This is a genomic window from Hydrogenophaga palleronii (assembly GCF_031457455.1).
Lineage (GTDB): Bacteria > Pseudomonadota > Gammaproteobacteria > Burkholderiales > Burkholderiaceae_C > Hydrogenophaga > Hydrogenophaga palleronii_A.
Genome location: NZ_JAVDWU010000014.1, coordinates 55,186 through 105,614, shown reverse-complemented (window position 1 = coordinate 105,614; position 50,429 = coordinate 55,186). Strand labels below are relative to the sequence as shown.

The following is a 50,429-nucleotide window of genomic DNA, read 5'->3' as shown; positions in this document are numbered from 1 at the left end:
GCATCGCCTTTGCCGTTTGGCGCACCGGCAAACCGTTTGATCCGCAACGCATACCCCAGTCGCTTGACAACAAACCATAGAACCTTTGCCGGGCCGCCAGTGCCGCCCCCCTTCCAAGGGGGGTCGCGCGCAGCGCGGCAGGGGGTTGGTCGTTAACTTGCGTACACCTGGTCCAGTGACGCAAACCCCTTGACCTCGATCGGGTTGCCAAAAGGGTCGCAGAAGAACATCGTCCACTGCTCCCCCGGCTCCCCCTCGAAGCGCACCTGCGGTGGCAGCACGAATTCGGTTCCGGCTGCCTTCAGCCGTTCGGCCAATGCCTTCCATTCCGGCAACAGCAGCACCAGGCCAAAGTGCGGCATGGGCACCAGGTGCTCGCCCACATGGCCGGTGCGCGAGGTCTTCAGCGGCTCACCGATGTGCAATGAGATCTGGTGGCTGAAAAAATTGAAATCCACCCAGGTGTCGGTGCTGCGACCCTCCTGGCAGCCCAGCACACCACCGTAGAAGCGGCGTGCCTCATCGAGGTTGGTGACGTTGAAGGCAAAGTGGAACAGGCTGCGCGTGCGAATGGGGGCATCGGTATTCATGGTGCCGAGCATACCCACCAACAGGCCTTGGGTCAGCCCCTCGGGGGCTGCGGCCCGCGCAACTGCGGAGCGTGGGGCAAGAGCTCTACTCCAGTTTCGCCTGGCATTCCACGCAGCGCTCGGCGGTGGGCTGTGCATGCAGGCGCGCGGTGGGAATGGACACGCCGCACTGGAGGCACAGGCCGTAGGTGCCGTCGGCCACGCGCTTGAGCGCGTTGTCGATGGCCAGCAGTTCGGCCGCCTCACGCTCTTCCAGGGCCACGCTCAGGTCGAATTCTTCCTCGGCCTTGGCCCAGTCGTCGCTGGCCATGTCGCGCGCGTCGACAGCGGCCTCGACCCGACTTCGCGCACCGCCGCGCTGGGCGCGAATCCGGTCCAGCAGGTCGCGTCTCATCTGTGTCAGCTGGGCGCCAAAAGTGTCGGAAATGGGGGTGCTCATGTCGTCTCCTGTGAGGCCTTCCATGTTGACGGTCCCGCGGGACCGTGCCCTTGACTCAGGTCAAGCACAATTCAATCGAGATTCGAAATCCACAGGAGACAAGCATGACACCGATCGACTACAGCCGCTACCAGACACTCGCCATCACCCGGCGCGGCCCCAGTGTGGACGGCACCCCCAGCGTGCTCGACATCCAGATGCGGGCCGATGGCCCCGGCGGCAACGGCAAGCTACCCACCGCTGGCCACGAAGGCCACTGGGAGCTCAGCGAAATCTGGCGCGACGTGGGGCGCGACGACAGCGTGCGCTGCGCGGTGCTGCGCGGCAGCGGCATGGGTTTTTCAGGCGGCGGCGATCTGGCGCTGGTGCAGGACATGGCCACCGACTTCGAGGTGCGCACCCGGGTGTGGAAGGAAGCCCGCGATCTGGTCTACAACGTGATCAACTGCGACAAGCCCATCGTGAGCGCCATGCACGGCCCGGCCGTGGGGGCCGGGCTGGTGGCGGGCCTGCTGGCCGACATTTCCATCGCCGCCAAAAGCGCCAAGATCGTGGACGGCCACACCCGCCTGGGCGTGGCGGCAGGGGACCACGCGGCCATCGTCTGGCCGCTGCTGTGCGGGCTGGCCAAGGCCAAGTACTACCTCATGCTGTGCGACCCCATCAGCGGCGAAGAGGCCGAGCGCATCGGCCTGGTCTCGCTGGCGGTGGACGATGACGCGCTGCTCGACAAGGCTTATGAGGTGGCCGACCGGCTCGCCAGCGGCAGCCAGACCGCCATCCGCTGGACCAAGTACTCGCTCAACAACTGGCTGCGCCAGGCAGGGCCGGCGTTCGACACATCGCTGGCGCTGGAATTCATGGGTTTTGCCGGTCCCGATGTGCGCGAAGGTGTGGCATCCTTGCGGGAACGCCGTGCGCCCCGCTATGGCGTGGACGGCTGAACAACATCAGGAGACGCCCATGAGCGACGCCAGCGGATTCGGCAAATTCGTGCCCGGTTTCGAATTCCTTCAGAACCTGGCCGGTCAGGCCGCGGGTGGGGTGGCGCAGGGGCTTGAAAAGAGCATTCCGCAATTGCCCAACCTGGGCAATTGGGTGGCGCCCACCTTCAATGTGGAAGACCTGGAAAAACGCATCGACGAGCTCAAGGCCGTTCATTTCTGGCTTGACCAGAACGCCAAGGCCCTGGGCGCCACCATCCAGGCGCTCGAAGTCCAGAAGATGACGCTGGCGACCCTCAAGACCATGAACTTCAGCCTGGGTGACGTGGCCAACGCGCTCAAGATCAAGGCCGCCGACACCATGGCCAACTTCACGGGAACACCGCCCGCGCCCGCGCCAGGCCCCACGCAGTTTGCGGGCCTTGAGGTGCCCGCGCGCACCTACGGCATGCCCGCGCCTCCCCCTGAACCTGACGACGAAGAAGAGGACGACGAAGAGGTCGAAGCAGAGGCGCCACATCCACCTGCGGCACGCCAGCCGGCCAAGCGCCCACCGGTGCGCAAGGAGGCCGCAGCCAGCACGCCAGCCGGTGGCACCATCGACCCCGTGCAATGGTGGGGTGCCTTGTCGCAACAGTTCCAGACCATCGCCGCCAACGCCATGAAGGACGTGGCCAAACAGACCACACTCGACACCACCCGCAAGGTTGCCAGTGGCCTCACCGAACAAGCGGTCAAGACCACCACCGGCATGGCGGGCAAGGCCACCCGGGCGGTCACCTCGCGCGTCGCCCGCAACGTGGGAGCGGCGGCCGGCATGGGCAAGGCCGCGGTTCGTGCGGTCTCCGGTGGGCGCAAGCCACCGACCAGCAAGGCGCCTGCGCCTGCCCAGGCTCGAAAGCCGGCGGTCACCCAGCCCATGGCCGCAGGCGACTGGCCACTGCCCACGGCATTTTTCCCGGGCTTTCAACCCGCTCCCGCTCCTTCCCCCAGTGCCAAGCCGCCGGCCAGAAAACCGGCCACCAAAGCGGTTGCCAAAAAAGTGACGGCCAAACCCACGGCGAAGAAGACAGCGGCAAAAAAAGCACCAGGCAAGAAAGCCGCCGGAACCTCCCGCCGCCGCTGAAATCGTAGCCACCTCCCTGATTGCTTTTCCCCGAGCCGCAGGATCTGTTTTTTCAAATGAAGCTCTTTCCCTACGCTCACGCCACCCACCCGCAATGGCGCATGGCCGCCGCGCTGGTGCTGGCCCAGTTGCGGGCGCAGATGGCCTTGCCCCACCATGCCGAGGCGCCCTCGCTCGCCTTGCTCTACATCACCGACCACTACGCGGCCCACGCGCAGGACATCCTGGCGCACCTAAGCGCCGAACTGCCTGAGGTGACCGACTGGGCCGGCACCGTGGGCGTCGGCGTGGCGGCCAACAACGTCGAGTATTTTGATGAACCGGCCATGGTCGTGATGCTGTGCGACCTCAGCCCCGACCAGTACCGCGTGTTCAGTGGCGTGGCGCCGCTGGTGGCCACCGGGGCCGATGCGACGGGCTTCATTCCTCACACCGCGCTGGTGCACGCCGAAGGTCGCACGCCCGACCTGGCCGAACTGATCGCCGAGGTGGCCGACCGCACCGCTTCGGGCTATGTGTTCGGTGGTCTCACCGGCAGTCGCGGGGCCAGCGCGCAGTTCGCCCTCAGCAGCACCGGCACAATGGGCGGGCAGGGCGCGGCCAGTGGCGTGTTTCATGGTGGGCTCAGTGGCGTGGCCTTCGGCACCGACGTTGGCCTGGTGTCCCGGGTGACGCAGGGCGCCCAGCCGGTGGACGAGGAACGAACCATCACGGCGGTCGATGGCAACCTGGTGCTGCGCCTGGACGACCAGCCCGCACTCGACGTGCTGCTCGATCGGTTCCAGCTGTCCCTTGACGATCTGGAGGGCACCGTGGCCCGTTTGCGCACCACACTGGTGGGTCTGAGCGATCCGCTGGATGTGCCTCCGCACCGTTCGCCTGAGCCGGTCGCCTTGCGTGTGAGCGGGCAGTTCGGTGCCGACGTTCGGGTGCGACACATCATCGGCCTCGACACCGCACGCCGGGGCATTGCGATCGCGGAGAACACCACGGCCGGCACCCGCATGGCTTTTTGCGAGCGCAATGTGCAGGCCGCGCGCGCCGATCTCACCCGCGTGTGCGCCGAGGTGCGGGAAGAGCTGGAACCCGAAGAGCGCAGCCTCTCGCTGGCCACGTCGCTGGCTGCCAGCGATACCGAGGCCTCACCGCATCCGGCCCGCCGCATCGCTGGCGCGATCTACGTCAGCTGTTCAGGGCGTGGGGGGCCGCACTTCGGCAGCCCGAGCGCCGAACTGCAGATCGTTCGAAGAGCCTTGGGCGATGTGCCGCTGGTGGGCTTCTTTGCTGCAGGGGAAGTGGCGCATCACCGCGTCTACGGCTACACCGGGGTGCTCACCGTGTTCACCATGCCCGCCTGAGCCACGCGACCCAGCCCGATGCCGCTGCGTCGCGCACGCCGCAGCAGGAAAACCACGATGCCCACGTTGAGCAGGTTGAAGCCGATGCCGTTGATGAAGGCGGCCTGGTAGCTGCCGGTCAGGTCAAAAATCGCGCCCGACATCCAGCCGCCCAGCGCCATGCCGAACATCGTGGCCATCAGCACCGTGCCCACACGCGCGCCGGCCTGCAGCGGTGAAAAGTGTTCGCGCACGATCAGCGCATAGCTGGGCACGATGCCGCCCTGGAACAGGCCGAATAGGCCCGAAATCAGGTACAGCGGCACCAGGCCGTCAAAGGGCAAAAACATCAGCAGCGCCACCGTCTGCAGCACCGAACCCAGCAACAGGGTGCGCAAACCGCCGATGTGATCCGAGATCCAGCCTGAGATCAGGCGGCTGGCGATGCCCATGCCCAGCATGATCGACAGCATCTCCGCACCGCGCGCCGCACCAAAACCCAGGTCGGTGCAATAGGCCACGATGTGCACCTGCGGCATCGACATGGCCACACAGCAGGAAACACCCGCCACGCACAGGAGCAGCTGCAGTGTGCCCGGTGACAACCCCAGCGGACGCTCGGTGGAAGCAGCAAGCGGCTTCACGAGTGGTGCTGTGGTGACCGGTTCGGCACCGGGCATGGCCGGCGGGCGCCGGCGCAGCACCAGGGCCAGCGGCAGCATCAGCGCCAGGCAGAACACACCAATGCCGATGTAGGTCTGGCGCCAGCCCACGCTGTCGATGAAGTGTTGAATCACGGGCGGCCAGAGCGCACCGGCCAGGTAGTTGCCGCTCATGCAGATGGCCAGTGCGATGCCACGGCGGCGTGTGAACCAGCGCGAGGTGTCAGCCACCAGTGGCGCGAACGTGGCCGAGGTGCCCAGCAGACCGATGAGCAGGCCTTGTGCAACGCTGAACTGCCACAGGCTGGCAGAAGACCCGGCCGCAATGAAGCCCAGTCCCAGGCCAATCGCGCCGCCCATCACTGGCACCATCACGCCAAACCGGTCGGACAGGCGCCCCATGAGGACGCCGCCCAGACCGAACCCGATCATCGTCAGCGTGTAGGGCAACGAGGCATCACCCCGCGCCACGCCAAATTCGGCCTGGATGGGTGGCAACACCACCGTCACGCCGTACATGCCCACACCGCCCAGCGTCATCAACGCCAGCGACACCACCAGCCGCCACCAGGCGTAGGCAGACTCGGCGTCGGGCGCGTCGCGGGTCATGTGCGTGGTTGTTGGCGGGCCTGTGCACGCTCCAGGGTGCGGCGCGCCTCGTGCACGGGCATGCCGTACATGTCGGCAAAGGCTTCCACTGTCTGACCGCTGGCTTCGAAGGCACGCAGCAAGGCTTCATCGCGGGCCGCTCGCAGCGCGGCCTCGGCCAGTGCGTCCTGGGTGAGCTGGTTCACCTCATCGTCGCGGCCCTGTACGCGCTCGGCATATTCTTCGCGGCTGAGGCCGGAAGCTTCGAAGGCCTGCAGAATGCGCTGGCGCAGTTTGGGCCGCAGGTCTTCCCGACCCCGGCTGGCCCGGCGACGGAACACCTCGATCAGCGCGTGGTGCACCTGCTCCGGCGTGAGATCTTCCACCGGTTCGCCGGCCAGGTTGTGACGCTGCTGACCAGAGGCCACCACGGTCAGGTAGCGCGTGGAACGCGTGTGCAGTGCCAGGGCGGCCTTCAAGCCATCCTTGTCAATCGCCTCCGGGTGGGCTTCCAGCAGGTCTTGGAAGATGCCTCGCTTGAGGGGTTTCAAGACCTCACCAAACAGGGCAGGGTAGAGCGTGGCCAGTTGATCCAGCACCGGATGCTGACGCGAAGGCGCCGGGCCGGCAGGGCGCTCACCTGCCGGCCGCTGAGGCCGGCGACCGCGATTCCCTCGCGGGCCGCGTGCAGCACCGGCCGATGGTGCAGCGCTGGCTTTATCAGGTGCCGGAGCGGCGTTGTCGGGCGTGTCGTTGGCGGTGGCGTTCATGTAGACGTGCAGAGCAAGAAATAAGGAGTGCCCGTTTCCAGGCAAGCCCGACATCATGCCAGCCCAGACGCCGGAGCGGATGCTGCTACCACGCCGCCGGAGGAAACTGGCGCGAACGAATGAGGGGGAGCCCTTCCAGTGGCACCGCGGAACCGGCTTCGCCGGGCCGCCAGTGCCGCCCCCCTTGGGGGGTGACGCGAAGCGGCGCGGGGGGGTCATCTCCTCAGCGGCGCAAACGCCTCAAACTCCCAGTTGCGCATCGCCAACACCAGCGTGTACCCCTCGCGGTCCTTGCCAGCGAGTTTCTGGTCGGTCTGGTGTTGCTGGGCAAAGTCCTGTGCCACCCGCTGCATGCGCTCCAGGAACAGCGGCGCCAGCGTGCGGCTGACCGAGCCGTGCACCATCAGCAGCCCTTCGCCTGGGCCCTCGAACCCGCCGCTGAAATAGTCCAGAACGGCATGGTCCCGGAAGTAATTCATCACCGGGCCGTGCGGCCGCCAGCGGAAGGTCTTGGCCAGCTTGAGGCGGTAGCGGTTCAGGGGACGCAGTTCAATGATGCCGATGCGGTCGAGCTGCGCCAGGTACTTGATGCCCTCGGCATCGGTGAAGCGGTAGTGGGCCGTGATCTGCTCCAGCGTCCACTGGCTCAGCACACACAAGGCCACCAGCAGCAGCTTCTTGTCGGCCACCACGGCCCGTTCCTGCTCCTGCGTCATTTCGCGCAACAAGGGCTGGGCGTCGGCCACGCGTTTGGCCAGTTCGGCGAAGTCCAGCCGCAACGCCCGGCAGATCTCATCCACCCTTGAAAGCGACATATCGCCCTTGGCCAGCATGCGCTTGACGCTGGACTCCGCCATGCCCAGGGCCTGGGCCAGATCAGCGTAGGTCATCTGGGCCGATTTCAGCTCCTTCTTCAGGGCGGTGACGAGGTCTTGGGTGGTGCTCATGGTGAAGGCGGGTGTTGCGGTATCAAAAAACGATACCAGTGGTGATGGGTGGGTCGACTGTATCGGATTTGGCCCCTTTTTCGTTGAGGTCGGCCAGACACTGCGTTCGTTCCTGCCTGTGACACCTCACTTGCCCTCTGGAGAACCCGTCCATGACCTCTCAAGCCAGGCCCGTTCACGCCAACCTCGCTGTCCGCCGACGCATGCCCAAGTCACCCGTCGAGCAACGCCTGTGCCGTTTCGGCCTTGTCCTGCTCGCGCTGTGGCTGCTGGCCGCCGTGCTCGGCCCGGTCTTGCTCACACTTCCGTCCCATGGGCTTGAGGCCCTGCATCCGCATGGGCATCCTTTCGTGGACGCGCGCATGTTCTGGGGCATCCCCAACTTCATGGATGTATTGAGCAATGCGCCGCTGTTTCTGGCGGGCGCCCTGGGCGTTGGGGTGCTGCAGTTGCAGCGGGGCACGAAGCCCTTGCCGGCCGTGCAACTGGCCATGACGGTGTTCTTTGTGGGGTTGATGCTCACCGGCCTGGGCTCGGCCTGGTACCACTGGGCGCCTGATGCCCAAGGCCTGGTGCTGGACCGCCTGGGCATGGCCGTGACCTTTGCGGGGGCCCTGGCGCTGGCGGTGTCTGAGCGGGTGAGTGTGGCTGCCGCCAGCGTGACCTTGCGGATGTCGCTGATGGTGGCACTGCTGTCGGCGGTGATGCCGCTCAGCCACGACAACGTGTGGCCCTGGGCGGTGGTGCAGTTCGGCGGCATGGCGCTCATGGGTTGGCTGTCGATGCAGAAGCCGGTGGCCGGCGCGATGGGTGTGCGCATCGGTGTGTTGCTCGCGCTGTACGCGGTGGCCAAAATGTTCGAGCTGGGCGACGCAGCGGTCTTCCTCGCCACCGGCGAGCTTGTCTCGGGACACACGCTCAAGCACCTGGTGGCCGCTCTTGCCGTTTTTCCCGTCGTCATGGCCGTGCGGCAGAATGCGCGAGCGGTGGTGGGTGCACCTGCCCCTGCCAGGGCCAGCGTTCACAGCCATTGATCACAACCACAAGAGGAGGCATTCATGAGTTCCAATGCAACGGCGTCCGCCGCCAGCGCGTCCTCTGACGCAGGCCGTTCATCCAGCGCCACTCATCCTGCCGAGTCCGGCGGACAGTTCGCCCTGCTGCGCGAGCGCCGCTTTGCGCCGTTCTTCTGGACCCAGTTCCTGGGTGCGGCCAACGACAACCTCTTCAAGTTCGCCTTCACGGTGCTGGTGACCTACCAGTTGCAGGTGAGCTGGCTGCCGCCCGCGCTGGCCGGCCTGGTGATTGGTGCGCTTTTCATCCTGCCTTTCCTGCTGTTTTCAGCCACCAGCGGCCAACTGGCCGACAAGCTGGACCGCCGCTGGCTGTTCATCTGGCTCAAGCGCATTGAGATGGGCATCATGGCCATCGCTGCCTGGGGCTTCTTTGTGCAGAACATCCCGGTGCTGCTGGCCTGCATTTTCCTCATGGGGTTGCAGTCCACCGTGTTCGGCCCTGTGAAGTTCGCTTACCTGCCGCAGCACCTGAGCGAGCGCGAGCTCACCGGTGGCAACGGCGTGGTCGAGATGGGCACCTTCGTGGCCATCCTGCTGGGCAACGTGGCGGGCGGCCTCATCATCGCCGTGCCTGAAATTGGCGCGCACCATGTGGGCTTCACCTGCGTGGCACTGGCCGTGCTGGGCCGTGTGGCCTCGCACCACATCCCCGCCTCACCGGCCATGGACCCTGGGCTGGTCATCAACTGGAACCCGGTCACCGAGACCTGGCGCAACCTGCGCCTGGCCTACCAGACCCCGGTGGTGTTCCGTTCGGTGCTGGGCATCAGCTGGATGTGGTTCTTTGGTGCCGTGTTCCTGAGCCTGTTCCCGGCCTTTGCCAAAGACGTGCTGAACGGTGACGAGCAGGTGGCCTCGCTGCTGCTGGTGGTGTTCTCCATCGGCATTGCCATCGGTTCGTTGCTGTGCGAGGTGCTGTCGCGCCGGCATGTGGAGATTGGCCTGGTGCCGCTGGGCGCCATCGGCATGAGCATTTTTTCCATTGACCTGTACTTCGCCACGCGCGGCCTGCCGCCCGCCAGCGGCCTGGGCTTGCAGGCCTTTATGGCCCAGCCTGCGCACTGGCGCGTGCTGCTGGACCTGGCCTTGCTCAGCCTGTTTGCCGGCCTGTACAGCGTGCCCATGTACGCACTCATCCAGATGCGCAGCCAGCCCACGCACCGCGCGCGCATCATCGCGGCCAACAACATCCTCAACGCCTTGTTCATGATCGCCAGCGCGGTCATCGTGGGTGGCTTGCTGGCCGCTGGCGTGAGCATTCCGCAGCTGTTCGGGCTCATCGGCCTGGCCAATGCGGTGGTGGCGTTCTACATCTTTATGCTGGTGCCTGAGTACCTGCTGCGCTTCGTGGCCTGGGTGGCGTCGCGCTGCGTCTACCGCTTCAAGGTCAGGGGCGACGAGCACATTCCGTCTGAAGGCGCCGCGTTGCTGGTGTGCAACCACGTGAGCTTTGTCGACGCGGTGTTGCTCATGGCCGCCAGCCCACGCCCCATTCGCTTCCTCATGGATCACCGCATCTTCCGCATGCCGCTGGTGGGGGGGCTGTTCCGCCTGGCCAAGGCCATTCCCATTGCACCGCAGAAGGACGACCCCGAAGCCTACGAAGCCGCTTTCGAAGCCGCCGCCGCCGTGCTGCGCAGGGGCGAGCTGCTGGGCATTTTCCCGGAAGGGGGCATCACCCGCGACGGCACGCTGCAGCCGTTCAAGGGCGGCGTGATGAAGCTGCTGGAGCGCGCCGAAGCCGACGGCGTGGCCGTGACCGTGGTGCCCATGGCGCTCACCAACCTGTGGGGCTCATTCTTCAGCCGCGTGGAAGTGGTCAACGGCGACCGCGTGGCCATGGTGCGGCCATTCCGCCGGGGCTTTTTCAGCCGGGTGGGATTGAATGTGGGTGAGCCGTTGCGGGCGGTGGGCGTGTCGCCTGAGGCTTTGCGCGAGCGGGTGGCGAAGCTGCACGGGCAATGACCCGTCGGTGCTGAAGAAGGTGAGGCACTGCGCCGGACCAGCGTTCTTTCGGCCTTGCACATCGTAGGGCTCCGAACGGCCTTTTGCACACCTGTCCTGTCGCGGTCGCAATCTCCAGATGGAGCATATAGAACATAAATTTGTGTTTTTTTGACATCGGCATAACATATGTGTCATGTCAAAGCGATCCGAAGCCATTGATGCCATGCCTTCCGCCGTGCTCGTGCAGCTGCGCGAACTCGGCGAAAACCTGAGCATTGCCCGCAAGCGCCGGCGTGAACCGCGCAAGGCCTGGGCACAGCGCATTGGCGTCTCCGAACCCACGCTCGCGCGCATGGAAAAGGGCGACCCCAGTGTCTCCATGGGGGTGTACGCCACCGCCCTGTGGCTGATGGGCCGGGCACAGGCGCTGGCCGCTCTGGCTGCGCCCGAGCACGACCAGGGCGCGCTCGAAGAAGCCGTGCGCGCCGCCCAGGGCCGCGCCGTGCGCAGCAAGCGACCCTCGGTCTACAAGATTCCGAAAGCAGGTGAACCATGAGCGGTTTCAAACTTGCCCAATACACACCCAGCGACACCCTCTGGCTCTGGTGGTTGGGCCAGCCGGACGCACCACGCCTGGTGGGCGAGCTGCGCATGGCACGCCAGAGCAAAGGCGTGTCGTTGCGCTATGCGCCGGAGTGGCTGCGCGCAGGCTTTGCGCTCAGCGAAGACCTGCCCCTGATTGACAGCGAGTTTCTACCCACAGAAAAAGAAACCGCCGCTGGCGCCGTGGACGACGCGCGGCCAGATCGCTGGGGCGAGCGCGTCATCCGCATGCTCGACAAACCGCCGCGCCTCGCCGTGCTCGACTTCCTGTTCTACGCCGGCGACCAGCGCTTCGGCGCACTCGGTGTGTCGGTCTCGCCCAGCGAATACCTTGCGCGCGACACTGGCCCGCTGCCTCAGCTGGTTGATGCACCAGCCATGCAGCGCCTGGTGCAGCAGATCGTGGCCGGTGAGCCGGTTGAAGAAAGCCTGCGCCGTCTCATCGCCCCCGGCGTCACACTCGGTGGTGCACGCCCCAAGGCCCTGCTCAACATCGACGGCCACCCCTGGGTCATCAAGTTCAACGAACCCGGCGAGTCCATCGACTGGCCGCTGGTCGAACACGCCACCATGACGCTCGCTGCCCAGGCCGGCATTCGCGTCGCCCGCACCCGGCCCGTGCCACTGCAGCAGGGCCACGCCATCGCCATCCAGCGCTTCGACCGCGAAGCCGCCGGCCTGCGCCGCCACGCCCTGTCTGCCAATGTGGCGCTCAAGGCTGCAGGCGAAGCGCTGGGCTACCCCGAACTGGCGCAACTGCTGCGCCGCCGCGGCGTGGCAGCCAGCGGCCTGCACCGCGAGCAGATGAAAGAGCTGTTCCGGCGCATGGTGTTCAACATCCTGATTGACAACACCGACGACCACGAAAAAAACCACGCCCTGCTCATGACCGAGAGCGGCGAATACGCGCTTTCACCTGCTTTCGACGTGCTGCCCTCTGGCCAGGCGCTGGGCTACCAGCAGATGCGCGTGGGCGCGCAGGCGGCGGACGCCACACTGGACAACGCCTTGAGCGAGTGTGCGCAGTTCGGCTTGAAGCGGGCCGAAGCGCAGGAGCAGGTGAGGGCGGTGTGCGCGGTGGTGGACGGGTGGCGGGCGCACTTCGAGCGGGCAGGGGTCAGCCCAGGGGATATCCAGTCGCTGGCGCAACAGATTGATCGAGCGTTCTTGCTGGATCAGCGCCAGGCCGCATCCGTGCGCCGTGGTGTTGCGGGCGGGGCAGATTGACTGGGGGCTTTGCGAAATGAGCGTGTGGGTGACCCCGCCAGTCTGAAGCGCTGGTTTATATTGGTTCCAGCCGGTCCATGGAGGCACCTGCCAGTTATCACGAAGGCCGGAGGAGCCTCAGCATGCACGAAATCATCTGCCCACACTGCGGCAAAGCATTCAAGATCGACGAAGCCGGCTACGCAGACATCCTCAAGCAGGTGCGCGACAGCGAATTCGATCAGCAACTGCACGACCGGCTTGAACTGGCCGAGCAAGACAAGCGCAATGCCGTCGAGCTGGCCACCACCCGGGTCGCTGGCGAGTTGCAGAAGGCTGCCGCCGCCAAGGATTCAGAAATTCAGGAACTGAAAGCCAGGCTCGATGCTGAGGAGGTCGCTCGCAAGCTCGCCGTGGCCGAAGCGCTGGGCAAGGTGGAGAAAGAGCGCGACGCGCTTGCCAACGAACTGGAACAGGCCAGGCGCGACAAACAAGCCGCATCCGATCTGGCCGAAGCAAGACTGGTCAACGGGCTGCAGCAGGCAGCGGCCACGAAGGACGCGGAGATTCAGGATCTGAAAGCCAGGCTGGACGCCATTGCGGTGGCGCAGAAGCTGGCGATCACCGAGGCCGTGGGCTCGGTTGAGAAAGAGCGCGACGAACTCAAGAGCAGCCTCGCACGTGCGGAGCTTGAGAAACAGCTGGCCGAGAAATCGCTGAAGGACAAATACGAAACCCAGATCAAGGACCGTGACGACGCCATCGAGCGCCTGCGCGACATGAAGGCCCGTCTGTCAACCAAGATGGTGGGCGAAACCCTGGAACAGCACTGCGAGACCGAGTTCAACCGCATTCGGGCCACGGCATTTCCACGGGCTTACTTTGAAAAAGACAACGACGCTCGTACGGGCAGCAAGGGCGACTACATCTTCCGCGACGCGGACGAAGCCGGCACAGAAATCGTCTCCATCATGTTCGAGATGAAGAACGAAAACGACCGCACGGCCACCAAGAATAGAAACGAAGACTTCCTGAGAGAACTCGACAAAGACCGCAACGAGAAGGGTTGCGAATACGCGGTGCTGGTCTCGCTCCTGGAGCCCGAAAGCGAGCTCTACAACACCGGCATCGTCGACGTGTTCCACCGCTTTCCGAAGATGTACGTGGTGCGGCCGCAGTTCTTCATTCCCATCATCACGCTGCTGCGCAACGCAGCGATGAACTCGCTGAAGTACAAGTCAGAGCTGGCGCTGGTGAAGTCGCAGAACATCGACATCACCAACTTCGAGAACGGCCTGGAAGAGTTCAAGAGTGCCTTCGCGAAAAACTACGACCTCGCTTCACGACGGTTTCAAACCGCCATCGACGAAATCGACAAATCGATCGATCACCTGCAAAAAACCAAGGATGCGCTGATGGGAACCGACCGGAACCTTCGGCTTGCCAACGACAAGGCGCAGGACGTGACCATCAAGAAGCTGACGCGCGGGAACCCGACGATGGCGGCCAAGTTTGCTGAGTTGAAGGAGCAAAAGCCGGGGGATGGGGGGTAGGCGGGGTATTGGTCGTGAGCGGATTTGGGATTGGTGATTTCGGTGGCAGGTTAAGGCTGTTTGCCGCCTGTAAGGTTTTGCAGCCCAGTGACGGCCGTCGCCGTATCCGGCCATTCGTCGTCCTGCAACATGACCGACTGCTGTACCTTCAGCAGCTGCCACTCGAAAGTTGGGCCGCGCGGAGTTCCCAACGACAACCCGCCAAGGCGACCGGCTCTTCGCGGCCCCTCAGCTGAGATTCGATCTGCAAAATGACCCTACCCAATGTCATCCTTTAGGGGGCTGCTTATGACACTGCGTCAGTCGGGGCGCAATCCCGTGGCGCCACGAGTAGCATCGAAAGAGGACTCCGGAACCCGGGCATCGTTTCCATTTTTCTCATTGCGTCCGCAATGGAACTCGAGTGCGGGATCTGTCTCACGTGAACGGAGGCCGGCCCATATGCGCAGCTGCCTGCACGAGGACAACACAACGCTCCTTCGCGCGTGTCACCGCGTTGTAGAGCAAGCGCCTCTTTTGATCATCGTTCCCTCCGACTGCGGCTGGCCAAAGAACAATGACATTGTCGAACTCCCGGTTCTTGGCTCCATGAACTGTCATTCCCTTCCATCCAAGCACTTCGCTTCTTCGAGAATGACGGCGCTGAGAGAAGGACTGCTCGATCGACTTCACGACCTCATCCTTTGAGAACTCCAACTTCGCCCGGGTCCGACGTTGAATCTCCAGCCATTCGGCCACATCCCTGGCAGTCCTAGCGTCACCAGCAGCCGCGAGGACGGCAACAATGGAAGGACCATCGGTCTGGTCCGCAAGTTTGATCGTGGCGAGGTACTCGGTTGCGGCTTTAGCCTCTGACTGTTCCCATGCGATGTCGTACGGGCCTGCACCCCTCTTGGTCCTATTGGCAGCAGCCCAGGTCAACGCACCTTTGGCGAACGCTCCAAGGGTCGGGGTGATGATCGCGACGCTCTTGCCTCCGCCGTACCAGCTCAAATTGGAGTTGACCCATGCACCAGCCAATGGCGCAGTGGAAGTCTGCGCAACGACGAAGAACTTCTCTGACTTAGGCGCTTTACCGGCGCGAATTGCTCTAGCTGCATTGAGCAGCTCATCAACGTCGGTCCGACGGGGCTGAACAAGCTCTTCAGGGGCGCATACCTGAGAAAGCCAAGCGCATGCGGGGTTAGGTCGAAGCTCCTCGCTCAGGCATTGAAACTCGTCGGCAGCAACGAAGACCTCCAACCTGTTGGCCAAGCCTGCCACCATGCGGAGGCGATTTGCGGTCATGTCTTGGGCCTCGTCAACGATAAGGATCGGAAACGTCGCAGCCACCCAGCTTTGGACCTCCTTGACCTGTGCGAGTGCACTGGCAGCTTCACATACGCGCTCGTACTCACTCGGTTGGATGTTCACAAAGCCTAGAGCGGAGGCGAGCGAACGCCAACGCCGGAACAGACGCCATGCGAAGCTGTCGATGGTCGTGCATTCCGTCTTGCCCTTCTGGTTCTGAAGCATCCCAAGACGCTCTTCCAGGCGCCGACGAGATCCATGCATGAATGTGAGAGCCAGGACTTTCTGACCCTCTTGGAGAGGTGTCGCCTCCAAATACGCAGACAGCGATTCCATGAGCATGTAGGTCTTGCCGCAACCAGCACCGCCGGTGAAAGCACGGACCGTCACGGCTGAAACACCCACACTCCATGCGCTCCGCGAACAAAGCGCTGCGTAGCTTCGTCGCCGGCACATGCGCAAGCCAGACCGCTCAGGAGATCTGCGGCCCGCTCCCTGCATGCTGACGTCGTAGATATGGCTTCCGCAAGAACTTCATATGCGATGATGTCCACCTTCTTGATCTTCAAGTACGCCACGACATCGGCGCTCGAGGTAGGAGGCTGCGGGGATATCTCCGCAAGCTTGGCCACCACTGCAGCTTCGTCCGCATTGAGGATCCACCCGACGGCATCCTCAATCATTGCGCCATCGTTCCAACGGATGATCGAACTGGGCGGTTCGGCGTCCTGCCGCAGTTGATCTACATACTCCAGCCCGGCGGCGTCACCGTCGACGAGACAGCACACACGCTTGTGGAGGCGCCTCATCAGCTTGTGGGTCTCGATGACATTTGCGTCTTCCGTGGGAACCACGCCAACTTCGATGCCGAAGGGGCGACGCATTGTTTCGATCCATCCTTCGGTCATCATCAACGGCCGGAGGATGCAACGTATCAGTTGGAAATCGGCACGGCCTTCTGGAACGAGGAGTGTCGGCTGCATCAGCGCACTCAGCACGTCAATCCGGCTGTGCTGGAAGAACTTGCGCTTCCAGTTTGGGGCCGCCGCAGTAAGTGGGCTTGCAAGGAATGGCTCGGCTGAAAGAACGCCATCTTGTTTTTTCAAGATCAGCACAGAGGTCGGGTCTGCCATGCTGGCAACAAGGGGCGAATGGGTCGTGACGAAAGTCTGAGTGGAGAGAGCTTGAACTCGCTGAACCAACCGCTGCTGCGCAGACGGCGGTAGATGCACTTCCGGCTCCTCCAAGGCCATCAGGAATTCACCACCACTTGCAGCACGGGCACGACCGAGTTCGAGCAGCAGTAGTAGGCCCTGCATGGACACTAGCCCGCTCCCCTGTCTACCAGCAGGAATACTGAAGCCATCTGTTCCTGCAAAGTGGGCTGAAACCGCCTCCATGACAGATCGGCTGTCAGTGCTGGTGAGCCTCAACTGGACTCTAGGTGCATTTGGGAACGAGAGTGCAAGCTCCTTGTTCAGATTCTGGATCAGCGGTTGAATACCAGGGTCAGCATCGATTGGCTGAGCAGGTGTGCGCAGACGGTCTCGCTCAGCGATCAATGCGCCTGCAGGCTGAGCCGCAGCCGCCAATACGGTGCGCTTGAAAAGCTCGTTTCCCCACGAAAAGACTTTGTCCCACGTTCGGCTCGCACGCACGAGATAGAAGCTCAGTTCTTGTATGAGCTTGCCTGGAACGGGGGCCGGAGCCTCGTCAGCGAAAGGATCGATGGGCTCATCGTGATCGTGGAAGTAGCGTATGGTTTCCACGGCCAAGCTGTCTTGGTCGAAGCGCGCTTGAACGCCGAGCTGACAGCACAGCTTCCAGGCGGGGTTGTTGCGCGCAGGATGAACCTGGCCTGTCGCCTCATCAAGCCATTTGACGACTGCCCTCTCATCGCGGAACCATTGGCTGCTTTGCTCAGGGTCGTCGCCGGGAAAATCGGTGACCGTGGCCACGACCTTGACCCGGTCCGCCGCCTGAGGGTTGGAGCCGAAGAAGTCATGCTCGGTCAGTTCGCGAACTAGGCGATCTCTGCCAAGCACGAGAGTCAGAGCTTCGATCAGGGTAGTCTTGCCGGTGTTGTTGTCTCCGACAAGAACTGGGTGTCTGCCGAACTGAACGAAGCCACTTCTTACGCCCCGAAAGTTCTCGATTCTCAAGTTGGCTATTCGCATTCTTCCCTCCTCATTTATGGGTTCGGACCACGGGCTCCGGCCTCCAAGTGCCCTGACCTGCAGGGCGAGTTCCAGCGTCTCCTCCTGACACAAGCAATGCGCCAAGTGCAGATCTAGCGCGACATTTCTGTCTTGGCTCTTCGACTCCGATTCAACGGTCCAGCGACGATGGCCTCCGTCACGCGCAGGCAGGGGATGAGGGCGAGCATGGGCATAGGCTATTCTCGCCGCCGCAAATGCGGACGAAGTCGGACCTGCCCGCAGTTTTAATCGTGTCGACCAATGTGTACTCGAGTTTTTTATTTTTAGGCCAAGTGTGCCGCGAGCCCGAGTCACTGCCGAATGATGGTTGCGGCGCCAGAAAGCCGCCGTCGACCAATGGCGGGTACTGGCCAACCCCGGGTCAACGAGTAGATCGCCGAAAGCTGACCTTGGCCGGGAAGGCGGCCGACTCAGAGGTCAGCTTCCAGGCGCGGACTCGAACTCACACTGCCGGTCAGAACCGGACGCTTGCTTGATGCTGCCGAGCGACAGCTCAAGCTGATGGCTGTTCGCATCGGAAGACTCCCCGCTTATAGTGGACCAGCCTCGACTGAACACATTGTGCGCAAGAAAGTGGACAACGGCATGTACCTGGAAAAAACGTCTTTTGATGCTGTCATAACGGACAAGAACGGTTTGAAGATAGAAGTCGACTGCCGGGTAACGGAGCCTGCTGCCGGTGGCCTCCCAGCGGAAATCTCAATCGAGATACCACTGAGCAGCGAGAAAAGGAAGGTTCTAGAGAACCCGTGCTCGCTTCGTGGTTCCGATGGTGGCTTGGAAATCGAAATCAAGGAGCTTTGGTATCACTCAATTCCTGCCGGTATCACGCGGAGGAAGCATGCAAGGGGCACGTTCAACATCAACTATGCAGGACAGCTTTGGGTAAGACGGACGCATTGGAAGAGCGAGCGACGGATACTTAGATTCCTCCTCTCGCCCGTTCGCTTCCTCAAGGAGCATAGTAAAGCCGAGATGGTGAACTATTCGTCGACGCCAAACATGACGGTGGAGCTATTCAAGCTGCAGACTGCAGAGCTTGGCGAGATTCGGTTCATCAAGTTCTGGTCGGTCCATCGCGTTGATACCAAAGGAGTCGCAGCAGAGATTCGTGCCAGCTTTGCTGCAGAAATTCGGTATGACGAGGCAGCCTCAATCGACCAGTTGGTCAGCAAGATGAGGGAGGTCTTGACACCTTTGTCGATACTTATGAGGCAGGCCATCACGCTTCACGGCTGGATTTGGGAGAAGGGGGACGGCATTCAAACGATGTGGTTCAACCCGCTTGATCCGAACCATGCACCAGACATGGCGGAACAGCCGGTGACGGACGTGTGCTTCCCCCAGGAGTTTGGGGCACACGCACAAGCTGTTGTCGAGAAATTTCTTCAGGCATCGCCGAACACAAAAGAGGCCACCACCCTGCTGTCGGTCGCTTTGGCACCGCACGTCAAACGGTCGACGGCTGAAAACTTCTCAGCGTTGTTCGGAGCCCTAGAAGAGATCGTTGCCCTGGAAAGATTGACGAATGAGGAGCGTAGAAAGCTTCGTGAAACCGACGCGGACTTGATTGCAGCCCTGCTGGAAAAGAAGTACCAAATTGAAGCAACCGAACATCCAAGCGCTAGCGTGGTAGCAGCGCGCCTTGAGGGGTATGCCAAGTCTGTGGAAAGCAGTGGGCCGAGTTTCAGTGTCCGATTCGAAAAGTTTAAGGCGGCGTACCCAGGACTCTCTGTCTATATGTCTGACCTTTGGCCTCTGCAGGGCTCGAACAAGCTGCCCGGACTGAAGCAAATTCGGGACTCGCTTGCCCACGGGCTGAGGCACGAATACAGCAACCAAGCGATTGCCGTGGCGCACTGGCACTTTGCACGCCTCGCAGAGCGTCTTGCTTTTCTAGTGCTTGGCGCCGACATGCCTCGGGGCATTCATCTCAACTCAACCTTGTTGGGCCGCGAGCCGTGGTATGAGCGCGCGGAGTGGCAAGCAGTGCAGGCCTCCGCCAAGTGGTCGAGCTAACAGAATGCAGCACGGCAAAGCAGCCATTCAAGGAGCTTTCACCCGCGCCTGCTTCGGGGCGAAACCGCCAGTCCAGGTGAAGGAGAAGCGGTAGGTCAAGCCGCGCCGCCATGTCACGATGGTCCTTTGACCGCAATACCCCGCACAGCCGCCACTCGTACCGTTGCAGGTCTCCAAACTGATCCCCCGCTTCGTGGCCATCAGCGTGAGCCCATCAGGCAGCGCCCACCGGCGGCTGTAGTTTAGGCTTGTGTGACACCTGCCCAGCCGCACACGCGGTCGAACACCCTCACTGCAGGAAGCAGCCACGGGTCGGTGATGCGGTCGAGGCTTGGAGACCGCTGACGGGGTGCGCTGCGAACTCACAGACTCGGCCAGTAGCGGTCTTCCGTTCATCTCCGCTTCGAGGGTTCGGGTAGCCAAGGTGATCCAGACCGCGCTGCGACATCCAGCGCAGGAAGGCCCTTTGGTGCCTACTCGAGCCTCGTGCCAACGTCTCCGACGACTATTCCGATGGGCTGGGCTGGGCTGGGCTGGGCTGCAGCCCGAATACAGCGCCGTCAAGCGTTTAGTCGCGGGAGCATTTACGCACGCTCAGGGCATCCTCGCTGACGGTGCAGTGCCATTCGAAATGCCAGTCTCAGCCCAATAGCAGGTGTAGAGCGGTACGTGACCATCGGGTGCCATCAAGCCATACTGTTCGCGCACAAAGCGTCTGCCGTCCACCGTTTGAAATCGTGTGAAGGCCTGGAAGGCGTGGGCTTCAGAGTCAATGTCCTCTCGAAGGGCCAAGATGGCCTTTCGCTGCGACGACTGGTATTCGTCGATGAGGTAGCCTCGGCCGATGGAAAGCAGCGTCATCGAACCGCCAACAACGGCACCCGCTGTCACGGTAAAGCCGCCTATGACAACGAGGCCCACTCCAGCCAACGGGCCGATGCCGGCCTTTGCTGCCTCGTCGAGGATTGCTCTGGTGGTTCCACTCGGGATTCTGTCGTCGACCTGCAGCACGCCCCAATCTAGATGCTTGTGAAAGTATTTGATTTGGTCCGCGCGCAAAGGGGTTGTCGCGTGGTGACGCTCGCCTTTGAAATTGGCCGAGGCGAAATTTCGCGACACCGTCCACACTGAGCGGTCGAGCCGCGCGTCGGGAAACATCGGCTTCAGCCATGCTGAGAATCCAAGAAACTCAATGCAGCGCAGCTGCGTCTTTTGGTAACCCGGACGATTGAAGAGGACATCCCAATCCGTCGCCAACATGTTCTTGCGCTCGTCATCAGAGACATCAAATAGCGCGTCCACGTTTTTTGTGGTGGGCTTCCATGGGGGGTTCTGGCAAAACGCCGAGACAGGCATCGTCAACGTGATGGCGCACTGGGCTGCCACCAAAGCCAGCCGGCGAAACATGCCTAAAACCTCCAGCAGTCTGAGCCACCGATGGACTTGCAACGCTTTTTCTTGGGTTTGAGCGGTGGAAGCACCTCGAGCTTCACGTCATTGATATTGATGGCCATCGCATCAACAAGGGACATTAACGAGCGCTCAGAGACGCACAGGGCCTCGTGCTTCAAGTCATCGCAGAAGAAGCGCTTCCAGGGCAGCAGACGCACGTTCATCGTAGCGTTGCCCACTTCTTCGCGAACCTTCTCCACAATTGAAATGATGTCGGTGGACGACTTTCCCGCGGGAATCGTAAGACTTGCAATGGAGATGTAGTCGGCCTCGACTTCCTTTGGTGGTGGCAGCTGAGCGAGGTACCAATAGAAGCGCATGTAGAAGGAATCGGGCAGGTCTTTTTCTGGTTGAAGTGCAATTTCCTCGCGCAGAGATTTGTGCTCCGAGGCGAACTTATCGAGAGCAGCCTCTGCACTGGCCAGTCTCTCTTCGAAGAGCTTCTGCAACTCCGCCTTTGCCTTGTCAACTTCACTCGGTGGAACGGTCGCGCTTGGTGTCATTCCGCCAATCTGGATTGACATCTTTCCGGCCGCTGGCAGGGCCGAGATGGCTGAATTCCAATCCAACTTCTTGGCTTCAGCCGCCGCTTCGCGCGCAGCTGCGCTTGCAGCATCTTCACTTTGCTGAATCTTGGCAGTCACCTTGACGAAGGAGTCAGATACCAGGCAATCAGAATCGCGTGATGCGCAGGAATTGAGCGCAAGCTCAAGGACTGCAAGGTCAAATTGAATCTGGTCTTTGAGACTTACGAGGCGCGGCACGCCGCCATATGCAGCGAGAATTTGAGTGCTGACGTACGCAGGGGCCTTTCGACGGGAATCTTCGATGATGTTGTCGACCAAGTTGTAGACGTCCTTCAGGGCGACGTAGTACTTGGCTACAGACATCAGCTGCAGCGGGGTGGGCAGATTGCCCTTGAGACTTGGGTCGAGGTTCTCATATGGCACAACCAAAACGCGATAGGCGGTCGGGTTTTGCAGGAGAGTCGAAGCCTCCGGTTGGAGCTTTGTGAAGTCGACGATGTCGGCCTGTTTCCCGGCAGGCTTGGGGGCTACCAAAGAGGGCGAGAAAGGTATCCCGCCTTCCTGGAAGGTCCTGAAGCCGACGTTGTTCAACTCCACCTGCTTATTGGAGACGGTAGAGGACCTCAAGCTCGCGCTCACGCCGTATCCGGAGCCACTCAGAGCTACCGTTAGCTTGTCCTTTTCGACGGTCGACGTGCTGGAAAGTGTCAAAACGACTTCGACCTTGGCGCCCCGGTGAATGCTGGCCACAAAGCCTTCGCCACACTTGGCGCTGAAAGCCTTGAAGGCCTTCGCTCTGAGAAGGGCCTCAGCCTCGGGAGTGAATCTGATTTGATGTGAAAGCGACGGCGAAGTCTGGGTGGCCTGCGGCGCAACTCCTGGGGCTTGGGCGGCCGTCTGTTTCAATGCATGCGCAAAGCGCGCAGGCTCAATCACATTTTGTTCATACACACCAAGAGGCACTGCGAATGTGCTTCCGTTCTCTGCCTCAAATGTGAAAAGGTAGTTGAGAGCATCGACGTTGAGTTGCCGAGACTTCTCTTGGTCGAGAGAGCCCGAAGACTTCGTGCCAGTCCCCTTGAACGAAGCCTTTATGGCCAGGGTCTGCTCCTTGAGTGTGCTGACACTGCTCTGGGCCAGTTTCACGTTAGAGGCATACGTCGCGGTCTCCAACGGCATCGCAGCCACCTGGACGCATGTGGCAGAGGTGCCCGCATCGTTGTAGGTGTCCCACCCTTGCCCAATGGTCACGCCACCCTTGGGGTATGGATAGTTTGCGGGAGGGAGAAGTGGCCTGGCCTTTGCATCTTGGGCTTGCTCGCCCGGTGTCTTCGGAGTTGTTCCAGAGGCTGATGCCGCCGCCCGTGCCGAATCTTCGTCCTTTTTGCATGCCCCAAGAACGCCAAGAACAAAAATCGCGCAAAGCGCGACCTGCAGTCGCTTCATGACCATGCCCTCCTGTGCGGGCAATTCTGTCAGTTGAGTATGAAAGCCGAAAGGGTTCAACCTAGGGATTTACCCTTGCAGGTGCTTTGTGTGTTGATGGGATGCCTACCGGCGCCCCAGCTTCTTTGCGAACGCACTCATCCATCACGTTCGCGGTTGCTTCGCCTTGAGGCGCCAGGAGCTTAACCGGCAGCGTGCCGTCCAGCTCTGCCTCCATGATGGTGCAGCGGACGAGCTCGCACTCGGTCCCGTTCATCATGCCTACGTGGCAGCGCTTGAGCGGAATGCCGGTAGCCTGCTCAGCAAGTAGTAGGCGTCGCCATGCTTTCTTGAGCCGACGCAACTCCTCGTCCGCCAGCCTGCCCAAGGGCTTTGTGCCATCGCCGTTGCCCGGCGGGTGGCAGCCGACGTAGGCATTGCATGGAGCGCAGGGCCAGAACTTCAAATGGAAAAAGTCCGGCCGACGCGGACAAATGACGTCGCCGGAAGCCGTGGGCCAGGATGCCGCACTTGAGGAAGGCATCGAACTCGTCCTTGACAAATCGAGGCAGCTCGGCGCCGGTGCTGGCCAAGATGTGGGCAATGAAGCTGGCCGCATACTGCTGCACCAGGCAGTACAGGGTGGTCTGCTCGGGGCGGTGGTGTTCGTAGCGTAGTGGAGCGGAGCGGAGCGGGGCGCCGCCCGGCGCCTGCTGGGACTGCCGGCCGGTGGCGTTCAGGATGGGCTCCCGGTGAGGTGAGCCCGCACGGCCTCAAGCCGTACTGCGCGCATCAATCTCCCTGAGGACCGCCGACCGATTCGTGCCCTCCGCCGAGGGACCACCTTCGAGTGTGTTGCCCTGGTCGGATCGGCGGCTTCGGGGTGACGAAATCGAGGCCTTGGATGTCGCTGATGGGTCGACACCGCCAGTCCAACTGATGGGGAAGCGGTCAGTCGCGCAGCGCCATCTGGGTTGAAGGATCCCGATGTCCGCTGTACCCCATACAGCCAACATTAAAGACTTCGCGCGCGACGAGGCCCGATGACTGCTTGGCGCCAGTGAGCAAGTGTGCACCCGCAGCCAGCGAACGGCTCCAATCGCTGCAGAACGGTAGTTGAAGCAAAACGGACAAGCGCGGTGCCAAGACCGACGTGCTGGCGCGGGCAGCCTGTCAAAGGCAATGCTGAACAACTCCATTCGGGCGTGCATCCACGGTGACTTGCCCAGTCTCTTCACGGCACTGGGCTTTGTGGCGGAGCCTCAGACGTTGGCTCTTTGATGCGTTGAATCCCCGGGTTGACCTGACAGAGGATGCAACCCCGCGCTGCCAATCGCTGCTGACCTCAGTCCCGCCCAGCCTGCTCAATAGCCGCGGCCAGCGCAGCCGGGTCGGTGAACCAGACCTCGTGGCTGCCACTGCATTCCACGTGCCGGAACAGCCCCAGCCGCTCGGACAGACGCGGGTGCCAGCCCAGGCTGTGCGGCAGGGCGGCGTCCATGCGGCAGTTCACATAGCTCTTGGGCAGTGGGCAGGCTGCCATGGGCTGGCTGAGGGTGATCGGGTCCTGGAAGGTCTTGTACGGGTGGGTGTTGAGCTTTCCGAAGGCTTCGGTGGCCAGCGCGAGGTCTGCATCGTTGATGAAGGCCTCGCGCCAGATCGGGAACGGCAGCATCACGCCGCCGCCCGTTTCTGCGGCGATGTTGTCGAACAGGGCCGTGTAGTGGGGCGGTACCAGATCGTTCAGGCACTCGCCGGGTTGCGGCACAAAGGCGTTGACGTACACCAGCCGGGCCAGGCGCTGCGGGCGCAGGTCGGCCACGCGCGAGATCACCATGCCGCCGTAGCTGTGGCCCACCAGGCGCACCTGCTCCAGCCCGTGTTGATCCAGAAACGCTGCCAGCGACTGCGCCGCGTCTTCCAGCCCAGTGGTGGCGCGGTCATCTTCAGGGCGGTTGCCCGCCAGCGTGGGGCAGTGCACGGTGTGGCCGCGTGCTCGAAGCTGATCGGCCGTGGCTTCCAGCTCGGCGCCGGTGTGCCACGCGCCGTGAACCAGAACATAGGTGTTTTTGGACATGGTGTTCTCCTTCTCTCTTCATTGAGGTGTGAGCGCCTGGATCAAGCGTGAACCGGCTGGCAGAGATTGTGCGAAGGGCGCCGACGCTCAGTTGGCCGCTGTGCGCCAACCCGCTGGCCGCTGCGTGCCAGGGGTGGCCTGCTTCAAGCTCACGCGAAGCGTTCAGCGCTGGTCGCGCAGGGCAGACGGTGTGTGACCGAGCAGGCGCCGGCAGGTGCGACTGAAGTGCGATGGGTCCAGCAGGCCCACGCGGCGGCCAATTTCGGCCGCGCTCACCTGCCGCAGGGCGGGGTTGGCCAGCATCAGCCGGGCGGTGGTCATGCGTTCGGCCATCAGGGTTTGCGCGAACGTGGTTCCCGCGCTGCCCATGGCGCGGTGCAGGCTGCGCACCGAGCAGCCCAGGCAGGCCGCCACGTCGGTGGCCGTCAGGCCGGGCTCAGCCAGCCGCTCGCGCAGCACCGTTCGCGCCCGATTCACCAAGGCTGCCGATGTCGCTGCACGGTGGGGCACCTGCGACGGGCAAGCCAGCGACAGCAGTGCACCCAGCTGATCTTCCAGAAGCTGGGCTGGCAAAGGCGGTGCGCTGGCCATGTCGGGGCGCCACTCGCGTGCAAACGCGACCAGCGCGGCGCCCCATCCGGGCGCATCAGGGCAGAAGGGCCGGGCGGTGTGCATCTCTGGCTCGGCCAGCCAGTGGGTCACCCAGTTCAGCGGCAGTTCCAGTGACACCGTGGTCGGGCCACGGTCGAAGCCAAATCGATAGGGCCGGCGCGAGTCCACCAGCGCGAACGCCCCCGGGCGCATCAAGGCTTCCCGCCCGTCTTGAGCGACCGTCCAGGGCGCTTCCATGTTGCCCAGCAAATAGAAGAACTGTTCGCCGCGGCCGCGGGCAATGCCCCTGGGTGTGCGCCACACCTGCTGGGGCGCAGCCTGCACCCAGTTCACGCCCACGCTGCCCAGCGGTGCGCAGCGCAACTCGCCAAAAAAGTCCTGGCGGCTGCCGCTGGCGTCCATGGCCAGAAAACCTTCGGTGATGGCACCCACCCAGTAGTCCAGGCGCTGCTGCGCGGGCACGGCGTCGGTGCTCCAGCGGCGCGGTTCGATGGGGGTGGTCATGCTCTGCAGTGTGCCGCGCGATTCGGTCGGCGTCGTCAGCAATTTCCCGCAAGAGGGCCTGCGGGTCTTCGCTGACTGGACTGCCCTCCGTGCTGCGCACTGCGGGGCTGGGTGCTATGGCTGGTGTTGTTCGTGCATGTCCGCAACCTCTTCAAAAGAGCCTGCTCCCAGCTCCCGCTCCGCCCGCGCCACACTGAGCTTGAGCCCCAGCATGCCGAAGATGCGGCTCATGGTTTGCACGCTGCCTTCGCTGCGCTCTTGTTCGATGTCCTGCATGGTGCGGTAGGCGATGCCGGAGAGTTTGGCCATTTCGGCGGTGGTCAGGCGCATGGTCTTTTTCAGGTGTCGCACGGCTTGTGGTAGCGACCATTCCGGGTGTGCGAGCACGTCCTCCACGGCCTGCTTTCTCAGGTCCAGTTGCTGCGCAACCGTGAGGGTGTTGTAGCGCTTGTCCATGGTGTTCAGGCCAGTGTGGCGAGTTTTTGCGCGAGGGCCAGGATGCCGGGGCGCAGGAGCTGGAGAAGCGCTGGGTCCAGGCCCATGGCTTCGCCTTCGGTGGCGATGCGCGCCAGCGCTGGCGCCATGGCTTTCAGTCCTTCGACCAGGGGTGCGCGTTGCACCGGCCCGGGCCCCTTCTTTCTGCGTTCCTTTTGCTCCTGCGCGCTCAGCTCGCAGACACGGTCGAGCACGCGACCCCAGTCGGGCTGACCGCCGTCGTTGTCTTTCCAGCGAATGCGCCGCGCGATGCCGTCCGGATGCAAGACCATGGGGGCAAAGTCGTACAGCGGGGTGAGGGCGATGTGGCCGTTGAAGTCGCGCTGCACGGCGGTGTTGCGGGCGTGGTTGTCTTTGTTGCCCAAGGCCAGGTTGGCCACATCGCGTTTGAGGTATTCCAGTACCTCGCTTTGCGGGTCTGTGCAGTGCCGCATCAGTTCCAGGCAGACCTGGTCGTGGCTGGGCACGGCATCGAAACCGGGCATGCCTGTGAGAGTAGCGATGCTTTCCTGTGCAAGGCGAGTCACCGTGCTGGCGTGGTTGCGGCGATCGATCTGGCGGTCAAACCGGGGGATAAAAAGGGCGCGCTCGCGCAGCACCAGAGGGGCATGCACCCGCAGTCCTAACTGTTGGGCAATGCCCATGTAGGGGGCCTCGTGCCGGAGGATGCTGGCCAGTTGCTGATCTGTGCCGCGCCCGAACTTGACGATGTAGTGCTGCACCGCACGCTTGTCTGGCAACGTGTGGTCCAGGTACAGCAGTCCGTCGTCCGCCCGCGTCAGCAACACCTTGGGCCACTCGCCCTGAACGCCAGACGAGCCGGCCACAAACAGGCCATGCGAGGCCAGGTGCTCGGCAAATGCATCACCGCGCTGCGCCACTTCTTCATCGGTGAAGCCGTGCACGGCGCCAGCGTTGGCGCCGAGCCACTCGGCGGCTTCTTTCACCCGCAGGTGGCCGATGGGGTTGCCCGCCCCGGCCAGCAGCAGCTTCCAGTCGACCAACTCGCCTGTATTCGGCGATTGACCGATGCGGCGCAACAGCTCTTGTCTGCCAAAACCCTGCGGCAACATGTCAATGAGGAACACCGGCCAGTGCGGCACCTGCAAAGGCTCAAGGCCCACAGGCCATCGGGCGCATAGAGCGTGCGCGTCGGAAGCGCCGCCGTGTTCAAACGCCCACTCGACCGCATAGCCCGAATAGGTCTTTGCCCTCCAACCTTCGTTTTCCTGGCCATGCAGGCGCACGCTGGCCATGTCGTGCCAGGCGCCTTGTGCGTGAAGCTGGAGGGTGCAGATATTGTCCATTTGCACGAAAGTCTATCAATAATAGGCCTGTAGTAGGCATCTTTTTATCTGTATTTTCGTGTGATTAAGGGGTTTTTTGGATGGTTCAAGGTGATATCGCCTCGTCCGTAAAACAGCACCCACCAAGAGGCCCGAACGGCCTACTTTCGGTCGATGAGTATCGAAATATGAGCCCGATGGATGGATTTTTTGATTCCAGTCGATAAATCGGTGCTTGAAAGCTGGTCGCTCCCCCACCATCCGCGCCATGTTCAACAACCCACTGAGGTTTACATGGCAATCAGCAAACGCTCTCCTCTCATCGTGAATCGCGACACCCGCGCCTGGGGACTCCAGGTCTGGGTGTCGTTTGGACTGGCGGTTTTTCTCTGTGGCACCGGGCTGGCTTATCTGCCCGGGCAGGCGCTGGACCGGGCATTCATGGTGATGGGCTATGTGTTCTGCTTGTCCACGGTGTTCGTGCTGTCCAAGGCGGTGCGCGACACGCAAAAGGCCAGCCTGGCGGGTGAGCCGGAGACGCCGATGTGGCGGTTTGTGGTCTGGGGCGGTTTTGCGGTGGCGATGGGGCTCACGCTCTGGGGCTTGGTGCGAATGGAGATCGACGAGACCTACAAAGCCTACCTGGGCGTGAGCTGGTTGTACCTGGTGACGTCTGCGTTCACGCTGGCCAAGACGCTGCGCGATCGCCACGAGGCGGACCTGGCCGAAGCCCATTTGATGGGACGCCAGCAGGCGCTGACCGAGCACGTGACCGACTAACGCTGCTTCGGTTTTCCCCTCGTGGTTTCCCTTGGTGACACGGGCGCAAAGCCCGGTGAGGCGGGTGGCCTGCGGGCGATCCCACACATTCCCTGTTTCTGGAGCAATGAAATGAACAAGTCTTTCTTGAAGAACACCCTTCTCGCCGCCAGCCTGGCGCTGGCCCTGGCCGCCGGCCCGGCGCGCGCGCAGAGCGAGGCTTCGCTGGTGCTGTCTGCCTTGCCGGTGGCCTCGGTGGTGGGGACGGCCTCTGCGGTGGGGGGCAGTGCCGTTGCCGGTGCGGCGGCGGTGAGCGCGCTGCCGGTGGCGCTGGCGGTGAGCGGCGCGGTGCTGGTGGTGAAGACGGTGGAGGTGTCGGTTCGCGGCACGGTGATCGTGCTGGAGCGGGCGTCCGACGGCGCAAGGGCCAGTGTGGAGCTGAGTGGGCGCGCCGCCTCTGGCGTGGCAGCCAGCGTGGGCACGGCCGTGGTCGTGAGCGTGATCGGCACCGGCGTGCTCTTGTCTGCGGCGGGCGAGGTGCTGTGCTTCATTCCCAATGAACTGGGTCGCGCACTGCTGCACAACGAGCGCATCACGCATTGATCAAAAGGAGACACCATGAAGAAGAAGCCTTTTCAAGCGGTGCCCACCGTGCTGACCTTGGCCGCGGCGCTTCTCGTGGCGCATGCCGCGCACGCCGGGCGTTCCTGCGAACAGCGGCCGATGACACCGCAGACGCTGATGCAGGGCATGACGCTGGCGCAGAAAACCGCAGAAGCGCTGGACGCCGAATTTGCCCGCAGCGGTGCGCGCGTGGTGGTGCTGGGCCGCGCGGGCCAGGACCTGGGCAAGTACCAGTTGCGCTACTCGCACCTGGGCTGGGCCTACAAGACGCCCGAGGGCCCATGGCGCGTGTTGCACAAGCTGAATCAGTGCGGCACGTCCACCGGTGCCCTGTACCGGCAAGGTCTGGGCGAATTCTTCCTGGACGACCTCTGGCGCCACGAAGCGGTGTGGGCCGTGCCGGGGCCGGCCTTGCAGGCACCGTTGCTCGCTGTATTGACCGACCCGGCGCTCAGCACCCGCCTGCATGAGCGCGACTACAACATGGTGTCTTACGCTTGGGGCACGCGCTACCAGCAGTCGAACCAGTGGGCGCTGGAGACGATGGCCCTGGCCGCCGAACCGGGCATTGCCTCACGGCAGCAGGCGCAGGCCTGGCTGGGCTTCAAGGGCTACCAGCCCAGCACGCTGCGCCTGGGCGCGCTCACCCGGCTGGGCGCCAGCACCACGTCGGCCCACATCCGGTTTGATGACCATCCCAATGCCAAGCGTTTCTCAGACCGCATCGAGACCGTGACGGTGGACTCGGTGCTGCAGTGGCTGGAGCGCAGCGGTTTGGGCGGTTCGCCGGTACGCCTGGCGCTGTGAGCACGGGTTCGCGCAGATACTTGCCCGCATTCAAGGAATAGAGGAGTTGGAGATGAGCAAAAGCATGCGCTGGTCAGAGAAATGGTTTCGCCGCGGGCTGTGGCTGGTGGCCTTTGTGTTCGCCTGGTTTCTCGTGGGGCTGGGCGGCACCATCGTGGGCGACCTGCCACAGGTGGAACAGCGGCAGACGCTGGACGATTTTCTGGACCCGCAGCGGGCGCCAGCGCTGAAGCAAACCATTGAAGCGGCGCAGCGCGCCGGGCGAGAAGCTCAGGACGCGCTGGACCAGGCGCGCCTGCGTCTGCAAACGGCACAGGCCAACAACCGAGCCGCGCGCGAGACCTTCAGCAACTGGCTGGCGACGCGGCACGCCACCGAGCGGCCTGAGCAGGACGAAGAGCTTATTCAGCGTACCCGCGATCTCGACGCCTATCGAAAGGCCGAACGCGAGGCTTTGACGGCGGTCGAAGCGCAGGAGCAGGCAGCCCTGGACGCGAGCCAGACACAGCAGCGCGCACAGGACCAGTTGCACGAGATGGAGGAGGCCGCTCGCGAGACTTACCTGAGCGCCCAGCGCGCCCAGGAACTGCGCGTGTTCCTGTACCGGCTGGCACTCACCCTGCCGTTGCTGGTGGCGGCGGGTTGGTTGTTTGCGAAGAAGCGCCACGGCACCTACTGGCCGTTTGTGTGGGGTTTCATCTTCTTCGCGGTCTTCGCCTTCTTCGTGGAACTGGTGCCCTATTTGCCCAGCTACGGTGGCTACGTGCGTTATGTGGTGGGCATCGTGCTCACGGTGGTGGGCGGGCGCTACGCCATCCGGGCACTGCAGCGCTACCTGGAGCGGCAGCAACAGGCCGAGGCCCTGCCCGACAGCCAGCGCCGGCACGAGCTGGATTACGACCTGGCGCTGAAGCGTTTGAGCAAAGGTGTGTGCCCGGGCTGCGAACGCGCGGTCGACATGAAGGACCCGCAAAACGACTTCTGCCCGCACTGCGGCATGGGCCTGCACAACCGCTGCGCAAGCTGTCACAGCCGCAAGAACGCCTTTGCACGGTACTGCCATGGCTGCGGAACGCCAGCCGAGTTGGCAACAAAATGACACGAATTGAGTGCATTTAGACTGCTTTTAATATGGTTTTGCTGTGAGTTGATTTGACTTTTATGCTGTTTTCCATATAATTCGCGGCTTCACCCCATTCGCAACCCCGTGTGCACGACGTGCCCCCGGAGTGCCGGGAATCGGTGAGAGTGCCTTCGGGAATGCCTTCGGGTTTCCCGCTGGCACCGCCCCATCGGTTGCCGAATTGCCACGTGCCGTGGCCACGCTCCGGCGGCTGTGCACCAGCCGATCCCGCGCACTCTCCCCCGTTTCAAGATCCTGCCTCCGCACCGGAGGTCTTTGCTTTTCCTGAAGCACTTCGTGGCGATCGGCGCACCTGTTGGAGGGCAGATCACCCATGTGTGGCATTGCAGGAGAAATACGATTCGACGGCCAGCCCGTTGATGTGAACGCGCTGGCGCGCATGAACGATCAGCAGCGGCCCCGCGGGCCAGACGGCCAGGGCCTGCAGGTGAGCGATCGCTTCGGCTTTGGCCACCGCCGGCTCAAGATCATGGACTTGTCGGAAGCGGCACAGCAACCCATGTTCGACCCCGCCCTGGGTGCCGGCATCGTGTTCAACGGCGCCGTCTACAACCATGGCGACCTGCGCAAGGAGCTGGAAGGCAAGGGGTACCAGTTCCATTCCACCGGCGATACCGAGGTGCTGCTCAAAGCCTGGCATGCCTGGGGGCCTTCGTTTGTGAAGCGGCTCAACGGCATGTTCGCCTTTGCCATCTGGGAGCGTGACAGCGGCCGGGTGCTGCTGGGGCGCGACCGGCTGGGCATCAAACCCCTGTACTTGGCCCCGCTCAAGGGCGGCCTGCGTTTTGCCTCCAGCCTGCCGGCCCTGCTGGCCGCCGGCGGCGTGGACACCGCCATCGACCCGGTGGGCCTGCACCACTACCTGTCGCTGCACGCCATCGTGCCGCCGCCGCATACCCTGCTGCGTGGCGTGAAGAAGCTGGCGCCCGGCACTCTGATGCACATCGACGCCGACGGCACCACCCGCGAAGAACCCTTCTGGTCGCTCAACTACGAACGCGGCTCGGCCGACGAGGCGCGTTCCTTTGATGACTGGCGCGAGATCCTGTTGGATGGCTTGCGAAGCGCGGTGAAGCGCCGGCTGGTGGCCGATGTGCCGGTGGGCGCGCTGCTCTCCGGCGGGGTGGATTCCAGCCTCATCGTGGGCCTGATGGCCGAGGCCGGCGTGCGAGACCTGCGCACCTACAACGTGGGCTTTGAAGACGTGGGCGGCGAAAAAGGCAACGAATTTGAATACGCCGACATCGTGGCCCAGCGCTTTGGCACCGTGCACGAACGCATCTTTGTGCCTGAAGCCCAACTGCTGGGCCGCTTGCCGGAGGCCATTGCCGCCATGAGCGAACCCATGGTGAGCCACGACTGCATCGGCTTCTACCTGTTGAGCGAAGCCGTGTCGCGTCACAGCAAGGTGGTGCAGAGCGGGCAGGGTGCCGACGAGGTGTTTGGTGGCTACCACTGGTACCCCAAGCTGCAAGGCAGCGCCCAGCCGGTGGTCGATTACCACGCCGCATTCTGCGACCGCGACCATGCAGAGATGCGCGAAGTGGTGCAAGCGCCGTACATGACCGACGACGTGACCCGCGCCTACATCGAACAGCGCCTCACCGCCCCCGGCGCCACCGACCCGGTCGACCAGGCGCTGCGCATGGACACCACCGTGATGCTGGTGGATGACCCGGTCAAACGGGTGGACAACATGACCATGGCCTTTGGCCTGGAAGCGCGGGTGCCGTTTCTGGATCACGAACTGGTGGAACTGGCCGCGCGCATTCCCGCGCGCCACAAACTGGCCGGCGGCGGCAAAGGCATTCTGAAAGAGGCCGCGCGCCAGGTGATTCCGGCGGTGGTGATCGATCGGCCCAAGGGTTACTTTCCGGTGCCCGCGCTCAAGCACCTCAAAGGCGATGTGTTGGCCAATGTGCGCGACGCGCTGACCAGCACGGCGGCACGCCAGCGCGGCCTGTTCCAGCCGGCCTATGTGGAGAAGCTGCTGGCCGATCCGTCCGCTCACATCACACCGCTGCGCGGCTCCAAGCTCTGGCAGCTGGGCCTGCTGGAGCTGTGGCTGCAGACCCACCTGCGCGGATGAACAAGGAGGAGACCACATGAGCCGCAAGAACACGCAACGCGCCATGCGCCTGGGGCGCGCGCCAATGCCCCAGGCCGACGGCAGGGGCCAGACGGCGCCGCAGTCCAATGTGATCACGGTCTGTGGCTGGGGCCGCCTGATCGCAGGCCATACCTTTGCCGATCCGGCAGACATCGCCGCCGCCCTGCTGCAGGAGGCTCCCGGGCAACGCGACATTGCGTTTTACCTGGACAAGCCGCACGTGGTGGTGGCGCACGCGCCCGGTCAACTGTTCATCGACCCCTCCGAGACATTCCGCCTGGCGCTCAGCGCCTACACCCCGCAGCGCGCGACCCGACGGGGGTACACCATTCGCAGGTTGCGCTCGCGCGCCGATGTGGCCGCCATCAACGCCATCTACCGCGCGCGGCGCATGGTGCCCGTGGACCCGGCGCGGGTGTGGGGGCAGCGTGCGGAGCGACAGATCGTTTATGCCCTGGCCGAAGACAGCCAGACCGGTGATGTGATCGGTGTGGCCATGGGGCTGGACCACGCAGAAGCCTTTGCCGACGCCGAACCGGGTTCCAGCTTGTGGGCGCTGGCGGTGTCGCCCCAGGCCAGCCACCCCGGCATTGGTGAAGCACTCACACGCTATCTTGCGGAGTACTTCCAGGCGCGCGGCCGGGCGTTCATGGACGTGTCGGTGCTGCATGACAACGCGTCGGCCATTGCGCTGTACCGCAAGCTGGGTTTCCAGAACATTCCGGTGTTCGCGGTCAAGCGGCGCAATGCGATCAACGAACCCTTGTTCAGCGAAGGCGGACAAGAGATCGACGGACTCAACCCTTACGCCCGCATCCTGGTGGACGAAGCGCAGCGCCGCGGCATCCGGGTGGAAGTGATCGACGCCGAGCACGGCTACTTCAAACTCAACCATGGCGGGCGCAGCGTGGTGTGCCGCGAATCCCTCTCTGAACTCACCAGCGCGGTGGCCATGAGCCGCTGCGCAGACAAGCGCGTCACTGTGCGCCTGCTGGAGCGCGCGGGCCTTCGCGTGCCGCGCCAGGCGCTGGCCGCAGACGCCGAGCACAACGCCGCGTTCCTGCGCGAGGTCGGCGCCGTCGTGGTCAAACCCATTGACGGCGAACAGGGCAAAGGCATCACCGTGAACCTCACCTCAAGCGAAGAGATGGAAACCGCCATCGAGAACGCCAGTCACTTCGGTGAGCGTGTGCTGCTGGAGCAGTTCTGTGAAGGGCAGGACCTGCGCATCGTGGTCATCAACCACCAGGTGATGGCGGCCGCCTTGCGCAAGCCCGCCACCGTGGTGGGTGACGGACAGAGCACCATCACCGAGCTGATCGAAAAACAGAGCCGACGCCGCGCCGCCGCCACGGGAGGGGAATCGCGCATCCCGATGGACGCTGAAACCCGCCGCTGCGTGGCCAGCCAGGGCCACGAGATGGACGACGTGCTGCCCTTTGGACAGTCGCTGGCGGTGCGCAAGACGGCCAACCTGCACACCGGCGGCACCATCCACGATGTGACCGATCAGCTGCACCCCGTGCTGCGCCAGGCGGCCGAGCAGGCCAGCCGTGTGCTCGACATTCCCGTGACCGGGCTGGACTTCCTGGTGCCCGCCGTCGATGGACCTGACTACGTGATCATCGAAGCCAACGAGCGCCCCGGCCTGGCCAACCACGAGCCGCAACCCACCGCGCAGCGTTTCATTGACCTGCTGTTTCCCTTGACCGCCACCCAGGAGGCCTCGTCATGACCGAATCCGCCCGCTCCAAAAACAAAACGCCGACTCTGCCAAAAATCGACTACGCCTTCCTCGAAGAAACCCTGTTGCAGTTGCTGGCCATCCCCAGCCCGGTGGGCCTGACCGATGCGGTGGTGCGCTACACCGCCGGCCGGCTCGATGCCATCGGCATTCCGTATGAGATCACCCGTCGGGGCGCCATTCGCGCCACGCTGAAAGGCCGCGAGGCCCGCCCGGCACGTGCCATCGTGGCCCACTTGGACACGCTGGGCGCCATGGTGCGCGAGATCAAATCGAATGGCCGCATCGGCATCGTGCCCATCGGCAGCTGGTCGTCGCGCTTCGCCGAGGGAGGCCGGCTCACCGTGTTCACCGACACCCAGCAGCTGCGCGGCACCTGCCTGCCGCTCAAGACATCGGGCCACGCCTATGGCGACGAGATCGACACCCAGCCCTCCAACTGGGACCATGTGGAAGTGCGGGTCGACATCCCTTCGCACAGCGCCAAGGACCTCACGGATGCCGGCATCAACGTTGGCGACTGGATTGCGTTTGATCCGCAGCCCGAGCTGCAGCCGGATGGCTACATCAACTCGCGCTACCTGGACGACAAGGCCGCAGTCGCCGTGTTGCTCGCCGCCTGCAAGGCCATCGTGGACAGCGGCAGCAAGCTCGCGATCGATGCGCACCCACTGTTCACCATCACCGAAGAAGTGGGTTCCGGTTCGTCTGCGGCGCTGCACGGCGACATTGCCGAGATGGTGAGCCTGGACATTGCCATTGCCGCGCCCGGCCAGAATACCGACGAGCGCGCCGCCACCATCTGCGTGCAGGACATGGCGGGGCCATTTGATTACCACCTCACACACAAGCTGATCGAGCTGGCGAAGACGCACGGCATCGCGCACCGGCGCGACGTGTTCCGCTTCTACCGCTCAGACTCCGCCGCCGCAGTGGAAGCCGGCAACGACATCCGCACCGCACTCATCGGTTTCGGTGCCGACGCATCCCACGCCCAAGAGCGCACCCACCGCGATTCATTGCAGGCGCTGGCCGACCTGACAGTGGCGTACATGCTGTCCGATCCGGTGGCGCGGCGCGACCGCAAGTCCATGGGTTCGCTGGAAGGCTTCACGGAACAGCTCAAGCCCGAAGAGATGGGCGTGTCGACCACGGCCTTGCCCGATCCGGGGGAATTCCTGGAGGCGGACGGGACGGTGTCGACGGAGGGCGGTGGTCGGTCCTGAGCCGACGGTGTGTGGAAAGGTTGCTTCGCAATTGAAGAGCCATGCGCGCGCACAATGGTTGGATGCCAACGCCAGAGCGCGGTCCGCCACAGAAACCCAAGGATCTTTCAGCGACCCGGGACGCTGCCTGGGCCAGCGAACAACAGTGCCGCCTGCTGTTCGATGGCCATCCCCAGCCCATCTGGGTGTTCGACCAAAGCAATATGCGCATGCTGGCCGTCAACGCGGCGGCCATCACGCGCTACGGCTACTCGCGCGAAGAATTCCTGCAGCTCACGGTCTTGGACGTCAGGCGCACGCTGCAAGGCGAGCGCCTGACGGTGGCACAGGTCGACCAGGATGTGATTGGCCCCAATGGCCTGCGGTTGACCACCCGCTGGCAGCACGCCCTGAAAGACGGCAACGTGATGGATGTCGAGGTGACCTCCTGCGATTTGCTGTGGGAAGGCCGGGCTGCTCGCTTGGTGGTGGTGAACGACGTGACCGAGCGCACCGCCATGCAACGGCAGGCAGAGCAAGCCATGCGCGAGACGAGCACAGTGCGCGAACTGCTCGATCATGTGATCCACCGGGTGGGTGACGCGATCATCGCGCTCGACAAAAACCTACGGTTCACCTATCTCAATGCGCCCGCCTTGCGACTGCTGCAGCGTGAGCGGGCCGAACAACTGGTGGGCAGCTACATCTGGGACGAATACGAGCTGGAGCATGGCAGGGCATTTCACAGCGCATACACCAGAGCCTTGCGGAACCAGCAGTCTGAAATCTTCGAGGCCTTCTACGCACCGTGGGACAAGTGGATTGAGGTCCGCGTGTTCCCCTCGCCCGAAGGGCTGTCGATCTTTTGCAACGACATCACCGAGCGCAAGCTGTTCGAGCGCCTGCTGCTCGACCGCGAGCGCGATTTTCGCCTGCTGGCCGAACACATGCCCGCGATGATCTACCGCGCATCGGTGGAGCCTCCGTACCATGCGCTGTATGTCAGTCCCTCCATACAGATCCTCGGCTACACCGTGCAGAGCTGGATGGCCGACCCGATGGCCTGGACCCAGGCGCTGCACCCCGACGACCGGGAGCGCGCGCTGGGCGCACTGTCGGAGGCGTACGTGGACGGGGGCGATCACCAGATCCAGTACCGCCTGCGCGACGCGCAAGGCCAATGGCGCCATTTCCGCGATCGATCCCGGCGCATTGACCCCACCGATGGCAGCCCCGCCTATGTGCAAGGCATTGCGCTGGATGTGACCGATCTGGTGGAGAGCGAACAGGCCTTGCGCGCCAGCGAAGCCAGCCTGCGGCGCAGCGAGCAGCGCTACCGCCTGGCCGCCGCCAGTGGGCAGGTGTGGGATTGGGATATCGCGCACGACCGCCTCAACCTCAGCCCCGACTTCTGGGCGCAACTCGGTTTTGAACCGATGCCCGCCACGGCATACAGCAGTTGCCTGGGGGCCCTGATCCATCCCGAGGATCTGATCCTGTACCGAAACGCCATGCGCCGCCACCTGAGGGACCGCAAACCGTTTGTCATGGAAGTGCGCCTCAGCGATGCGCGCGGCGCATGGCGTTGGCTGCATGTTCAGGGACAGGCCGAGTGGAACGACCAGGGGTGGGCCACTTTCATGGCCGGCACCACGGTCGACATCAGCCCGCGCAAAAAGGCCGAAGCCGCTCTGCGCGAATCCGAGGCCTACCGGCGCAAGCTGTTTGAGCATCTGGCCGACGGTGTGCTGCTGATCGACCGCGACGACCGCATCCTGGATGCCAATCCACAAGCCCTGAACATGCTTGGCTACACCGGTGAGAGCCTGCTCAATATGTCGCTGCAGGCCCTGCTGGCGAACCAGGAGCCGACATTCCCGGCGACACTCCCGGTCGACCACCTGCAGCCGCAGTCACCTCACCCCAGCACGCTGACGGAGTGGAACGTCTTGCGCCGGGATGGCACCGTGTTGCCGGTCGAGGTGAGCATCCGTGCGCTGGATGCCGAGCGCTACATCGCGGTGCTGCGCGACATGAGCGATCGCCGTGCAGCGCAGCAGGCGCTGCTGACCCATCAGCTCGAACTCTCCGAACTCAACCAGCGGCTGATGAAGCAGGAGCAGAGCACCACCCAGCGCCTTGCCCAGGCACTGCACGACAACCTGGGCCAGTCGCTGGCGGTGGCACGCCTGAATCTGGAGGCCGTGCTGATCTCCGAAGGCGCCACCTTGCCTGCGGCACTGGCCGCCCAGTGCCAGCGTCTTTCACAGGTTCTGGCGCAAGCGGTGCTGGACGTGCGGGAAGTGCTGGCCGATCTGCGCCCACCGCTGCTCGAAGAGCTGGGCCTGGCGGCCGCCCTGGACAACGAAACCCGCGCGACGCCGCAGACCTTGGGGACCGATGTGCTGCTGGAGATTGCTGAAGGTTTGAACCGGCAGCGCTGGCCGACCGACGTGGAGTACTGCGCCTTCATGGTGGTGCGCGAAGCCATCGCCAATGCCCGCCTTCATGCCCGCGCTTCGTTGATCCGGGTGTTGCTGGGGGGCGATGGGAGCCGGCTCATGGTGGACGTGATTGACGATGGTGCAGGCATGCCGCCTGACATGTCGCAGGGGCGGCCGGGCCATCTGGGTATTGTGGGCATGCGAGAACGGGCCATCTCCATCGGTGCGCGCTTCGCCATCATCGCCGAGCCCGGTGGTGGCACACGCGTCAGCTTGAATTGGGGGGCATCCGGGCCATGAGCAAGCTCTATCTGGTCGACGACCACACACTCTTGCGCGACGGCTTGCGGGCGGTGCTGGAGGCCGCCGGGCATCGGGTGGTGGGCGAGTCGGCCGACCCGACGCAGGCGCTGGCCGAGTTGCGCGATCTGGGTTCCGTGGTGGTGCTGCTCGATCTGCACCTGGGCCAGCGCTCGGGCTTCGAGCTGCTGACCGAGCTCCAGCGCCGGGCGCCGGAGGCACGCGCGATCGTGCTGACCATGTCGGCCCAGCCGCGCCATGTGGCCGAGGCGCTGCGGCTGGGGGCTGTGGGCTATGTGCTCAAGGGATCGTCTGCCTCCGAGCTGTTGAGCGCGCTCGAGGCGGTGGGCAAGGGCCAGCGCTTCCTGGGGTCTGAAGTGGCGGTGCTGGCCGTGCAGGGCCTCACCGCGCCGGGCGACGAGGCCCTGGACACGCTCTCGGTGCGCGAGCGGCAGATCGTGTTCATGGTGGTGCACGGGCAATCCAGCGCCGAGATCGGTCGCGAGCTGCACTTGTCGCCCAAGACGGTGGACTCCTACCGCAGCCGCCTCATGGGCAAGCTGGCCACGCCGGATGTGCCCGCCCTGGTGCGCTTTGCCATCCGCAACGGACTGATCGACGCCGAAAACGTCTGATCTCTGTTGCATGCCCTGCGTCCGGGTGTGTGATGTTGCACACAACTCCCTGGCCACACGGTCCATCTCACCCCGCATCGAGAACTCCCTACAGACGCTGCCCGGACGGCTTTCTACAGTGCCTGAAGGTGGTTGATCTGCCGGTCCGTCGAGCCCGGCCAGCCTTCAAGGAGTCTCATCGTGTCCCCTTCCTGTTCTGTACATCGCCACGCTGCCGCGGTGCCCGGCGAAGCCGACTGCCAGGTTCTGCTGGTGGTGGAGCATCCGCAACGCCTCGACCTGATGCGGCGTTGCGTGCGAGAGCTCTTGCCCGGGTGCCACGTGGCTGTGGTTGATTCCCATTTTGATGCCGTGTCCCGTGTCACCCGAATGCAAACGCATCTGCTGGTGCTTGACCTGTCGATGGACAGCGTACTGGTGCCGGCACTCAAACGTCTCCTGGCACGCGCCTCACCCCAGTCGCTGATTCATGTGTTTGACGACTCCATGGACGGCGCTTCCGGCTCCGGAACCGACTGCAACCGACCGTCCATTGTTCAACTCAGGCAGGCGCTTGTGGACTTGGCCGACAGCTCCTTCCAACCTCACAGAGATTGCCGCCATGCCATTCGCACCCCTGCCTCCTGACGAACCCAGGCGCTTGGCCATCCTGGACTCACTGGGCGTGCTCGACACGCCGGCCGATCCCGTGCTGGACGGCATCGTACGGGTCGCCGCCCTGCTGACCGGCTGCCCGGTCTCTGTGGTGAGTCTGGTCGATGCGAAACGCCAATGGTTCAAGGCACGCTATGGTGCGCAAGCCCAGCAGGCACCGCGCGAGCTGGCATTCTGTGCCCACGCCATCCTGCAGACCGAGTTGTTCGAGGTGGCTGATGCACGCCTGGACGCCCGCTTTGCCGACAACCCCCTGGTGACCGGTGAGCCGCATGTGAACTTCTATGCAGGCGTGCCCTTAATGGTGGACGGTCACGCCATGGGCACGCTTTGCACCATCGATTACCAGGCACGCCAGCTCACCGACAACCAGCGCGACATCTTGCGCGACCTTGCTCATGCGGTGGAGCACTGGCTACGCAGCCAGCACCTGCACGAGCAATTGAATCGTGCCAACGCCGAACGGCGCGATCTGCTGGACCACCTGCCGGACGGCGTGCTGATGCTGGACCAGGACCACCAGGTGATGGACGCCAATCCGGCAGCGTTGCAGATGCTGGGGTACAGCCGCAGCGAACTGGTGTCGAAGCACGTGACGGACCTGGTGCCGGAGGAAGAACACGATCGCCTCGCCCGGGCCATTGCCGAAATACCGGGTTCAGCTGGTCGCCTGAACGAGTGGCCACACCGCCGCCGCGATGGCAGCGTTTTCTGGGCCGAGGTGAGTACCCGCCAGGTGGATGCAAGGCGCTTTGTGTCGGTGCTGAGAGACGTCACGGAACGCCGTGCACAGGATCAAAAACTGCGCTTGCTCTCAATGGCCATGGAGCAGTGCGCGGAGAGCGTTCACATCACCGACCTCGATGCCAGGCTCCAGTACGTCAACGCTGCCGGGTTGGCAAACTCAGGTTACGAGCTCCACGAGATGCTGGGCCAGAACCCGAGCATGCTGAACTCCGGCCGCACCCCGGCTGACAGCTACCGCGCCATGTGGGATCACCTTCTGGAGGGAAAGCCCTGGCGCGGACGCTTCTTCAACCGCCGCAAGAACGGCGTGGAATACCAGGAAGACGCGATCATCACGCCCATTCGCGACGCAAAAGGCCAGATCACACAGTATCTGGCGCTGATGCTGGATGTGACCGAGAAGGAACGACTGGGCCAGGAACTGGCCTGCTACCAGCAGCATCTGGAAGAGCTGGTGGAGCTGCGCACCTCGGCCCTGGTGAAGGCCCGCCGCGCGGCCGAGGCAGCCAGCGAATCCAAGAGCGAATTTCTGGCCACCATGAGCCATGAAATCCGGACCCCCATGAATGGCGTGGTGGGTTGCATCGATCTGCTTCAGCGCTCGGCGCTCTCCTCTTACCAGCGCGAACTGGCCGACACCGTCGGTGAATCGGCGCTGGCTTTGTTGACCATCATCGATGACATCCTGGACTTCTCTAAGATCGAGGCAGGTCAGCTCACGCTGGAAAGCGTGCCTGTTTCCCTGGTGAGACTCACCGACAGCGTGTGCGACGCCCTGCGCACCACGGCCACGTCGCGATCGGTCGATCTGCAGGTGGATGTGGACCCCGGCTTGCCGGACTGGATCCTGAGCGATGCCGGACGGCTGCGCCAGATTCTCAACAACCTGCTCGGCAACGCCATCAAGTTCTCCGCCGACACCGGGCGCCTGGGCCGGGTGGAGCTTCGCGTGCAGCCCTGCCCGCCGGGGCAGCCCGGGCACCTTGAGATCCGTGTGATCGACAACGGCATTGGAATGGCCCCCGAGGCGCTGCAACGCATCTTCCAGCCCTTCGTGCAGGCCGAAGGCAGCACTACGCGCAGCTTTGGCGGCACCGGCCTGGGCTTGTCGATCTGCAAACGCCTGACCAGCATGATGGGGGGATGGATCGTGGTCGACAGCCAGACCGACCAAGGCACCACCTTCACGGTGACCTTGCCCTTCAAGCTTACCCAGGAGCCCCGGCGGACGGTGAGCGAGAGACCGATGTCCGCCGTGCAGACAGGGCCCCGGTTTGCCATGGCCGGCAGCCCCTTGGTGCTGCTGGCGGAAGATAACGAGATCAATCAGAAAGTCTTTGGCCACCAGCTCGCCTTGCTGGGGCTGTCGGTGGAGTTCGCCAGCGACGGCCTGGACGCCCTGGCGCGCTGGCGCGCGGGCCGGGCCCAGCAGCGCTATGCCTTGCTGCTCACCGATCTGCACATGCCTGGCATGGATGGCTACACGCTGGCCGCCACCATCCGCACCGAGGAGCGAGATGGCCCAAGAATCCCCATCGTGGCGCTCTCGGCCAACGCCTTGCGCGGCGAGATCGACCGCTGCCGCTCCGCCGGCATGGACGACTACCTGAGCAAACCGGTCCAGACCGACCAGCTCGACGAGATGATCAAGCGCTGGTTGCCGTCAGACGGAGCGCAGGCGCCTGAGCGGTTTGGCCTGGGAGAGTGTGAAGAGCTGGACGTGATTGAGGTGGAACTGAGCCCTTGCGACTACGACGACAACGCACTGGCACGGTTGCTGGGCGAAGACTCCACGGAACTGGCCGAATTCCGCCAGCGCTTTGTGCTCTCTGCGCTCACTACCATGGACGAGATGCGCCGCGCCGCACACAGCAGCGACTTTGTCACCCTGGGCAACCTGGCGCACCGCCTCAAGTCATCCTGCCGCGTGATTGGCGCCGTGTCGCTGGCCGCGTGCTGCGAGCGCATCGAGCTCGCCGGCCCCGACTGCAGTGCCACACAGATGTATCGCCACATGGCCTTGATGGAAGACGCGCTGGCCCACGTCATGACCCGCTTGTCCGACCACATCGGCGTGCAGTTTTCAGACTCGACCAACTGATCCGGAACGGACGATTCAGGGCCGCTGCGCTTCCTCATGCCAAAGCAGGCGCAGCGCCCACAGCCCCAGCACCGGGCCCACGGCCAGCCAGGGCAGCAGCGCGCCCAGCGACACTGTTTCTGCCAGCGACACGAACAGCAGGATGCTGACGATGGAGATGGCGAATCCGATGCTGTTGGTGAGCGTGAGCACGCTGCCCACTGCTTGCGGTGGCGCGTTGCGCGCGGTGAGTGTGCTGAACTGCGGTGAGTCGCCTGAGACGGTGATGCCCCAGACCACCAGCCAGGCGTAGAACAGCGCATCGGGTGCGGCCATGAACAGCGGCGCTGCGAGGCAGCACGCCCCGCTCACCGCCAACTGGCTGCCCGCCACGCACGCGCTGCCCCAGCGCTGTGCCACCCAGCCGCCGCCTGCGCAGCCGATCACACCGGCACCGAGCACGACGAACGCCGTCCACGAAAGCGCGGTGCCTTGCAGTCGCGTGGCCAATATCAGCGGCACCATGACCCACATGGTGTAGAGCTCCCACATGTGGCCAAAGTAGCCGAACACCGAACTGCGCACGCGCGCATCCGTCCAGACCGTGCCCAGTGCGCGCCACTGCAGCGTGGTCACACGGGCCACGGCACCGGGCGGGTCACCGGTGCCGAAGTACAACAGCAGGCCACCCAGCGCGGCCAGTGCGGCCACGCCCAGCATCAGCGTGGGCCAGGGCAGGGCGTCGCCCATGGCGCGCAGCGCGTGTGCACTGGCCGAGCCCAGCACCAGTGCGCCAATCAGATAACCCAGTGCCGCACCCAGGCCCTTGCTGTACCACTGCGCGGCGATCTTCATGCCCACCGGGTAGATGCCGGCCAGAAAGAAGCCGGTGGCAAAGCGCCAGACCATGAGCGCGGTGAAGTCGCGCACCATCCACCACGCGCCCACGGTGCAGGCGGCGCCCGCCAGTGCGCACACCAGGAACACGCGGCGTGGTGCAAAACGATCGGCAATGGCCAGCAGGGCAAACACCAGCGTGCCCAGAATGAAGCCGAACTGCAAAGCCGATGTCAGCGTGCCCACCGCAGCGGTGGACCAGCCCAGCTCGCGCTGCAGGTCCGGCATCACCGCGTTGACGGCGAACCAGAGTGAAGTGCCCAGCAACTGGGCGAGCACCAGCACGGGGAGCACGTGGCGTGGGACCTGGGGTTGCGTCATGCCTCGAAGCTTAATGGTCTGGCGTGGGTGGCGGTGTCTCGGCGTTCATCTGCTGGTGGTTTTATGCGTTGCTTTCGCAGACCTCCCGCTGACGGGTGGCGTGGTCCGTGTTCTCCGGCCCACGCTCGCGGGGGACTGTTTGGGTTCGCCGTGGTTTTGGCGTCAACACCATGGCTGGTGCACGGGCTCTGTGGCAACCGCGAATGGGGCCTGCGCCCGCGAACCCCACCACCCGTCGAGAGAAGCACCAGCGAGTGCATAAAAAAATGCGCTGATGTGCCGGAGCCAGTGCAGGATGGGAGAAGAAGGGATGGTCCTGGGCCCACCAACCCGCCACTGGGGTCGATGGTGTGGGTGCCCGGGCGCAGGCCCCATTCGCGGTTGCCACAGAGAGCGCGCACCTCAAGCGCACTTGATGAAGCCACGTTGGCAAACCACAGTACACGTCCGCGAGCGTGGGCCGGAGAACGGGCACCCACACCGTCGGCCCTCGCGAACCGCAGACACACAACCTGCAACCTCCCTGCAACAGGAGGATGAAGAGGATCAGACCCCCCGCGCCCGATCCGCCTTGAACCGCGCGCGGAACGCGCCAAAAGTGCCAGCGTCCAGCGCCTCGCGCACCTCCCGCATCAGGTTCAGGTAGTAGTGCAGGTTGTGGATGGTGGCCAGCATGGGGCCAAGCATCTCACCACAGCGGTCCAGGTGGTGCAGGTAGGCGCGGCTGAAGCCGTCGCGCCCGCCGTCGGTCCAGCTCACGCTGCTGTTGCCCGCGCAGGCATGGCAGGTACAGGTGGGGTCCAGCGGCTGGTGGTCGGTCTTGTGGCGGGCGTTGCGGATCTTCAGGTCGCCGTAGCGGGTGAAAAGGGTGCCGTTGCGCGCATTGCGTGTGGGCATCACGCAGTCGAACATGTCTACGCCGTCGGCCACGCCTTGCACCAGGTCTTCCGGCGTGCCCACGCCCATCAGGTAGCGTGGTTTTTGCGCGGGCAGGCGGTGCGGCGTGTGGGCCATGATCTGCAGCATCTGCTCCTTGGGCTCGCCCACGCTCACGCCGCCGATGGCGTAGCCGGGGAAGTCCATTTCCACCAGCGCTTCCAGTGACTCCTGGCGCAGGTGCTCGAACATGCCGCCCTGCACGATGCCGAACAGCGCGTTGGGGTTCTCCAGCCGGGCAAACTCGTCCTTGGATCGCACGGCCCAGCGCCGGCTCATCTCCATGCTCTTGCGTGCCTCGGCCTCGGTGGTGAGGTGGCCGTTGGTTTCATAGGGTGTGCATTCGTCGAGCTGCATCACGATGTCGCTGTTCAGCCCGGTCTGGATCTGCATGCTGACCTCAGGTGACATGAAGAGCTTGTCGCCGTTGACCGGAGAAGCAAAGTGCACACCTTCTTCGGTGATCTTGCGCATGGCGCCCAGGCTCCAGACCTGGAAACCGCCCGAGTCGGTGAGGATGGGTTTGTGCCACTGCTCGAAGGCGTGCAAACCGCCGAAGCTCTTCATCACCTCCTGACCAGGTCGCATCCAGAGATGAAAGGTGTTGCCCAGGATGATCTGGGCGCCCATGTCGTGCAGCGACTGGGGCATGACCCCCTTGACGGTGCCGTAGGTGCCCACGGGCATGAAGATGGGAGTCTCGACCACGCCGTGGTTGAGGGTGAGGCGGCCTCGACGGGCATGGCCTTCGGTCTTGAGCAGGTCGAATTGGAGCATGGGACGGATTGTCTCAAAACGCCCTGAGCCCCAACACCTGGACTGGTGGCGATGGTTCCTCGGCTTCGTCGCTGTCAGGGCTGATGCCGCAGGCCCAGTGGTCTGCACATGGCAGGGTGGCGCTGGCATTGCAGGCGAATGAACTGGTGGCCGCACTTCGGGTAGCTCCTCCCGCGTAGTGATGTCCTTGTCACCCAGGGGTTGCCAGCGTGGAGTTTCTCACGCAAGGACGGATGAATGTCAGAGATGCGGACATTCTTGACCAGCAGCCGTTGTCCGAATGGTGGTGGGTGCTGGCTTTGCGGCATCATGCCCTTGGCAGAACCGCAGATACCCATGGGCATGAACATGGAGGTCCCGACCACCCCTTGGTTGAGTCTGAAACGACGTCGTCGTGCGTGGCCTTTGGTCTTGAGCAGTTCGAACCCGAGCATGGGGCGGATTGATGAAGCGTTTTGGGGTTCGAGACCACAGGGCCGGTGTGGACAAAGCGGGTTTTCTGCCGCATTTCCTTGGATCCAAGTTTTTTTGTTTCGGTAGAGTGAAGCGTTTCATCGCCGTGCAGCGTGTCCGCTGGGAGAGGTTTTATGGCTGAGTTCCTGACGAACGCTGAAGCATGGCGCAAAACCCAAGCGCTCCGCAGGTCGCCCCTCATCCGGGCGCTGGAGCCACGGATGATGTTCGACGCAGCCGCTGTCGAAACCGCTGTGGCGGTTCAGGCACAGGCGGAGCCGACAGCCGAGCCCGATGTGGTCGAAGCCGAAACCCCGGCGTCTGCGCCTGTCACAGCGCCGGCCGCATCCCACACAAACACCGCCCCGCCAGTCGACGAGGCAGACGCAGCGGACGATGCCGCGCCGATCGCAGAATCCAGCGATCAAGAATTCGATGCTTCCACGGCAGACAATGAGCAGACTGTGTCGGATGGCACAACCGATGACACGTCTGACCAGGAGAACGCAGAGACCACATCGGAACCATCACCTGAAGATGCCGACGAAGACACCTCAGAGATCCCCGAGACATTGACCTCGGCGGTACCGGGCCAGGAAGTTGTGTTCGTGGTGGACAACCTCCCGGATGTGGACACGCTGACTGGAGGCCTTCGCGAAGGGGTCGAGGTGGTGATGCTGGATGCCCACGGCGATGGTCTGGCACAGATGGCGGACTATCTGCAAGGGCGCACCGGTCTGAGCGCCATACATGTGATCAGCCACGGCGACGAGGGCAGGGTGTCGCTGGGTAGTACCTGGCTCGACGCTCAGGGCGTCGCTGAGCGCGAGGGCCTTCTGCAGCAGATCGGGCAGTCACTTACGGAAGAGGGCGACATCCTGCTGTACGGTTGCTACGTGGGCGCCAACGGACAAGGTGTCGACTTCATCGCTGCCCTGGCCGCGTCCACAGGCGCCGATGTCGCCGCTTCCACCGACAACACCGGCTCCGCAGCCATGGGCGGCAACTGGGTGCTGGAACACCAAGTGGGCAGCATTGAAGCCGCCGTCGCCTTGAACCCGGAAACGATGGCGACCTATGACGGGCTGCTCCCTCTGCCTTCGGCCACGCAGTCGTTCAGCGACACCTACTGGAACAACAACACCGGCGGCAACACCGTTGATGGCTTCTCACTCGTCGAGAGCACCGGGGCCACCCGCGCTTCTTCCAGCAATTCGATCTACTTCACCACTGCCGTCGTCAGCGACGCCCCCGGCCCTGAGGGAAACTATTACTACGAACTCACCTGGACCGCCGACGGCGTCGATCTGGGCACGTTCGACCTCGATGGCATGGTGATCCAGAGCTTTGGGGGCAACTACCGCCTGGATTTCAGCGCCAACTCGGGCGGTTCGCCAGTCAGTCAATCCTTTACCTACAACGGCGCCCAGGGTCCCTTGACTGTCGATCTGAATGCGGCGCTGTTCAACGACATCAGCGCCTTTACGGTGCGCGTGACCAATTTGAGCGGTGCTACCTCGGTCGCCAACATGGACTTGCAGCAGGTCATCCTGACCGACCTGAGGGAGCCCAACGATGCGCCGGTCCTGGGTGGTCTGAACGGCGACAGCGTGGCCTGGGCCGGCGTGGGCAACACCGTGGTGCTTGATGCCGGGGGCAATGCGGCGTTGAGCGATACCGAACTCGGTGCACTCAATGGCGGCAATGGCAACTGGGCGGGCGCCAGTCTGTCGGTTCAGCGCCCCGGCACGGCAGTGAGCACAGACACTTTCGGGTTCGATCTTTCGGGCTCACTTTTCACCGTCAGTGGAAGCAATCTGCAATCAGGCGGCCAGACCTTTGCCACCTTCACCAATACCGGTGGCGCGCTGAACGTCAGCTTCACCAGCAGTGGCACCACGGCGACGACAGCCCTGGTCAACGACGTTGCGCAGCGCATCACCTACCGAAATGACACCCCCGCAGGTGACGCCACGCTGCGCTTCACGCTGAGCGACGGATCGGCCAGCACGACCGCCAATGTGACGGTCACCAGCGACACCATTTACGTCACCAACACTACCGATACTTCCACTATCGATGTCACGAACGGTGTGAGCTTCAGTGAAGCGGTGGCCATTGCCGCGGCCGATGCCACGGGCAGCCAGACCATCGTGTTTGCGGGCTCGCTCGCCAGCACGGCGCTCACCATCAACAGCGTGAGCCTGAATGAGAGCCTGACCTTTGACATGGATGCCGCCAGCGGCATGAGCTTGACCGGTGGCACCATCACCCTCGGTGCTGCGACCACCCAGACATTCACCAACGGGTCAGGCGATACCGCCACGATTTCCGGAGTGATTGCAGGGAGCGGTGCATTCACCAAGGCAGGCACGGGGGTACTCAACTTTTCAGGAACCAATTCCTACTCGGGCGCGACCACGGTATCCGCCGGTACCCTCACGCTCAGCGGCGGCGATGCCATTTCCAGCAACAGCAGTGTCGCGGTCGCTGGTGGTGCCACGCTCGCGCTGTCCAACAACGAAACCATCGGCAACCTGTCCGGCGCGGGCGCCGTCACGCTGGGAAGCAATACGCTCACCAGCATCATCACGGCCGACACCACTTTCTCCGGCGGCATCAGTGGCACGGGTGGCCTGAGCGTCAGCCAGAGCGGGGCCGCCACCTTTGCGCTGACCCTGTCGGGGACCAACACCTACACCGGCAATACCACCGCCGTAAACTTCGGCTCGCTAAGACTGAATGGCGATGCCTCGGTCTCCAGCAGCAGCTATTTGCGCGCTAATGGCAACAGCGTGATCACACTGCTATCGGACCAAACGGTTGGCAGCCTGGGCAGCAACAGTGCCACTGCCACCATCAACCTTGGCAGCTTCACCCTCAGCGCTGGGGGCGACAACACGTCCACGACCGTGTCCGGTGTCGTTTCCGGCACCGGCAACCTGGTGAAGCAGGGCAGCGGCACCATGACGCTCACCGGCACCAACACGTATTCAGGCACCACCACGGTGTCGGCCGGCACGCTGTCGGTGGCCAGTGACAGCCACCTCGGCAGCAACACCGTGACGCTCGCGGCGGGCGCCACGCTGGAGATCACCGGCACCACCACCATCGACAACGCCATCGCGCTCAGCGGCAACGCCACGGTCAGCAATTCGGCGGATGCCACCTTGTCCGGCACCATCAGCGGTGCCAGCAACCTCACCAAGTCCGGCGCTTCCACGCTCACGCTTTCGGGTAGCAACACCTATTCAGGCACCACCACCGTCAGCGCAGGCACATTGAGTGTTGCCAGCGACGCCAACCTGGGCAGCGGCGCGGTGAATCTCGCTGGCGGCACCACGCTCGCCATCACGGGCGCCACAACCATCGACAACGCCATCGTTCTCAACGGCAACGCCACGGTCAGCAACTCGGCCAATGCCACCCTGTCCGGCATCATCAGCGGCGCCAGCAATCTGACCAAGGCGGGGGCAGCGACGCTCACCCTCTCCGGTACCAACACCTATTCGGGCACCACCACCGTCAGCGCAGGCACGCTGAGTGTCGCCAGCGACGCCAACCTGGGCAGCGGCGCGGTGAATCTCGCTGGCGGCACCACGCTCGCCATCACGGGCGCCACCACCATTGACAATGCCGTCGTCCTCAACGGCAACGCCACGGTCAGCAATTCGGCCAATGCCACCCTGTCCGGCGTCATCAGCGGCGCCAACAACCTGACCAAGGCGGGGGCAGCGACGCTCATCCTCTCCGGCAGCAACACCTACTCGGGCACCACCACCGTCAGCGCGGGCACCCTGAGTGTCTCCAGCGACGGCAACCTCGGTAGCGGCGCGCTGACCCTGGCCAGCGGCAGCACGCTGGCCGTGACCGGCGCCACCACCATCGACAACGCCGTCACCCTCAGTGGCGGCACCGTCACCGTCAACACTGCGGCCAATGCCACGCTGTCCGGCAACATCACCGGCGCGGGCGGGCTGAGCAAGACGGGCGCCGCAGCGCTCACGCTCAGTAGCACCGACAGCTACACCGGCGCCACCAGCATCGTGGCCGGCAGCCTGCTCGTCAATGGCGCCTTGTCCGCCACCTCGGGCACCA

General features: G+C 63.7%; 37 protein-coding genes (1 of these 37 running past the window's edge). 22 read left to right on the top strand and 15 right to left on the bottom strand.

Going from position 1 to position 50,429, the window contains the following annotated elements; all coding sequences use genetic code 11:
- Positions 1–152: 152 nt before the first annotated feature.
- Together J2W49_RS23935 and J2W49_RS23930 are read right to left on the bottom strand one after the other, a co-directional pair.
- On the bottom strand, positions 153–590 hold the full coding sequence (locus J2W49_RS23935) for a VOC family protein (RefSeq protein WP_310321957.1): 438 nt from the start codon (positions 588–590) through the stop codon (positions 153–155).
- 85 nt (positions 591–675) lie between these two features.
- The gene (locus J2W49_RS23930) at positions 676–1,029 is read right to left on the bottom strand and encodes a TraR/DksA family transcriptional regulator (RefSeq protein ID WP_310321956.1); all 354 of its coding nucleotides are present in this window, start codon (positions 1,027–1,029) and stop codon (positions 676–678) included.
- Between the two features lie 113 nt (positions 1,030–1,142).
- Between J2W49_RS23930 and J2W49_RS23925 the strand changes: the two genes are divergently transcribed.
- Genes J2W49_RS23925 through J2W49_RS23915 form a run of 3 tightly spaced genes read left to right on the top strand, consistent with a single transcriptional unit; the run spans position 1,143 to position 4,457 of the window.
- Positions 1,143–1,973 carry an enoyl-CoA hydratase/isomerase family protein gene (locus J2W49_RS23925; RefSeq protein ID WP_310321959.1) on the top strand — a complete coding sequence of 277 codons (831 nt, stop codon included), beginning with the start codon at positions 1,143–1,145 and terminating at the stop codon, positions 1,971–1,973.
- Between the two features lie 19 nt (positions 1,974–1,992).
- Positions 1,993–3,099, top strand: a complete 1,107-nt coding sequence (locus J2W49_RS23920) for a PhaM family polyhydroxyalkanoate granule multifunctional regulatory protein (RefSeq protein ID WP_310321955.1) — start codon at positions 1,993–1,995, stop codon at positions 3,097–3,099.
- Between the two features lie 56 nt (positions 3,100–3,155).
- On the top strand, positions 3,156–4,457 hold the full coding sequence (locus tag J2W49_RS23915; protein ID WP_310321954.1) for an FIST signal transduction protein: 1,302 nt from the start codon (positions 3,156–3,158) through the stop codon (positions 4,455–4,457).
- Here J2W49_RS23915 and J2W49_RS23910 read toward each other — a convergent pair.
- The 3 genes from J2W49_RS23910 to J2W49_RS23900 form a co-directional block, all read right to left on the bottom strand.
- Entirely contained in the window at positions 4,418–5,707 is a 1,290-nt protein-coding gene (locus J2W49_RS23910) for an MFS transporter (protein WP_310321953.1), read from the bottom strand. The genes J2W49_RS23915 and J2W49_RS23910 overlap by 40 nt on opposite strands.
- Positions 5,704–6,456, bottom strand: a complete 753-nt coding sequence (locus J2W49_RS23905) for a ProQ/FinO family protein (RefSeq protein ID WP_310321951.1) — start codon at positions 6,454–6,456, stop codon at positions 5,704–5,706. The genes J2W49_RS23910 and J2W49_RS23905 overlap by 4 nt, the downstream gene beginning before the upstream one ends.
- Positions 6,457–6,671: 215 nt before the next feature.
- Entirely contained in the window at positions 6,672–7,403 is a 732-nt protein-coding gene (locus tag J2W49_RS23900; RefSeq protein ID WP_310321950.1) for a helix-turn-helix domain-containing protein, read from the bottom strand.
- 152 nt (positions 7,404–7,555) lie between these two features.
- Here J2W49_RS23900 and J2W49_RS23895 point away from each other — a divergent pair, with 152 nt between their 5' ends.
- From J2W49_RS23895 to J2W49_RS23875, 5 genes are all read left to right on the top strand, one after another.
- Positions 7,556–8,437, top strand: coding sequence for a hypothetical protein (locus tag J2W49_RS23895; protein ID WP_310321949.1), 882 nt, complete (start codon positions 7,556–7,558; stop codon positions 8,435–8,437).
- 24 nt (positions 8,438–8,461) lie between these two features.
- Complete coding sequence (locus J2W49_RS23890) at positions 8,462–10,444, top strand: MFS transporter (RefSeq protein ID WP_310321948.1); 1,983 nt, start codon at positions 8,462–8,464, stop codon at positions 10,442–10,444.
- A 175-nt stretch (positions 10,445–10,619) separates the two neighbouring features.
- Positions 10,620–10,982, top strand: a complete 363-nt coding sequence (locus J2W49_RS23885) for an XRE family transcriptional regulator (protein WP_310321947.1) — start codon at positions 10,620–10,622, stop codon at positions 10,980–10,982.
- Entirely contained in the window at positions 10,979–12,256 is a 1,278-nt protein-coding gene (locus J2W49_RS23880) for a type II toxin-antitoxin system HipA family toxin (RefSeq protein ID WP_310321946.1), read from the top strand. The genes J2W49_RS23885 and J2W49_RS23880 overlap by 4 nt, the downstream gene beginning before the upstream one ends.
- Positions 12,257–12,378: 122 nt before the next feature.
- Entirely contained in the window at positions 12,379–13,788 is a 1,410-nt protein-coding gene (locus J2W49_RS23875) for a DUF2130 domain-containing protein (protein ID WP_310321945.1), read from the top strand.
- Positions 13,789–14,205: 417 nt separating this feature from the next.
- Here the strand turns inward: J2W49_RS23875 and J2W49_RS23870 are convergent, their stop codons facing one another.
- Both J2W49_RS23870 and J2W49_RS23865 read right to left on the bottom strand, forming a co-directional pair.
- Positions 14,206–15,468: an ATP-binding domain-containing protein gene (locus J2W49_RS23870; protein ID WP_310321943.1), complete on the bottom strand. Its 1,263-nt coding sequence runs from the start codon at positions 15,466–15,468 to the stop codon at positions 14,206–14,208.
- A complete protein-coding gene (locus J2W49_RS23865; protein ID WP_310321942.1) occupies positions 15,465–17,255 on the bottom strand; it encodes an ATP-dependent nuclease in 1,791 nt (596 codons plus the stop codon). The genes J2W49_RS23870 and J2W49_RS23865 overlap by 4 nt, the downstream gene beginning before the upstream one ends.
- Positions 17,256–17,765: 510 nt before the next feature.
- On the opposite strand from J2W49_RS23865, the gene J2W49_RS23860 reads away from it, so the two are divergent.
- Complete coding sequence (locus J2W49_RS23860) at positions 17,766–19,316, top strand: hypothetical protein (RefSeq protein ID WP_310321941.1); 1,551 nt, start codon at positions 17,766–17,768, stop codon at positions 19,314–19,316.
- Positions 19,317–19,910: 594 nt separating this feature from the next.
- Here the strand turns inward: J2W49_RS23860 and J2W49_RS23855 are convergent.
- Both J2W49_RS23855 and J2W49_RS23850 read right to left on the bottom strand, forming a co-directional pair.
- Complete coding sequence (locus J2W49_RS23855) at positions 19,911–20,723, bottom strand: hypothetical protein (RefSeq protein WP_310321940.1); 813 nt, start codon at positions 20,721–20,723, stop codon at positions 19,911–19,913.
- A 2-nt stretch (positions 20,724–20,725) separates the two neighbouring features.
- Complete coding sequence (locus tag J2W49_RS23850; RefSeq protein ID WP_310321939.1) at positions 20,726–22,741, bottom strand: hypothetical protein; 2,016 nt, start codon at positions 22,739–22,741, stop codon at positions 20,726–20,728.
- Between the two features lie 473 nt (positions 22,742–23,214).
- Here J2W49_RS23850 and J2W49_RS23845 point away from each other — a divergent pair, with 473 nt between their 5' ends.
- Positions 23,215–23,397, top strand: coding sequence for a hypothetical protein (locus J2W49_RS23845; RefSeq protein ID WP_310321938.1), 183 nt, complete (start codon positions 23,215–23,217; stop codon positions 23,395–23,397).
- A gap of 668 nt (positions 23,398–24,065) precedes the next feature.
- Here J2W49_RS23845 and J2W49_RS23840 read toward each other — a convergent pair.
- The 4 genes from J2W49_RS23840 to J2W49_RS23825 form a co-directional block, all read right to left on the bottom strand.
- Entirely contained in the window at positions 24,066–24,797 is a 732-nt protein-coding gene (locus tag J2W49_RS23840) for an alpha/beta fold hydrolase (RefSeq protein WP_310321936.1), read from the bottom strand.
- Positions 24,798–24,959: 162 nt separating this feature from the next.
- Positions 24,960–25,913, bottom strand: coding sequence for a helix-turn-helix domain-containing protein (locus J2W49_RS23835; RefSeq protein WP_310321934.1), 954 nt, complete (start codon positions 25,911–25,913; stop codon positions 24,960–24,962).
- Between the two features lie 114 nt (positions 25,914–26,027).
- The gene (locus tag J2W49_RS23830) at positions 26,028–26,369 is read right to left on the bottom strand and encodes a helix-turn-helix domain-containing protein (RefSeq protein ID WP_310321931.1); all 342 of its coding nucleotides are present in this window, start codon (positions 26,367–26,369) and stop codon (positions 26,028–26,030) included.
- Positions 26,370–26,374: 5 nt separating this feature from the next.
- The gene (locus J2W49_RS23825; RefSeq protein ID WP_310321958.1) at positions 26,375–27,715 is read right to left on the bottom strand and encodes a type II toxin-antitoxin system HipA family toxin; all 1,341 of its coding nucleotides are present in this window, start codon (positions 27,713–27,715) and stop codon (positions 26,375–26,377) included.
- A 273-nt stretch (positions 27,716–27,988) separates the two neighbouring features.
- Here J2W49_RS23825 and J2W49_RS23820 point away from each other — a divergent pair, with 273 nt between their 5' ends.
- The 11 genes from J2W49_RS23820 (at position 27,989) to J2W49_RS23770 (ending at position 42,968) form a co-directional block, all read left to right on the top strand.
- The gene (locus tag J2W49_RS23820) at positions 27,989–28,474 is read left to right on the top strand and encodes a YiaA/YiaB family inner membrane protein (RefSeq protein WP_310321929.1); all 486 of its coding nucleotides are present in this window, start codon (positions 27,989–27,991) and stop codon (positions 28,472–28,474) included.
- A 111-nt stretch (positions 28,475–28,585) separates the two neighbouring features.
- Positions 28,586–29,056 (top strand): hypothetical protein, encoded by a 471-nt coding sequence (locus J2W49_RS23815; RefSeq protein WP_310321926.1) that lies wholly within the window; start codon positions 28,586–28,588, stop codon positions 29,054–29,056.
- 15 nt (positions 29,057–29,071) lie between these two features.
- Positions 29,072–29,884 carry a DUF2145 domain-containing protein gene (locus J2W49_RS23810; protein ID WP_310321925.1) on the top strand — a complete coding sequence of 271 codons (813 nt, stop codon included), beginning with the start codon at positions 29,072–29,074 and terminating at the stop codon, positions 29,882–29,884.
- A gap of 52 nt (positions 29,885–29,936) precedes the next feature.
- Positions 29,937–30,983, top strand: coding sequence for a serine endopeptidase (locus tag J2W49_RS23805; protein ID WP_310321924.1), 1,047 nt, complete (start codon positions 29,937–29,939; stop codon positions 30,981–30,983).
- 358 nt (positions 30,984–31,341) lie between these two features.
- Complete coding sequence (locus J2W49_RS23800) at positions 31,342–33,117, top strand: N-acetylglutaminylglutamine amidotransferase (RefSeq protein ID WP_310321923.1); 1,776 nt, start codon at positions 31,342–31,344, stop codon at positions 33,115–33,117.
- 16 nt (positions 33,118–33,133) lie between these two features.
- Positions 33,134–34,873 (top strand): N-acetylglutaminylglutamine synthetase, encoded by a 1,740-nt coding sequence (ngg, locus tag J2W49_RS23795; RefSeq protein ID WP_310321922.1) that lies wholly within the window; start codon positions 33,134–33,136, stop codon positions 34,871–34,873.
- Complete coding sequence (locus J2W49_RS23790; protein WP_310321921.1) at positions 34,870–36,108, top strand: osmoprotectant NAGGN system M42 family peptidase; 1,239 nt, start codon at positions 34,870–34,872, stop codon at positions 36,106–36,108. The genes ngg and J2W49_RS23790 overlap by 4 nt, the downstream gene beginning before the upstream one ends.
- A gap of 41 nt (positions 36,109–36,149) precedes the next feature.
- Complete coding sequence (locus J2W49_RS23785; RefSeq protein WP_310321920.1) at positions 36,150–38,831, top strand: PAS domain-containing sensor histidine kinase; 2,682 nt, start codon at positions 36,150–36,152, stop codon at positions 38,829–38,831.
- Positions 38,828–39,466, top strand: coding sequence for a response regulator (locus tag J2W49_RS23780; RefSeq protein WP_310321918.1), 639 nt, complete (start codon positions 38,828–38,830; stop codon positions 39,464–39,466). Before J2W49_RS23785 ends, J2W49_RS23780 begins: the two co-directional genes overlap by 4 nt.
- 180 nt (positions 39,467–39,646) lie before the next feature.
- The gene (locus J2W49_RS23775) at positions 39,647–40,093 is read left to right on the top strand and encodes a hypothetical protein (protein WP_310321917.1); all 447 of its coding nucleotides are present in this window, start codon (positions 39,647–39,649) and stop codon (positions 40,091–40,093) included.
- Positions 40,068–42,968 carry a PAS domain S-box protein gene (locus tag J2W49_RS23770; protein ID WP_310321916.1) on the top strand — a complete coding sequence of 967 codons (2,901 nt, stop codon included), beginning with the start codon at positions 40,068–40,070 and terminating at the stop codon, positions 42,966–42,968. Before J2W49_RS23775 ends, J2W49_RS23770 begins: the two co-directional genes overlap by 26 nt.
- A 15-nt stretch (positions 42,969–42,983) precedes the next feature.
- Here the strand turns inward: J2W49_RS23770 and J2W49_RS23765 are convergent, their stop codons facing one another.
- Together J2W49_RS23765 and tgt are read right to left on the bottom strand one after the other, a co-directional pair.
- Positions 42,984–44,165: an MFS transporter gene (locus tag J2W49_RS23765; RefSeq protein ID WP_310321914.1), complete on the bottom strand. Its 1,182-nt coding sequence runs from the start codon at positions 44,163–44,165 to the stop codon at positions 42,984–42,986.
- A 546-nt stretch (positions 44,166–44,711) separates the two neighbouring features.
- Positions 44,712–45,878 carry a tRNA guanosine(34) transglycosylase Tgt gene (tgt, locus tag J2W49_RS23760; protein WP_310321913.1) on the bottom strand — a complete coding sequence of 389 codons (1,167 nt, stop codon included), beginning with the start codon at positions 45,876–45,878 and terminating at the stop codon, positions 44,712–44,714.
- Positions 45,879–46,552: 674 nt separating this feature from the next.
- Here tgt and J2W49_RS23755 point away from each other — a divergent pair.
- Positions 46,553–50,429, top strand: partial view of an Ig-like domain-containing protein gene (locus J2W49_RS23755; RefSeq protein WP_310321911.1) — the 5' portion only. 3,269 nt of this gene lie beyond the right edge of the window; the window shows 3,877 of its 7,146 coding nt (coding positions 1–3,877); the start codon lies at positions 46,553–46,555; its stop codon lies beyond the right edge, outside the window.

What these genes read in the sequence shown, in the direction of transcription:
- J2W49_RS23935 (WP_310321957.1), bottom strand. Translation starts at nt 590, where the DNA reads ATGAATACCGATGCCCCCATTCGCACGCGCAGCCTGTTCCACTTTGCC.
- J2W49_RS23930 (WP_310321956.1), bottom strand. Translation starts at nt 1,029, where the DNA reads ATGAGCACCCCCATTTCCGACACTTTTGGCGCCCAGCTGACACAGATG.
- J2W49_RS23920 (WP_310321955.1), top strand. Translation starts at nt 1,993, where the DNA reads ATGAGCGACGCCAGCGGATTCGGCAAATTCGTGCCCGGTTTCGAATTC.
- J2W49_RS23915 (WP_310321954.1), top strand. Translation starts at nt 3,156, where the DNA reads ATGAAGCTCTTTCCCTACGCTCACGCCACCCACCCGCAATGGCGCATG.
- J2W49_RS23910 (WP_310321953.1), bottom strand. Translation starts at nt 5,707, where the DNA reads ATGACCCGCGACGCGCCCGACGCCGAGTCTGCCTACGCCTGGTGGCGG.
- J2W49_RS23905 (WP_310321951.1), bottom strand. Translation starts at nt 6,456, where the DNA reads ATGAACGCCACCGCCAACGACACGCCCGACAACGCCGCTCCGGCACCT.
- J2W49_RS23900 (WP_310321950.1), bottom strand. Translation starts at nt 7,403, where the DNA reads ATGAGCACCACCCAAGACCTCGTCACCGCCCTGAAGAAGGAGCTGAAA.
- J2W49_RS23895 (WP_310321949.1), top strand. Translation starts at nt 7,556, where the DNA reads ATGACCTCTCAAGCCAGGCCCGTTCACGCCAACCTCGCTGTCCGCCGA.
- J2W49_RS23890 (WP_310321948.1), top strand. Translation starts at nt 8,462, where the DNA reads ATGAGTTCCAATGCAACGGCGTCCGCCGCCAGCGCGTCCTCTGACGCA.
- J2W49_RS23885 (WP_310321947.1), top strand. Translation starts at nt 10,620, where the DNA reads ATGTCAAAGCGATCCGAAGCCATTGATGCCATGCCTTCCGCCGTGCTC.
- J2W49_RS23880 (WP_310321946.1), top strand. Translation starts at nt 10,979, where the DNA reads ATGAGCGGTTTCAAACTTGCCCAATACACACCCAGCGACACCCTCTGG.
- J2W49_RS23875 (WP_310321945.1), top strand. Translation starts at nt 12,379, where the DNA reads ATGCACGAAATCATCTGCCCACACTGCGGCAAAGCATTCAAGATCGAC.
- J2W49_RS23865 (WP_310321942.1), bottom strand. Translation starts at nt 17,255, where the DNA reads ATGCGAATAGCCAACTTGAGAATCGAGAACTTTCGGGGCGTAAGAAGT.
- J2W49_RS23855 (WP_310321940.1), bottom strand. Translation starts at nt 20,723, where the DNA reads ATGTTTCGCCGGCTGGCTTTGGTGGCAGCCCAGTGCGCCATCACGTTG.
- J2W49_RS23850 (WP_310321939.1), bottom strand. Translation starts at nt 22,741, where the DNA reads ATGAAGCGACTGCAGGTCGCGCTTTGCGCGATTTTTGTTCTTGGCGTT.
- J2W49_RS23845 (WP_310321938.1), top strand. Translation starts at nt 23,215, where the DNA reads ATGACGTCGCCGGAAGCCGTGGGCCAGGATGCCGCACTTGAGGAAGGC.
- J2W49_RS23840 (WP_310321936.1), bottom strand. Translation starts at nt 24,797, where the DNA reads ATGTCCAAAAACACCTATGTTCTGGTTCACGGCGCGTGGCACACCGGC.
- J2W49_RS23835 (WP_310321934.1), bottom strand. Translation starts at nt 25,913, where the DNA reads ATGACCACCCCCATCGAACCGCGCCGCTGGAGCACCGACGCCGTGCCC.
- J2W49_RS23830 (WP_310321931.1), bottom strand. Translation starts at nt 26,369, where the DNA reads ATGGACAAGCGCTACAACACCCTCACGGTTGCGCAGCAACTGGACCTG.
- J2W49_RS23825 (WP_310321958.1), bottom strand. Translation starts at nt 27,715, where the DNA reads ATGGACAATATCTGCACCCTCCAGCTTCACGCACAAGGCGCCTGGCAC.
- J2W49_RS23820 (WP_310321929.1), top strand. Translation starts at nt 27,989, where the DNA reads ATGGCAATCAGCAAACGCTCTCCTCTCATCGTGAATCGCGACACCCGC.
- J2W49_RS23815 (WP_310321926.1), top strand. Translation starts at nt 28,586, where the DNA reads ATGAACAAGTCTTTCTTGAAGAACACCCTTCTCGCCGCCAGCCTGGCG.
- J2W49_RS23810 (WP_310321925.1), top strand. Translation starts at nt 29,072, where the DNA reads ATGAAGAAGAAGCCTTTTCAAGCGGTGCCCACCGTGCTGACCTTGGCC.
- J2W49_RS23805 (WP_310321924.1), top strand. Translation starts at nt 29,937, where the DNA reads ATGAGCAAAAGCATGCGCTGGTCAGAGAAATGGTTTCGCCGCGGGCTG.
- J2W49_RS23800 (WP_310321923.1), top strand. Translation starts at nt 31,342, where the DNA reads ATGTGTGGCATTGCAGGAGAAATACGATTCGACGGCCAGCCCGTTGAT.
- ngg (WP_310321922.1), top strand. Translation starts at nt 33,134, where the DNA reads ATGAGCCGCAAGAACACGCAACGCGCCATGCGCCTGGGGCGCGCGCCA.
- J2W49_RS23790 (WP_310321921.1), top strand. Translation starts at nt 34,870, where the DNA reads ATGACCGAATCCGCCCGCTCCAAAAACAAAACGCCGACTCTGCCAAAA.
- J2W49_RS23785 (WP_310321920.1), top strand. Translation starts at nt 36,150, where the DNA reads ATGCGCGCGCACAATGGTTGGATGCCAACGCCAGAGCGCGGTCCGCCA.
- J2W49_RS23780 (WP_310321918.1), top strand. Translation starts at nt 38,828, where the DNA reads ATGAGCAAGCTCTATCTGGTCGACGACCACACACTCTTGCGCGACGGC.
- J2W49_RS23770 (WP_310321916.1), top strand. Translation starts at nt 40,068, where the DNA reads ATGCCATTCGCACCCCTGCCTCCTGACGAACCCAGGCGCTTGGCCATC.
- J2W49_RS23765 (WP_310321914.1), bottom strand. Translation starts at nt 44,165, where the DNA reads ATGACGCAACCCCAGGTCCCACGCCACGTGCTCCCCGTGCTGGTGCTC.
- tgt (WP_310321913.1), bottom strand. Translation starts at nt 45,878, where the DNA reads ATGCTCCAATTCGACCTGCTCAAGACCGAAGGCCATGCCCGTCGAGGC.